This is a genomic window from Arthrobacter sp. HLT1-20, from assembly GCF_054510895.1.
The window spans coordinates 1-49,011 of record NZ_JBTNDR010000029.1 but is presented as its reverse complement, the minus strand read 5'-3'; the positions used below and the strand labels follow the sequence as shown (position 1 = coordinate 49,011).

The following is a 49,011-nucleotide window of genomic DNA, read 5'->3' as shown; positions in this document are numbered from 1 at the left end:
TCACTGGCAACCCACGGACGCTATGACATAGCACGTCCCGGCCCTCACCAACGGCGGACGGGCACGAAACCCAACCACCCTCACCTCATATTGTCTATCGCAGCAATGGCTGGTTTTTCCGGAACGCTATCGCAGGCGGTGCGAGAGCATTCCGGAAAATGGCACCATTGCTGCGAGAGCGTTGGTGGTTAGGCTGCCGCGTTGCGGGCGCCGAGCTCGGCATCCAGGCGGAGCAGGCCATTGCCGTCGGCCCCGATGAGGCGGACGCGGCCAATGATCTCGCCAACGGACGCTTCCTCTTCCAACTGCTCCTCGATGAACCAGTTCAGCATGGGGATCGAATCAATGTCGCCCTCCTGCTGAGCCAGGCGGTACAGGTTCCGGATGGATTCGGACACCTTCTGCTCGTGGGCCAGCGAGGCCTGGAAAGCCTCCAGCACCGAGTTGATGGTGACGTCCGGGGCGGTGAGCGCACCAATCTTCGGCGCCGCGTTCCTGTCCGTCATGTGGTCGGTGAACTTCTGGGCGTGCACCAGTTCCTCGGCCGATTGCGCCAGGAACCAGCCGGAGATGCCGGGCAGGTCCTGGACATCCATTTCAATGGCCAATTGGCGGTAGACCACCGAGGCCTGGATTTCCAGCGTGATTTGATCGTTGATGGCGTCTGCGAGTTTTCCTTTGAGTTCCATACCCCCACGCTAAGGCCAATTCGATTTCCGTGCACAGTAATTGAGCCTTGCCTCATGTGCACACAGTGTCACTTAATGGACCCGATAGCGGGCAAACGGACGCACTCGGGTAAGTTAGAAGGGATAGAAATCGTTGCTTTTTCGCAGATATCCGTTGAATTTTTTGTAGGAGACGCCTCAACCCATGGCAAAAATCATCTATACCCTCACTGACGAAGCGCCCATGTTGGCCACGTACTCCCTCCTGCCGATTGTTGAGGCCTTCGCCTCGACTGCAGGTGTTGACGTTGAAACCCGCGACATCTCGCTCTCAGGCCGCATCATCTCCGTTTTTGGCGACTACCTCGCCGAGGACCAGCGCGTTGCCGACGCCCTCGCTGAATTGGGTGCACTGGCCAAGAGCCCGGACGCCAACATCATCAAGCTGCCGAACATCAGCGCCTCCATCCCGCAGCTGAAGGCCGCCGTGGCTGAACTTCAGACCCAGGGCTTTGCACTGCCGGACTACCCGGACGATCCCTCCACTGATGAGGAAAAAGACGTTCGCGCCCGCTACGACAAGATCAAGGGCAGCGCCGTGAACCCGGTGCTGCGTGAAGGTAACTCGGACCGCCGCGCACCCCTGTCGGTCAAGAACTACGCCAAGGCCAACCCGCACAGCATGGGCGCCTGGTCCGCTGACTCCAAGACCAACGTTGCCACCATGGACGACGGCGACTTCCGCCACAACGAGAAGTCAGTTGTCATCGACGCCGATGACAAGCTCAAGATCCAGTTTGTGGCAGCAGACGGCACCACGACTGTCCTGAAGGAATCCGTCCCCGTGCTGGCTGGCGAAGTTGTTGACGGCACCGTGATGCGTGCGGCGGCCCTGGACGAGTTCCTGGCCGCTCAGGTTGCCCGCGCCAAGGAAGAGGGCGTACTGCTCTCCGCCCACCTCAAGGCCACCATGATGAAGGTCTCCGACCCCATCATCTTCGGTCACGTGGTCAAGGCTTACTTCCCCGAATTGTTCGCCAACTACGGTGAGGCACTGGCAGCAGCCGGGTTGAACCCGGCCAACGGCCTGGCCTCCATCATCAACGGCTTGGGCGCACTGCCCGAGGACGTGCGGACCGGCGTTGAAGCCGCCATCAAGAAGGGCTACGAAGAAGGCCCGGCCCTGGCCATGGTTGATTCCGACAAGGGCATCACCAACCTCCACGTCCCCTCCGACGTGATCGTTGACGCTTCCATGCCGGCCATGATCCGCACCTCCGGCCACATGTGGGGCCCGGACGGCGCCGAAGCTGACACCTTGGCAGTTCTGCCGGACAGCAGCTACGCCAGCATCTACCAGGTCACGATCGACGATTGCCGTGCCAACGGCGCCTTCGATCCCACCACCATGGGCACGGTTCCCAACGTGGGCCTCATGGCGCAGGCCGCCGAGGAATACGGCAGCCACGACAAAACCTTTGAACTGGCCGAGGCCGGCACAGTTCAGATCGTCAACTCCGCAGGCACCGTGCTGATCGAGCACGACGTCGAAGCCGGAGACATCTGGCGTGCCTGCCAGGTCAAGGACATCCCCGTCCGCGACTGGGTCAAGCTTGCCGTCACCCGTGCCCGTGCCTCCGCCACCCCCGCCGTGTTCTGGCTGGATGAGACCCGCGAGCACGACGCCAACTTGATTGTCAAGGTCAACGAGTACTTGAAAGACCACGACACCGACGGTCTGGACATCCAGATCATGTCCCCCGAGAAGGCAACGGCCTTCACGTTGGAGCGCATCCGCCGCGGCGAAGACACCATCTCCGTCACCGGCAACGTGCTGCGCGACTACCTGACTGACCTGTTCCCGATCCTGGAACTGGGCACCAGCGCCAAGATGCTCTCGATCGTTCCGCTGATCGCCGGCGGCGGCTTGTTCGAGACCGGTGCCGGCGGCTCCGCTCCCAAGCACGTGCAGCAGCTCGTCAAGGAAAACCACCTCCGTTGGGATTCCCTCGGTGAATTCCTGGCCCTGGCCGTCAGCTTCGAACACCTCGCAGTGAACGAGGGCAACGCCCGCGCCCAGATCCTGGCCGACACCCTGGACCGCGCCACGGGAACCTTCCTGCTGGAAAACAAGTCCCCGAAGCGCCGTGTTGGCGAGATCGACAACCGCGGCAGCCACTTCCACCTGGCCAAGTTCTGGGCCCAGGAATTGGCTGCCCAGACGGAGGACGCACAGCTCGCTGACGCCTTCGCCGTGGTGGCCAAGACCCTGACCGAGAACGAGGACGCCATCATTGGTGAACTTGCGGCAGTTCAGGGTTCACCGGTTGACCTGGGTGGCTACTTCCACCCGGACGCCACCAAGGTTGCCGCCATCATGCGCCCGTCAGCAACGCTGAACGCAGCCATCGCAGCCCTGGCATAGTCCCCACTTGCTAGGTTCCCGGTAAATCGCTGGCGCGATTTGCCGGGAACCTAGCAAGCGTGGGCCCATCCACGCCCTCCCAACAAATCGCTGACGCGATTTCTTGGGTCCCTCGGTCGTGTGGGCCCAGCCACGCCCTCCCAACAAATCGCTGACGCGATTTCTTGGGTCCCTCGGGCGCGTGGGCCCATCCACGTGAAAAGCCCGCCTCCTCACAGGAGGCGGGCTTTTTCTGTCCCTTGGCCTGTCCAGTTGTGGGTGCTTGGTTCTAGGCTGGAACCATGCAGCGCGAGGATGAGCCGGCAGTGCTACCAGTGGGCGACGTTGAGGCCCAGGATGCCCGGGTCCCGGCTGCCCAGGACCACCGCACCTTCATGCACGTGCTGGTCAACACGGCAGTTGCCAACATTGTGACGAGTTTTCTGTGGTTTGCCCTGACGTTTTGGGTCTACTTGGAGACTCGCTCGGTGCTGGCCACGGGGCTCATCGGCGGGGCCTACATGCTTCTGGTGGCGTTCTTCGGCCTGTTCTTCGGCGTCCTCGTGGACAGGTACCGCAAACATGCCGTGATGGTGGGGTCAGCCCTTTGCACGCTCGGGTTCTTCGGCATCGCAGGGCTGATGTTCCTACTTCTTCCCGAACAGGAGCTGCTCAGCCTCTCCGGACCCTGGTTCTGGATTTTCGCCATGATTGTGTTGATAGGCGCCGTGATAGAGCAGCTGCGTAACATTGCCCTGTCCACCACTGTGACGCTGCTGGTGCCGGCCGATCGGCGGGCCAACGCCAACGGCCTAGTGGGCGCGGTGCAGGGCATCGCGTTCCTGATCACCAGCGTCTTTAGCGGACTGTCCATTGGCCTGCTGGGCATGGGCAGCACCATCATCATTGCCCTGATCGCCTGCGCGGCGGTGTTGGTGCACCTGCTGACGCTCTCAGTGCCCGAACCCAAGGTGGTCCGGGACGATGATCGCGAGGGTTTTGCCGAACTGCGTGAAGGTGTTGCAGCCGTCAGGGCCACGCAGGGCTTGTTTGCCCTGATCCTGTTCACCACGTTCAACAACCTGACCGGCGGGGTGTTCATGGCGCTCGTGGACCCGTACGGGCTCACACTGTTCCCCGTGGAAGTGTGGGGTGTGGTCCTGGGGGTGACGGCCACCGGATTCATTATTGGCGGCGGGCTGGTGGCCAAGTTTGGGCTCGGCAAGAACCCCATCCGCACCATGCTGCTGCTGGTGGCCTGTACGGGAGTGGTGGGAGGTCTGTTCACTATTCGCGATTGGTGGTGGCTGTGTGTTGTTGGCATCTGGCTTTTCATGATGCTCATGCCCGCGGTGGAGGCCGCCGAACAAACAGTGATCCAGCGTGTGGTCCCCTTCGAAGCGCAGGGCCGGGTCTTCGGCTTCGCCATGACGTTCGAGGCGGCAGCCGCACCCATCACAGCGTTCATGGTGGCCCCGCTGGCCGAATTCTGGATCATCCCCTACCTGGATTCGGTGCCGGGACAGCAGCGCTGGGGCGCGCTGCTGGGCGACGGCGACGCCCGGGGCATTGCCCTGGTCTTTCTTGCCTCCGGCATCGTCTCCCTGGTGCTGGCACTGGGCGCCCTGTGCACGCGCTCCTACCGCAGACTCTCCCACGCCTATGCCGCAGCTGAACCCGGCCCCGCAGCGGGGTCGGAGAATACGCCGAATTCTCCCGCTTGAGGCGGGTTTTCCGTGTCGGTGCGGGCCGCCGTCGTGCCGAAAGAACATCCGTTATCAGATCTTTACGTAAAAGTGTGCTCCACCTCACATACTCAAGGGTAGTGTCAAGTCTCGTGAAGCCAATGGCCACGCAGGACGACGATGTCATGCGGGCCTGGATGCTACCTATGGAAGGCGAATTTATGAACCGCAAGAAAGTAATGACGGCCCTCGCCACAGCGGCTACCCTGACGCTGCTGATGACGTCGTGCGCCAATCAGGCTGCCACGCCCGGCTCCACGAGTGCCGCCACCGGCGGTGGCCTGAACCTGGATATTCCGGTTCTGACATCCATTGAGACACCCAAGGATGCCGTTCTCCCCGCCGGCGACGGCAAGGCGACCTGCCCGTCCACCACGACGCTGGCCTACATTGGTGCGGAGACCGGTGCCAACGCCCAGCTCGGCATTAACATCTTCAACGGTGTGCAGCTTGCCATCAACCAGCACAACGAGGCCAACCCCGGCTGCCAGGTGGCCTTCAAGAAGTTTGACACTGAAGGTGACCCCACCAAGGCCACCGGCCCCGTCACGCAGGCCACCAAGGAAACTAACATCATTGGTGTGGTCGGTTTGCCGTTCTCCGGTGAATCCAAGGCCACGGGCAACATCTTCGAGCAGCAGAAGCTGGTCCACATCACCCCGTCGGCCACCAACCCGGCCCTGGTAGACAACGGCTGGAGCACGTTCTTCCGCGGTTTGGGCAACGACGCCGTGCAGGGCCCGGCAGCTGCCAAGTTCATGACAGGCAAGCTCGGTGCCAAGAAGGTCTACCTGGTTCAGGACGATTCCGATTACGGCATCGGCTTGGGCGCCACCACCACAGCCGGTTTGGGCGATGCCCTGGCTGGTTCGGACAAGGTGACAACAGGCCAGAAGGACTTCTCGGCCACCATTTCCAAGATCATGAACGCCAAGGCTGATGCAGTGTTCTACTCGGGCTACTTCGCTGAGGGTGCACCGTTCAACCAGCAGCTGGTGGCCAAGGGCTTCAAGGGCGCATTTGTTGGCCCCGATGGTGTCAAGGATGACCAGTTCATCAAGCAGGCCGGTGACGCGTCGGCCAATGCCTTCTTCACCTGCCCCTGCATCCCCGGTGAATTGATCCCCACCTTCGCCGAGGCTTACAAGGCTCTGGCCAACGCCGAGCCGGGTACGTACTCCATCGAAGGTTACGACGCCGCCACGGTGCTGCTGTCCGGCATCGACAAGGGCAATCAGGATCGCGCCAAGCTCCTGGAATGGGTCAATACCTATGACGCACCCGGCCTGAGCAAGCACTACAAGTGGGACGACAAGGGCGAACTGCAGGCCCCTGCCGTGTACGGCTACCGGGTCAAGGATGGCAAGATCGTTCCGATCGGCGCCATCGGCGAGTAGCAACACCTCATGGATGCTGTGGAGCGCGCAGGTAGGCGCTCCGCAGCATCCATTTGGGTATAGCCCCACCCATCCGCTCTATGAGGCAGTCCCGGTTCGATCACGTTCCGAGGCTGACTGGAACTGGACCCACTTATGCTCTCAACAGTTCTTACAGCTGTTCCCGCGGACAGCGATTGGATTAATTTCGACGTCGCGGCGCTGGCCCAAAATTTCTGGAGCGCCACCTTTGACGGCCTGACCTTCGGTGCCATTTATGCACTCGTGGCACTGGGCTACACACTCGTTTATGGTGTGCTGAACCTGATTAACTTTGCCCACTCCGAAGTCTTCATCGTGGGCTGCTACGGAGTTTTTTTCACCCTGAGCTTCCTCGGGTTTGGCCCATCGGCCCCCAACCTCAGTTTCGGCCAAATTTTAGTCAACGTCATCCTGGCCCTGATAGTGGCTATTGTGGCGTCGGCGGTGACAGCCTTGCTGGTGGAACGGCTGGCCTACAGGCCGCTGCGCAAACGCAATGCCCCCCGCCTGGTCTACTTGATCACGGCCATTGGCGCCTCATTTGTTATCCAGTACCTAATCTTTTTGTGGCGTGGTCCGCTGCCCGAGCCGGCACTGACAATGTTCATCCCCACACCCATATTTGAAGTTTTCGGCACCATCATTGACTCCCAGCAGATAGTCATTGTGGTGGCTGCTGTCATCATGATGGTTTTGGTTGACCAGTTCATCCGGCGCTCCCGCACGGGGCGCGGCATTCGCGCCGTGGCCCAGGACCCGGACACGGCAACTCTGATGGGAGTGAACAAGGAGAAAATCATTGTCACCACCTTCATCATCGGCGGTATTCTCGCCGGTGCGGCAGCATTGTTTTATGTCATGAAGATCCCCTCCGGCGTGCAATACAGCGGAGGATTCATTCTAGGCATCAAGGCCTTCGCCGCAGCCGTCCTTGGCGGCATTGGCAACGTCCGCGGCGCCCTCCTCGGCGGCCTGCTGCTTGGCCTGATTGGCAACTACGGACAGATACTGTTGGGCAGCTCGCAATGGACTGACGTGGTGGCCTTCGTGGTCCTGGTCCTGGTCCTGTTGATTCGCCCTCAAGGCATCTTGGGCACCTCCTTAGGAAGGAGCAAGGCATGAGCACAGTAGATGGACCAACACCGATGCCCGGGGCCAAAGCCAGCCAGGCAGCGGCAGACCGTCAGGCATCGGAGCAGATTCCCGGTGGCAGCGCCGACGCGGTTCACAAGACCGGCTGGTTGGGCCGGTGGAGTGAAAAGTGGCAGACCATGCCGCGCCAGAAGCAATGGCTGTACTTGATTGTCATTGTGGTGGTGGCGTACCTGCTGCCCATTTTGAACCCGCCCCTCCTCTCCACCGAACCCGGCAACGACTTCCCGCTGGCTCTGTTCTCCATGGCCGTCTACGCCCTGGTTGCCGTTGGCCTGAACATCGTGATCGGTTACGCGGGCCTGCTGGATTTGGGCTACATAGCCTTCTTCGCCGTCGGATCCTACACAGCAGCCATGCTGACCAGCCCGGACTCGCCCTTCTTCAAGGTCCCGTACCTGTGGACCATCCCCTTGGCCATTGTTGTGGCCATGTGCATTGGCGTGATCCTGGGTATCCCCACCCTGCGCCTGCGCGGGGACTACCTTGCCATTGTGACGCTGGGCTTCGGTGAAATCATCCGCATCCTGGCGACCCTCATCCCGGCCATGAAGGGCCAGGTGGGCTTCCAGAACGTTGGCCGCCCGCCCGGCATGGGCGAGGACGGGATACCCGTTTTCGCCAACTCCAACGGAACGCCGTGGTACTGGCTGACACTGACCATCTTGATCATTGTCCTGTTCCTGGCTGGCAACTTGGAACGCAGCCGTGTGGGGCGCTCCTGGATCGCCATCCGTGAGGACGAGGACGCCGCCGAGACCATGGGCGTTCCCACGTTCAAATACAAGGTGTGGGCGTTCGCCCTCGGTGCCGGTGTGGGCGGCATGTCCGGTGCCCTGTTTGCCGGCCAGGTGGGCTTCGTCAACAATCAAAAGTTCGACATCGTCACCTCCATCCTGTTCGTCGCGGCCGTGGTCCTTGGCGGGGTGGGCAACAAGGTTGGTGCCGTGTTTGGCGGGGCCCTGGTGGCCTATATCCCGCTGCGCTTCACGGCCATTGCCGAATACAAGTACCTGATCTTCGGAATCGCACTGATGCTGATCATGATTTTCCGTCCCAAGGGCCTGATTCCTGCGCGCCAAAGGCTGCTGGCCTACGGGCAGCAAGCCTATGCCCGGGTGCGCAATGCCCCGCAGAAAAAGCCTGCCGCTGCCACTGAAAAGGAGGTCTAGCCGTGGGTGCACACAGTGGAGACATTCCGGTTTCCAAAACAGCCGGCGGCGATTCTGCCATTGAAGTCATTGAGCCGATGCAGGTCACCGAGGCAGTCGCCGAGGCCGCCGCGCCGGAGCGTGAGATCGACGTCGCGGTGGGGGATGCCTTGGTTGAGGTGAAGAACCTGACAGTCAAATTTGGTGGCCTGGTTGCCTTGGACAATGTCAGCTTCACCATCAAGCGCGGAGAAATTTTGGGGCTCATTGGGCCCAACGGTGCTGGCAAGACGACCTGCTTCAACGCCATGACGGGGGTGTACAAGCCAACCAGCGGGCAGGTCATGCTTGAAGGCAACGTGCTCAATGGCATGAAGCAGCACAAGATCACCCGGGCCGGCCTGGCCAGGACGTTCCAGAACATCCGCCTTTTTGGGGAGATGACGGCGTTGGAGAATGTTGCGGTGGGCCTTGATGCCCGCCACAAAACCTCCGTTGTGGGCGCACTGCTGCGCCTGCCCCGGCACAAGGCTGAGGAGAGGAGCGCCATCGAGCGCGGCATGGCGTTGCTGGAGTTCGTGGGCATTGCCGAGCATGCCGGTTCGCTGGCACGGAACTTGTCCTATGGCAGCCAGCGGCGCCTGGAGATTGCGCGGGCCCTGGCCACGGATCCCAAGCTGCTGTGCCTTGATGAACCGGCGGCCGGGTTCAACCCGGCCGAGAAGGAAGACCTCATGGCGCTCATCCGGACCATCCGGAACGACGGCTACACGGTGCTGTTGATTGAGCACGACATGAAACTGGTCATGGGAGTGACAGACCGAATAGTGGTCCTTGAGTTCGGCAAGAAGATCGCCGACGACGTGCCAGCCGTGATTAGGGAAGACCCGAAGGTCATTTCCGCCTACCTAGGGGAGCCTGAAGATGACTTTGCTTGAGCTGAAAGACGTCTCCGTCCACTACGGCCGGATCCAGGCCATCCACAACATGTCCTTCACGGTGGACGAAGGCGAGATTGTCTCCTTGATCGGTGCAAACGGTGCCGGCAAGACCACCACCATGCGCACCATCTCCGGACTGCTGAACCCCTCCCGAGGGTCCATCACGTTCATGGGAGAGGACATCACCAAGATGAAGGCCCACATCAGGGTGGTGCAGGGCATCTCCCAGGCACCGGAAGGGCGCGGCATTTTCCCCGCCATGACGGTTCTGGAGAACCTGGACATGGGAACGTTTGGGCGCAAGGACAGGACGGGTGTCAGTGACGACCTGGAGCGGGTGTTTACGCTGTTCCCGCGCCTGAAGGAACGTGAAAAGCAGTTCGGCGGCACCATGAGCGGCGGCGAGCAGCAAATGCTCGCCATTGGCCGCGCCCTGATGTCCCGGCCCAAGCTGCTGCTCCTGGACGAGCCGTCCATGGGGCTGGCCCCGCAGTTCATCCGGCAGATCTTCAAGATCATCACCGAGATCAACAGTCAGGGCACCACAGTGTTGCTGGTGGAACAAAACGCCAACCAGGCCCTGGCCAGGGCTCACCGGGCGTTTGTTCTGGAGACTGGCGAGATCACTCACAGCGGCACAGGCAAGGAATTGTTGGCCAACCCGGCCATCAAGGAAGCCTACCTGGGCGGCTAGCTCCCTGCAATGAGGGCGTTGGTGGTCCGGTTAGAGGTCGGTGCGGGTGTCGTTGGCGTAGACCACGCCCATCTGGCGGCGGGCGTCGTCGAACAGTTCCATGATGGCCAGCGAATCAGCCAGCGGCATGGTGGCGCTCTGGATCAGGCCGCCCTGGATGCAGCGGGTCACCTCACGCAGCTGGTAGGTGTAGCCGCTGCCCGGGTACTCAAACGTTTCCGTGCGCTCGGAGTCCCAGCCCACGCTGATCCGCAGGCCCTTGGGGTTGTTGACGGAGCCGATGGTCTCAATGAAGCCCTCGGTGCCGGACACGGTGGCCACGCGCGGCCCGTGCGAGGACAGGTAGCTGATGAGCTGGGCTTGGGCGCCGTTCCCATAGCTGAGCGTCAGCGTGTTCTGTGCATCCACGCCCAACGCCGTCAATTCGGCGGTGGCCGCAACAGTTTCTGGCACCCCCAGCGTGCCCCAGGCCCACAGCAGGGGGTAGACGCTGATGTCCAGAAGCGCGCCGCCGCCGTCCGCGGGCGCCCAGATGCGGGCCGAATCATCCAGCGGCGCAGGGAAGCCAAGATCGGCGCGGACCCATTTGACCTGACCAATTTCGCCGGATTCAATGATCTCCAACGCCCGCTGGAAGCCCGGCACAAAGCGGGCCCACACTGCCTCCATGAGGAACAGCTTCTTGGCGCTGGCCAAGGCGATCAGGGCCCGCGTCTCGGCGGCTGTGATGGTCAGTGCTTTCTCGCACAGGACGTGCTTGCCAGCCTCGAGGGCGGCCTTGACGATGTCGTAGTGCTGGGCGTGCGGGGTGGCCACGTACACCACGTCAACGTCCGGGTCCGCCACCAGCTGGAGGTAGCCGGGGCCGCTGGTGCCGGCGGGGCCGCCGTCGTAATAGTGCGTGGCAAAGCCGAACTTGGCGGCGAACTCCGCCGCGCTCTTCTCACCACGGGAGCTGACGGCCTGCAATACGGCATCCTCGAGCAAGGCCAAGTCCGCCGTGACGGTGTTGGCGATGCCTCCTGTGGCAACAACACCCCAGCGCAGGGCTGTGCCGGTGGCTGCGAGGGTTTCGGGGTTGAACGAGGTGTACCAGTCGGGCGTGCCGACAAAACGTGGGATGGTCATGGCTCAATTCTGCCAGCAACATCAAGCCCGAGGGGGAAGATGACAAGCGCTTCGACGATTCTGCTTTCAGGAATTTGTTGGCACCGCCCCGGATGATGAATGGACCTGCTTTGGAAGTGGAGAATGACATGGCGCAAACGACTGAGACAAGTACAACGGTGGTCGAGGTGCTGGACGAGCTTGCCGCCCTCGTGGGCCCCCCGGGCCCGCGCCATCAACGAAAAACACGGCGATGACCACGGCGTGAGCTGTGGCAAGCTCCGTGCGTTGGAGAAGCGATTGAAACGAAGCAGGAACTTGCAGGCCAACTCTGGGAAGCGGGCGAAACCGCGGCCCGGCTCGTGCATGATGTGGTGAGGAAGCGCCCGCACGTTGAGGACCTGCGCGTTGCCTGGTTTGCCGCTCCGTTTCCCATCGTGGTCAGGACCGGCTGGGGACTGACCATCGATGGCGTGGCCAAGGCGCCGGTGGGCATTGACCTGCCCATGCTTCTGGACACTATCGAGGCCCAGCTGCGCGAAGCCGCGGAGCTGGTGCGGGGCAAAGACTCGAAGTAGTTCTCCTACTCAGTGGCGCAGGAGATGACAGAGGCCCAGTTCGTCGTCGTGATGTACGACGCCGAACGGGGCCTCTTGCGATTGACTCGCCTTGGCTTGTGACTACTTCGTCAGCGGGCCAAGAACCTTGTCATTAGCGAATTGCTCCGCAGCATTTTCCTTCGTGACGATCTGGGGAACCAGCAGGAATGCCGGAACAACCTTGACGCCGTTGTTGTAGGACGTGGGGTCGTTGATCTCGGGCGTCTTGCCCCCCTGCAGATCCTTGACCATCTGGATCGCGTGCTCCACGAGGGCGGTGGTGTCCTTGTTGATGGTGGAGTACTGCTCGCCAGCCATGATCGATTTGACGGACTCAACCTCTGCATCCTGGCCGGTCACTGTGGGGGTGGCCTTGCCGGCAGCCTTGACCGAGGTCATGATGGCGCGGGCCAAGGTGTCGTTGGGGGACAGCACACCGTCAAGCGTTGCGCTGCTGTAACTGCCGACAAGGAGCGTGTCCATGCGCTTCTGCGCATTTTCTGCCTTCCAGTCCTGGGTGACGGCCTGCTCGAAGGTCTTCTGACCCGAAACGATCTTCACTGTTCCGTCGTCGATCTTGGGCTGCAGAACCTTCATGGCACCGTCAAAGAAGACCTTTGCGTTGGCGTCATCCGGGGATCCGGCAAAGAGCTCAATGTTGTAAGGGCCTTGGGGCTTCTTGGCCTTCATGCCGTCCAGCAGGGCCTGGCCCTGCAGCTCGCCGACTTTGAAGTTGTCGTAAGCAACGTAGTAGTCAACATCGGGCGTGTTCACGAGCAAGCGGTCGTAAGCGATGACCGTGGCGCCGGCATCCTTGGCCTGCTTGAGCTGCGTGCCGAGCTGGCCGCCGTCCAATGCGCCAACGATGATGACCTTGGCACCCTTGGTGACCATGGCAGTGATTTGGTTCTGCTGTTCGGAAACGCCACCGTTGGCGAACTGAACATCAGCCTTGTAACCGGCGCCTGTGAGGCCGTCGTTGAACAGCTTTTCCGCGAGTACCCAGTTTTCACTGGTCTTCTTCGGCAAGGCAACACCAATCAGGGAATCGGCGGCGAAGCCTGCGGCGGCACTGCCTGACGCTGCGGGTGTCTCGGCCCGGCCACAACCGGTAAGGGCCAGCGATGATGCGGCCAGGATAACGGCCATTGTCTTGACCGTCTTGTTGATTTTCAACATGGTGCTTCGCTTTCTGTTGGTTTTTGTAAAAGGGGAGGAAGTTTTAGGCCTCGGTCTTGATGGTGCCTTTGAGTGGTTCGGCAACTTCAAGATCGGGGTTGTTGTTGCCGCCAAGTTTTTTCATCATGAAGCCGATGAAGGACGCCTTGCCCTGGTTCTTGTTGTAAACGTCAAAGACGACAGCTGCCAACAGGACCAGGCCCTTGATGATCTGAGTCCAGTCGGACCCCACACCCAGCAACTGCAGTCCGTTGTTGAGCACGGCCATGACCAAACCACCGATCATGGAACCCATCACGGTACCCACGCCGCCGGTGACGGCTGCGCCACCAATGAACACGGCGGCGATGGCATCGAGTTCCCAGCCAACGCCGTCGGACGGGCCGGAAGCGTTGGCGCGGGCAACGAAGATCATGCCAGCCAGGCCGGCCAACATGGACATGTTCAGCATGACCAAGAAGTCGGTGCGCTTGCTCTTGACACCGGAGAGTGCGGCGGCGTGGCGGTTGCCACCCACTGCGTAGACGTGGCGGCCAATGGTGGTGCGGGAGGAGATGAAGCCGTAGATCAGGACCAGAACACCGAGAATGATGCCGGGGATCGGGAAGGAAGTGCCGGGGCGGCCGGTGGCGAAGAGGTAGGTGACATAAAGGATGACGGCGGCGAAGACAACAACCTTGGTGACGGTGACCCACAGCGGCTTGACGTCGGAACCCAGGGCCACCGCCTTGCGGCGGCCGCGGAACTCTCCCCAGACCAAGGCGCCAACACCGAGGATGCCGATGAGAAGAGTCAGGTTGTTGTAGCCGGTGTTCGGGCCAATCTCGGGCAGGTAACCGGCGCCGATGGTTTGGAACTCCTTGGGAACCGGGATGGTCAGTGATTTGCCGAAGAGCTGGTTGGCGCCGCGGAACAGCAGCATGCCGGCCAGGGTGACGATGAAGGCGGGAATGCCCACATAGGCCACGAAGAAGCCTTGCCACGCACCGATGGCCGCGCCCAGTGCCAAACCGGCAAGGATGCCCAGGTACCAGGGTAGGTTCAAGTCACGCATGGCCAGGGCCACAACGATGCCAACAAACGCGGCGACGGAACCCACTGAGAGGTCAATGTGGCCGGCGATGATGACCAGCACCATGCCGATCGCAAGGATCAGGATGTAGGAGTAGCCGTTCATCAAGTTGATGACGTTGTCCGGGGTAAGAATCAGCCCCTCGGTCCTCCACTGAAAGAAGATGACCAAGGCGACGAGGGCAAAGATCATGCCGAATTGGCGTGAATTGCCGCCGAAGAGTTGTTTGAAGATGTTCATTGGGGGTGTCCTTTTTCTTCCCTGGGTCTAGGCAGACTTGGTGGCAGCGGTCATGCGTTTCATCAACGTTTCCTGGCTTGCCTGATTCTTGTCGAGGACGCCCGTGATGGCGCCCTCAAAAATGGTGTAAATCCGGTCAGAAATGCCGAGCAGCTCGGGCAGTTCCGAGGAAATCACGATCACGCCCTTGCCCTGGTTGGCCAGCTCCTGAATGATCCCGTAGATCTCATACTTGGCGCCCACATCAATGCCGCGGGTGGGCTCATCGAGAATGAGCAGATCAGGGTCGGTGAACATCCACTTCGCCAGGACAACCTTCTGTTGGTTTCCGCCGGAGAGCTTCGCGACGCCCTCGTCCACGGTGGGGGCCTTGGTGCGGAGCTGCTTGCGGTAGCGTTCTGCCACCGAAAATTCCTTGTCGCGGTCAACGACGGTGTGTTTCGAGATGGCATCAAGGTTGGCCGAGACCGTGGTGGTCTTGATGTCATCGAGGAGGTTCAGACCCAGTGTCTTGCGGTCCTCGGTCACGTAGCCAAGTCCGTGCTTGATGGCCTGCGGGACGTTGCGCAGGGTGATTTCCTTGCCGTCCTTGATGATCTGCCCGGACAGGTAGTTGCCGTAGGAGCGGCCAAAGATGGAGCGCGCCAGTTCGGTTCGGCCGGCACCCATCAGGCCGGCAATACCAACAATTTCGCCGCGCCGGACATTGAAGCTGGAGTTCTTGCATACGAGCCGGTCCGAGACCTGGGGGTGGGCCACGGTCCAGTTCCTGACCTCAAAGAACACCTCGCCGATCTTGGGCGTGTGATCGGGGAAGCGGGATTCCAGGGTACGTCCCACCATGCCGCGGATGATTCTGTCCTCGTCCACGCCGTCGGCCTTCACATCAAGGGTCTCGATGGACTTGCCGTCGCGGATGATGGTGATGGAGTCAGAGACCTGCTCGATCTCGTTGAGCTTGTGCGAGATCATGATGCAGCTGATGCCCTTGCTTTTGAGTCCGCGGATCAAATCCAGCAGGTGCTGGGAATCGGACTCGTTTAGGGCAGCCGTTGGCTCATCGAGGATGAGGAGCTTAACCGATTTGTTCAAGGCCTTGGCGATTTCAACGAGCTGCTGCTTGCCGACACCAATTTCCTTGATCGGGGTATCGGGATCCTCGCTCAGGCCAACGCGGGCCATTAATTCCATGGTCCGCATGCGGGCCTCGGCCCAGTTGATGACACCGAACTTGGTGGGTTCGTTGCCCAGGAAAATGTTCTCGGTGATGGATAGTTCGGGGATCAGGGCAAGTTCCTGATGGATGATGACGATCCCGGCGTTTTCACTGGCGCGGATGTCCTTGAACTCGCAGACGGCGTTTTGGAACACGATCTCCCCGTCGTAGTTACCGAAGGGGTAGACGCCGGAGAGGACCTTCATGAGAGTTGACTTGCCTGCGCCATTTTCGCCACAGATGGAGTGGATCTCGCTGGCACGAACGGTGATGGATACATCTGAAAGTGCCTTCACACCAGGGAATTCCTTGGTGATGGATCGCATCTCGAGTATGACGGGGTTCGCGGACACCATAATGCTTACGCCTTCCACAACTGACTTCTTTGTCTTTGCCCCGCCAAGGTTTGCACTGGATGGCGGGGCTTCTTTGCCCGCGGACATTACTGACTTCGCGGAGTATCGGCATTAACCGGTACTCGAAAAGTAAACTAGCTCACACGCTTGTGGTCAAGTCTTTAACGCTACGAGATGGTAACGGTTTAAGAAATTATCGACCTTGGCTCGTTTTGAAACACCAGCGCGGCGGCGCCCAAAGCCTCGGCCCGGGAGGTTAAATGAGACATCTTGAGCCCAATGCTGTCACCAATGACGGGCACGGCATGCCGGAGCAATCCTCGGCGAATGGGGGCCAAAAACAGTTCACCCAACTCCGTCAGGGGGCCTCCGATGACGATGACATCGGGGCTGATCAGATTCGCCACGTTGGCCAAGGCGCGGCCAATAGCCATGCCAGCGTCGTCGAGCACACGCAGGGTTGCCGGGTCTCCCGCTGTCGCCTGGCTGAGGATATCCGCCGTCGAAATGGGCTGGTCCTGGCCCCTGCTCAGTAGCTCCACCATGGTAGCCGTTGAGGCCACCGTTTCAAGGCAGCCGCGGTTACCGCAGCGGCAAATCATGCCGTGCTCTTCAATGGTCACGTGACCAATTTCCCCTGTGACACCGAAGCTGCCGTGAAAAAGCGCGCCTCGGAGGATGAGCCCCGCCCCGATGCCGGTACCAATCTTGATAAACATCAGGTTCTGGACGTTGCCTTGATGGCCCCACGCGAGTTGGGCAAGGGCGCCCAGATTAGCGTCATTATCAACAAAGACCGGGATTTTCAGCGCCCTTTCCAGCTCGTCATGCAAATTGATGCCGACCCATTCGGGCAGGATCGCGCCGCGGATAACCTTGCCATTGCGGCTGTCGATGGGCCCCGGAATACCGGCGCCGGCACCGATGAGTTGCGAGCGGGAAATTCCCGCCCTTTTCATGAGTTTGTCCAGCAAAAGGGAGGCCGTCTGAATGCCTTCGGCAGCTCGGTGGCCCCGCGGCAAGGGTGCCTCCTCCTCGGCCAGCACCTGATAGCCGGTATTGGCAAGGACCACCCGGACGTGGGTGCGCCCAAAGTCGATGCCGGCGGCTATTGCACTGTCACCGTTGTAGCGAACCGACATTGCGCGCCGACCAGAACTGGTGACCGGTGTGAGAGTGACCAGATCCGCAGCGGCCATGCTCTTGACGATATTGGAGACGGTGGCTGTGGAGAGGCCCGTGATACGGGCTAAATCAGCTTGGGTTGCCGGGCCACCCTTGAGTAGTTGTTGCGTGAGCCGCTGTTGATTTCGGCTTCGAAGTGCGGACTGCGAGCCGGGGTTTCGGGCTCGCCGTTGGGCAGGCGTGGTGGGCTGTTCGTCGTCGAGCATACAAACGAGCGTGCCCTACGTTCACCTTGTAGTCAAGAAGTTAACGCAAGATTAATCACTAGATTGAATCTATGAACTATCTGAGGGTCTGCCTGCCCTGTGTGCCCTAGGGCTGGACCAGCTTGTGCTTGCGGGCCAACGCCACGTAGTTTGTGGCGTTCTCGCGAACATGCTCGATTTCCTCGGCGCTGAGTTCCCGGCGGACCTTGGCCGGCACCCCCGCTACCAGGGAGCCCGGGGGAATCACTGCACCTTCCAAGACAACCGCGCCACCGGCAACCAGGGACCCGGCGCCAATGACGGCACCGTTCATGATGGTTGCGCTCATGCCAATCAGGCAGTTGTCCTCCACGGTGCAGCCGTGGATCACGGCGCCATGGCCCACGCTGACACCATCGCCAACGTGTGTGGGAAAGCCGGGATCGGCGTGCAGCACCACGTTGTCCTGCAGATTGCTGCCAGCCCCCACGGTGATGGAGTTGGTGTCCCCGCGCATCACCACGCCGTAAAAGGCGCTGGAGTCGGCGCCCAGGGATGCCCGGCCAATCAGAACGGCCGTGTGCGCCACGAACGCGCTGTCATCCACTGTGGGGGTAATACCGTCAAAGGTGATCAATTGCTTCATGAGGGATCCGTTCCAGGAGGCGGGCAGGCTGGTGCCCGCCCACGAAATTGCGCTCTTCTAGCCGATGCTACCGAATACCGGCCCGCCGCAACGGACAAATCGTCCCAAGACCAACGTTGCGTGGTGAGATTGCACCCACACTTTCCGGCGGCGGCGCCGCTACTGTGGAGCTGAGGGAACAGCCCGTGGAGACAAATCCAAGCAGAGCACCAAGGAGTAAACATGTTGTTGGCGTTGTTGCAGGCTAATGCCGTGCCGCTGGACCTGGCGGGGAACCTTGCCGTCATTGATGCGGCGGCCAGTGACGCTGCCGCCGCCGGCGCCGACCTCCTGCTCACGCCCGAATTGTTCGTGCCCGGCTACGATCCCGCACTCATCCACGCCGAATTTGATCCCGGCCAGCTCCCGCGCCTTCGCGATGAGCTCGCCGACATTGCCAGGAGCCGGGGCATTGCCCTGGTCTACAGCCTGCCGCGATTGGATGGCGACCGCCTCAATATCAGTGCCACACTGGTGGACGCGTCCGGCGCCGAACTGTTGGACTATGGAAAAGTGCACCTCTTTGGTGACACGGAGCGGGCGGCCTTCATCGGCGCAACGCAAGCTCCCGGCGTCGTGCAGTTCAAGGGGTTGAATCTGTCCATGGTCATTTGCTACGACGTGGAATTCCCCGAGACTGTCCGCGCGGCGGCGGTGCGCGGCGCCGATGTGGTGCTGGTGCCCACAGCCCTGGCGCATGGATTTGATGAGGTTCCGCAGGTTTTGGTGCGTGCCCGGGCGCTGGAAAATCATGTGGCCCTCGCCTACGCCAACCACTGCGGTGTGGAATCGTCAGTGGCCTTTGGCGGCGGAAGCGTCATTATCGGGTCCGACGGCGGATTCCTGGCCACCGCCGGGGCCGACGCCACGCTGCTCTACGCCCAGCTAGACGCCGAAACCATCCGGGCCAGCCGCAGAGACGTGCCCTACCTAGCCGAGCGCCGGCCCCAGCTCTACGCAGAGTGGGCCCGCGAGTCCTGACTCTGCGCCGAGTCAGACGGATCGCTGCCGAGTCAGACGTCGCGATGCTCCTTCCTCGACAGGCTTCGGTCTGACTCGGCGAAGGAAGGTGGGGTTAGGGGGAGGGTGGGGCGTACTGCAGCGCGATCCACAGATCCGCACGGGTCTGTGCATCGTTGAGATCCCTGTCCAGCAGCTCGGCCACGACGCCGATTTGGCGCCGGACGCTGTTGCGGTGGAGCCCCAGCGCCTTGGCGGTGGCGTCCCAGTTGCCGTTCTGCGCCAACCAGCCGCGGAGCACGTCGAGCAGGGCGTCCTGGCGTTCGGGTTCCAGCAACGGTGCCAACACCTGCCCGGCCAGCATGGAGCCAGCCTCCCTGCCCAGCAGTCCCGTCACGGACCACGTCACCGAATCCACTCGCAGGGTCTCCGCCGTGGCGCGTGCCCGTGCTCGCAGTGCACCCACGCGCTGGTAGGCGGCCGGGAGGCTGTTGAGCTCCACGGGATCACCGATGACCAGCCGCCAGCCGAGCCGCTCGGCCTCGGCCACTGCTGCGTCGTCCACCTTCAGGCGCGTCACTGCGGCGAAGCCGTATTCGGTGATCTCCACCAGCTTGGTGTCGAAGATGCGCCGCCACTGCAGCAGCTCACGCACGGGCGAGTCTGAACTGCGCCACTGCGGCGCGTCCACGTTGACGCCCTGAACAACGCGCATGGGCGCCGAACGGGTGGAGCCAAGGCTTTGCGCCAGCAGGTCCTTCGCGGCGGACACCTCCCTGGCCGTGCCCGTGGCGAGTGTCTCCGGGTGCAGCAGCAACGCTGTGGCCAGCTGGCTGGGTGCCAGCGAGCCGCTGGTGCGCTGCCGGGAGAGCAGCTCCAGCAGCCCGACGGCGGAGGAGACAATGTTGTTGTGGGCTGGCGACAGGCGGTCCGCGGACCCAATCACCAAGGCGCCAAGATTCACATCCCGGGTGCTGCGCAGCGGGTGACCCACCACAAACTCGGACCCGGGGGAGGGGTAGCTGTCCAACTCAACCCGCGGGCCCGACCCCGAGAACAGCCGCTGCAACAACGGCCCAAGAGTGACGACGTCGGCCGGGTTGCCCCCGGCGCGCGCCCGCACCTTCCCGTCGGCCCCCACCAGCACCGCCCAGCAGGGCACCCGCTGGACCAAGGTCCCCAGGACTTCCTGATCAGGACGCGGTGACAGCACCGCGCGCATGAGCAGCCGGTTGGTTTCGGCGAGCTGGCGGAATACCTTGGCCGAATCGGACTCCAAGAGCTGGGCAAACTGCAGCCCGATCGCGGCAAAGGGCACCGTGGGTGGCACCTCCACCAGCGTGAGGCCGTGGCGCCGGCAGGATGCTGCCAAGGCCGGCGGCACCTCATCGTGGTACGGGGTCAGGCCAAATCCCAGGGCGCAGACGTTGGCCCCGGCGAGCCGCTCCACATAAGCGTCAATGGCATCCGCCGTGCCCCCTTCGCCCAGCAATGGCAGCCCGGCGGTCAGGACAAATTCGCCGTCCATCAAATACGGCGTGGGGTCGGCCAGCTCGCTCGGCTCCACCCAACGCAGGCGGGCCTGCAGATCGGCGTCGTGCAAAATGGTCAACTCGTCCGGCAGCTCCGCCAGGAACTGGGCCAAAGTGACGGAGCGGAATCGTGACTCCACCTCCTCATTGGAAAGAGGCAGCGCCCGGACCTTCGTGGTATCAGCGGCCATGGGTGTACACCCGCTGCAGTCTCGGGGCGATGCGGTTGATGATCTCGTCGCCGTGGCTGTTGATGGCCGCGCCCCAGTCGTCGGCGCTCGCCGCCCCCGCCTGAGGATCGCCAAACAGGAGCGCCGTGTCGCCGACCTTGACGCCGGTCTGGTGCCCCAAATCCACCATGAACTGGTCCATGCACACCTTGCCGATCACCGGCACCTTGTGCCCACCCACCATGACGATGCTGCTCCCGGAGATGCCCTTGGGGATCCCGTCGGCATAGCCCAACGGGATCAGCCCCAGGTAGCGTGATTCGTGCGTGATGGCGCGGTGCTCGTAGCTGACGCCCGTGCCCGCGGGGACATGCTTGACCAGCACCACGGGGGCCGAAACGGACAGGGCCGGACGCAGGCCAAAATCGGCCGGATCCAAGTGCTCGGCGGGGGAGAGTCCATACATGGCCAGGCCGGCCCGCACCATGTCGAAGTGGAATTCGGGCCGGGCCAGGATGTTCGCCGAACTGGACGCATGCCGCAGTGTTGGCGTCAGCCCGGCGTCGTACGCCTCCTGAACCGCCTCCTCAAAGTCCGCCACGGCGGCCGTGTTGGCAGGGTGCGCCGGGACATCGGCCCAGGCCAGGTGTGTCCACACCCCGCGGACGGACACGGCGCCGGTGAGTTCCGCCGCACGCGCCGCGGCCACCAGGGCGGGCCAATCCTCACGGCGGGCCCCGCCACGGCTCAGCCCGCTGTCCAGCTCCAGGTGGATGAACGCCGTCCGGCCCAAGGTCTGCGCGGTCCCGGCCACAACCTCCAGCTGGGCCACGCTGCCCAGGGACACATCGATGTCATGCTGGACGGCGTCGGTAATGGCGCCGCCGGATGAGGTGGCCAGGTAGAGCCAGGCCAAGATGGGGGTGGTGATGCCGTGGCGGCGCAAGGTCAGCGCCTCGGACAGCTGAGCTGTCCCGAGCCAGTCGGCGCCGGCGGCCACGGCGGTCCGGGCCGTTTCCAACAGGCCGTGGCCGTAGGCGTTTCCCTTGACCACTGCCATGAAATGCGGCGCGCTGGTGTGCCCGCGCAGGATGCGGACATTGTGCGCTATGGCGTCGAGGTCAACGCTGACCGTGCCGGTGGTGAGCTCCGATGAGCCAGGAGCTGATGGTGCATTTAGTCTCATGGTCAAAGCGTACAGGACGTTTTGCACTTCCATGAGATGCGCGTCACAGGACTAGTGTTGAGGAACTTGCACAGCATTACCTGCACTCGCAGGACCACCCTGCACCCGCAGGACCACATAGAATGGGATTTAGAGAATGTCACTACGTGATCAGCTCAGCCCGCAGTCAACGTCGACTGCAACCGCCGGAGGCCCGCGCCGCAGCGGGCCCGCCGTTGGCTTGGGCCGGCAACTGCTGCGTCGCAAGCCCCTGGGGCAGATGCTCGACGAGGCCCAGAACGGTTCCGGTGGCCGGAAACTGGTCCGCAGCTTTGGCGTCTTCCAGCTGACCATGATCAGTGTGGGCGCCACACTGGGCACCGGCATTTTGGTGATCCTTGGCGATTCCGTGCCGCTGGCCGGGCCCGCCGTCTTCATCGCCTTCCTGATTGCCGGCATCGCCGCACTGCTCTCCGCGGTGTCGTACGCGGAAATGGCGGGCATGGTGCCGGCGGCAGGATCCAGCTACTCCTACACCTACGTCACCCTGGGTGAAGGCATGGCCTGGATTTGTGGCTGGTGCCTGGTGCTTGAATACGCGGTCTCGGTGGCCGCCGTGTCCGTTGGGGCCGGCCAATACATCAACGAATCCTTGGCCGCCTTTGGCTGGGCGCTGCCGGAGGCCATCTCGCAGCCGCCCGGAGCCGGTGGTTTGCTGAACCTGCCCGCCATGGCCATTGTGTTGCTGTCCATGGTGTTGCTGATTCGCGGTGCCAAGGAGAGCGCCTGGGTCAACACGGCCATTGTGATCGTCAAGATCGCGATCCTGCTGTTCTTTTGCGCCATTGCTTTCAGCGCCTTCACCATAGGCAACTTGAGCCCGCTCATGCCCATGGGTGCCGCCGGTGTCTCCGCCGCCGCCTCCCGGGTGTTCTTCTCCTACATAGGGTTCGACGCCGCTTCCACAGCCGGCGAGGAGGCCAAAAACCCGCAGCGCGATCTGCCCCGGGCCATCATGCTGTCCATGGTCATCGTGACCACCTTGTACGTGCTGGTGGCTGTGGCCGCCGTCGGTGCCCGGGAATGGACCTGGTTCGACGGAACCCAGGCCGCCCTGGTGCAGATCCTGCTGGAAATCACGCACCAGCCGTGGATTGCCCTGGTGTTCTCCGTGGGCGCAGTCCTGGCCATCGCCAGCATTGTCCTGACGGTGCTGTACGGCCAAACGCGCATCCTGATGTCCATGTCCCGTGACGGATTGGTGCCGAAGATTTTCGGCCGGATCTCCAAAAAGCGCGGCACCCCCGTGGCTGGCACCTTGATTGTTGGCATAGTGGTAGCAGTGACCGCCGGGCTGGTCCCGCTCGGTGCACTGGCCGACGCCACCAGCATCGGCACCCTGTTCGCCTTTGCCTTGGTCAACGTTGCCGTCATCTACCTGCGCCGCAACCGGCCCGAGCTTAAGCGCAGCTACAAGGTGGCGTTCTACCCCGTCACGCCAATCCTTGGTGCGCTCATGTGCATCTACCTGATGGTCAACCTCGGCGGCAACACCTGGATCGTGTTCCTGGCCTGGATGATGGTGGGGTTGCTGGCATACTTTGGCTACGGACGCCGCCACTCCCGGGTGGCCGCCCTGACCGAGGACGAATACCAGGAACTCTCCACCCGCAGCTTTGAGACGGACAGCGCTCCCTCCGAACACACCAACACCGTGAAGGCACCGTAACCATGACTGACGCAATCACCATGCTGAACCCGGATTTCCCGTTCAGCTACGACCACTACCTGGCGCATCCCGCCGGTTTGGGCAGCGTCCCGCAGCTGGCCCACGGCACCGAGGTGGGAGTCATTGGGGCTGGGCTTTCCGGGCTGGTGGCCGCCTACGAACTCATGAAGATGGGGCTCAGACCCGTCATTTTTGAGCCCGAGCAAATCGGCGGCCGGCTGCGCACAGCCAGTTTCCCCGGGGCGCCGGAGGTTACGGCGGACCTGGGCGGCATGCGATTCCCGGTCTCCGGGCGCGCCTTCTATCACTACGTTGACCAGATGGGACTTGGCACTGAAGAGTTCCCTAACCCGCTCTCCGGGGCAACCTCCAGCACTGTCATTGAACTGACCGGCGAATCCCACTACGCCGTCACCGAGGCTGACCTCCCGGAGTTCTTCCACGAAGTGGCCCGGGCCTGGCGAGCTTCCGTGAACGACGGCGCCGCGTTCGCCCAGATGCAAGAAGCCATCCGCACCCGGGACACCAAAACCATCAAGGAAATCTGGAACGCCCTGGTGCCGGCCCTGGACGAGCAAACGTTCTACGGCTTCATCGCCGCCAGTGAAGCGTTCAAGAAGGCCGGGTTCGGCCACCGCGAGGCCTTCGGCCAGGTGGGCTTCGGCACCGGCGGCTGGGACACCGACTTCCCCAACTCCATCCTGGAAATCCTCCGCGTGGTCTACACCGACGCCGACGACGGGCACCGCAGCATTGCCGGCGGGGCGCAAAGGCTCCCCGAGGCACTGTGGGAGGATGCGCCGTCGGGCATGGAACACTGGCCAGCAGGTACCTCGCTGAAGTCGCTGCACGCAGGCTCCCCGCGCGGAGGCGTGGCCAAGATTTCCCGGGCCGCGGACGGCTCGCTGGAGGTCACCGAGCGCTGGGGCAAGACGCACCGCTTCCCCGTGGTCATCAGCACCTGCCAGTCCTGGCTGCTCTCCACCCGCATCAACACGGAGGAATCACTGTTTGCGGCGCCCATGTGGACGGCCATTGAGAGATCGCACTATATGCAGTCCTCCAAGACGTTTGTCATGGTGGACAGGCCGTTCTGGAAGGACATTGACCCGGAGACGGGCCGCGAGGTCATGTCCATGACGCTGACCGACAGGCTCAACCGGGCCACCTACCTGCTGGACAATGGCCCGGACGCGCCCGCCGTGATTCTGCTGTCCTACACCTGGAACGACGACGCGCTGAAGTGGCTCTCGCTCTCGGCCGAGGAGCGGGTGGAACTGATGCTGCACTCGCTGGCCCAGATCTACCCGAACGTGGACATTGCCGCACACATTGTGGGGGCGCCCATCACGGTGTCCTGGGAGGCCGATCCCAATTTCATGGGGGCGTTCAAGGCCAACCTGCCCGGCCACTACCGCTACCAGCAGCGCCTGTTCACGCACTTTGACCAGGCGGAGCTGCCCGAAAGCCAGCGCGGCATCTTCCTGGCCGGCGACGACGTCTCCTGGACGGCGGGATGGGCCGACGGCGCCGTCACCACCGCGCTGAACGCCGTGTGGGGCGTTGTGAAGCATTTGGGCGGCACCTCGGCACCGGAGAATCCCGGCCCGGGCGAGCTGCTGGCCGAGATCGGGCCCATGTCCCTGGACTGATCGCTGGTGGGACCTCCCGGGCGCGGAGAGCTACCGGCGTGGCTGGATGTCCGCCCGGAGGAATTCGTCGTCAATGGCTCGGCCTCCCTGATTGAGGTTCGCACCGAGGTCACCCACGGAGCCGGCGGCCGCGAGTCCCACGGCGTTGGCGGCCGCGAGTCACCCACGGAGTAGTCCACACCCGAGAACGTCTCGCCCGCGTCACAGTAGCTGCCGTCGCGGTTGAACGAAACTGACCCGCAGAAAACGGCGAAAATGGCGTCCAGAACGCATATTTTCGCCGTTTTCTGCGGGTCAGTTGGAAAAGTTAGTCGAAGACCACTGTCCTGTGGCCGTCGAGCAGCACCCGGTGCTCGGCGTGCCACTGAACGGCCTGGGCCAGGGTGCGCGCTTCAACGGCGCGGCCCACGGAGACAAAGTTTTCCACGGAGTGGCCGTGGTCCACGCGGATCACTTCCTGCTCAATGATGGGACCCTCATCCAGGACGGCCGTGACGTAGTGGGCCGTGGCGCCAATGATCTTCACGCCGCGGGCATGCGCCTGGTGATACGGCTTGGCGCCCTTGAAGGACGGCAGGAAGGAGTGGTGGATGTTGATGGCCTTGCCAGCCAGCTGCTGGCAGAGACCGTCGGAGAGCACCTGCATGTAGCGGGCCAGGACCACCAGCTCCACGTTGTGCTCGGCAACGAGCTCCAGCAGGGCTGCCTCGGCGTCGGCCTTTGTGTCGGGCGTGACGGGGATGTAGTAGAACGGGATGCCGTAGAACTCGGCCAGCGGCTCCAGGTCACGGTGGTTGGAGACAATGGCCGGAATCTCGATGGGCAGAGTGCCCGAGCGCTGCAGGAACAACAGATCGTTGATGCAGTGCGCCGCCTTGGAGGCCAGGATCAACGTGCGCACGGGCGCCCCGGCACGGTGCAGCTGCCAGTTCAGGCTGAAGGTTTCCGCAACGGCTTCCAGATGCTCGCGCAAGCGGCTGAAGGAGGTGGTGGTTTCCACTGCCACGCGCATGAAGAACGTGCCGGTGTCCGGATTGCCGTACTGCTGAGAATCGGTGATGTTGCAACCGGCTTCCAGCAGGGAGCCCGAGACGGCATGGACAATGCCGGGCTGGTCCGCGCAGGAAAGCGTCAGGACATAACCAGCAGGGGAGTGGGGAGAGTTCAGTTCAGTCACCCGTTCAACGTTACCGCCCAAATGTGCCCCTGTACTACAATTGGGGTGTTGCGACTGGCGATGAGGTGGGACACCACCGGGGAGCAGCACGAAGCGAAGACCTTAAGATCGTACGCCTGGGACGCGAGGTCAAGTAAAGCCAATGCGCGTGGTTGGACGTCAGTAATCTTGGTGCAATTTTTGTCGGAGCCGGAAGGCCCCGCGGCAAAGTTACCGCCAAGGTTAAGTTCAAATACGGCCGCCAACGCATTAGCGATAATCTTTCCTAGAAGAGTTTTTTCGTGCTGCCTACTCAGGAGTCTGTAGTGTCTTTTAGCCCCACCCAGTCCGTGACCAACGCCCCGCTCTCCGAGCTGGACCCGGAAATTGCAGCCGTCCTGAAGGACGAGCTTGGCCGCCAGCGCGACACGCTGGAGATGATTGCCTCCGAAAACTTCGCCCCTCGCGCCGTCCTTGAAGCCCAGGGCTCCGTGCTGACCAACAAGTACGCCGAAGGCTACCCGGGCCGCCGCTACTACGGCGGCTGCGAGTATGTGGACGTGGCCGAAAACCTGGCTATCGAACGCGTCAAGGACCTCTTCGGTGCCGAATACGCTAACGTTCAGCCGCACTCCGGTGCCCAGGCCAACGCTGCCGCCCTTGCCGCCATGATCAAGCCCGGCGACAAGATCATGGGCCTGTCCTTGGCCCATGGCGGTCACTTGACCCACGGCATGAAGCTGAACTTCTCCGGCAAGCTGTACGAGGTTGCCGCCTACGAAGTTGAACCCGATACCTTCCGCATTGACATGGACAAGCTGCGCGCCCAGGCCATCGCCGAGAAGCCCCAGGTCATCATCGCCGGCTGGTCCGCCTACCCGCGCCAGCTGGACTTTGCAGCGTTCCGCTCGATCGCCGATGAAGTTGGCGCCCTGCTTTGGACGGACATGGCCCACTTTGCCGGTTTGGTGGCAGCAGGCCTGCACCCGAACCCGGTGCCGTACTCCGACGTCGTCACCTCCACGGTGCATAAGACCCTCTCCGGCCCGCGCTCCGGCGTGATCCTGGCCAAAAAGGAGTGGGCCAAGAAGCTCAACTCGGCTGTGTTCCCGGGACAGCAGGGTGGCCCGCTCATGCACGTCATCGCCGCTAAGGCCGTGGCCTTCAAGATTGCTGCCGGTGAAGAGTTCAAGGAACGCCAGGCCCGCGTGCTCGAAGGCGCCAAGATCATTGCCGAGCGTTTGAACGCTCCCGACGTTGCCGAAGCCGGCGTGTCCGTGCTGACCGGTGGCACGGATGTTCACCTGGTTCTGGTTGACCTGCGCAACTCCGTCCTGGACGGCCAGCAGGCCGAGGACCTCCTGCACAGCGTTGGCATCACCGTGAACCGCAACGCCGTTCCGTTCGACCCCCGCCCGCCGATGGTCACCTCCGGCCTGCGCATCGGCACCCCGGCACTGGCCACGCGTGGCTTCGGTGCACCGGAGTTCACCGAGGTTGCCGAGATCATCGCAGCAGCACTGAAGGGTGGCGCAGATGTTGACGCCCTCAGCGCCCGCGTGAAGGCACTTGCCGCGAACTTCCCGCTCTACCCCGGTCAGGAAGAATGGTAAACCGCATGACTGCTCAAATCCTTGATGGCAAGGCCACAGCCGCGGCCATCAAAGCCGAGTTGACCGAACGCGTGGCGGCCCTGGCTGCCCGCGGCGTCATCCCGGGCCTGGGCACCATTTTGGTTGGCTCGGATCCGGGCTCCCAGTGGTACGTGGGTGGTAAGCACAAGGACTGTGCCGAAGTTGGCATCAATTCCATCCGCATCGATCTGCCCGAGACGGCCACCCAGGATGAAGTCCTGGCAGCTGTCCGTGCGCTCAATGAGGACCCTGCCTGCACCGGCTACATTGTGCAGCTGCCGCTGCCTAAGCACATTGACCAGGACGTGGTGCTTGAAGCCATTGACCCGGACAAGGACGCCGACGGCCTGCACCCCATGAACCTGGGCCGCCTGGTGGCCAATGTGAACCGTCCCATGACGTCCCCGCTGCCGTGCACCCCCAAGGGCTGCATTGTGCTGCTGGAACGCCACGGGATCACGCTGGATGGCAAACGCGTTGTGGTGGTGGGCCGTGGTGTGACCATTGGCCGGCCCATGGGCCTGCTGCTGACCCGCCGCGACATCAACGCCACTGTGGTGTTGGCGCACACCGGCACGAAGGATCTGGCCGCCGAACTGCGCCAGGCCGATGTTGTTGTGGCCGCCGCAGGCGTTGCGCACATGATCAAGGCCGCTGACCTCAAGCCGGGAGTCATTGTCCTGGACGTTGGCGTGAGCCGCGTGGATGATGGCAACGGCAAGGCTGTTGTCACCGGCGACGTGGAGCCCGCAGCGGCAGAGGTTGCCAGCTGGATCTCCCCGAACCCGGGCGGCGTTGGACCCATGACCCGGGCCATGCTGCTGGCCAATGTGGTTGAGGCAGCAGAGCGCGCCTAGCCCTTTCGAGGTCGTGGGAGGTCGTGGGGAGGACGACGGCGGAACTAAGGTTCCGCCGTCGTCCTCCTTTTGCATGAGGTACGGCTACATTTCGATCGATTCGACCCGCTCCGGGCGCCCGTCCACCCATGCCAGAAGTTGGCGGACGGTTTCGGGCAGGGTCTCATCCGTGTAGTGGACGCTGACCGGTGGGCCCGTCTGCTCCAAGGAGATGTCATAGAGCAGGGCGTCGGGCCAGTTGCGGGCAGGCGGCGTTGCAGGCTGGAGCGCAAGATTGGCGCGGGCCACCACACCGGCAAAGTCCTCCGCAGCCGTTTTCGGCAACGCTTGCCCGTCCAGCTCGGTCCGGGTGACCATGCCGGCAAGCCCGCCGCCCCTGCGAATCGTCAGCTTCATGTACGGACACCGACCTCTTTCCATGCGTTGTGGACGATGTCTTGTTCGGTGGAACTATACAGGGCCCCGGCAACGTCCACGGTGGCCTGGGCGGCCTCGTCGAATTGCGTGTTGGGGCGCAGGCGGGTGGTCAGCACCTTGTACCAGATCTTTCCCGTCTTCTCCCAGGAGTTGCCGCCCATGGCCGTGGCCGCCAATGCGAACGCGTGGTTGGGGATGCCGGAGTTAATGTGGACGCCGCCGTTGTCATTGCGGGGATCGTTGTTGTCCGGCAGGTCCAAGTAGTCGTCCATGTGGCCGGGCTGCCTGTCTCCCGAGTAGGCCGTGCCGGGATTCATCATGGAGCGCAGGGCAGCCCCGAGTGCTGGCACCAGGATTCCTTCCCCGATCATCCAGTCCGCCTCGGCGGCAGTCTGCTTGAGGCTGTATTGCTTGACCATGGCGCCAAAGACGTCTGAGAAGGATTCGTTTAGGGCCCCGGACTGTTTGCTGTAGACCAGGCCCGCCGTCAGTTCCGTGACGCCATGGGTCAGCTCATGCGCTATGACATCCAGGGAACGGGTCAACCCGCCAATCTGGAAGATCCGCCCGCTGCCGTCGCCGTACACCATTTGGGAACCGTCCCAGAAAGCGTTGTCGAACCCAACCCCGTAGTGGACGCTGGAGACCAACTCCAGGCCCACACCATCCAGGGAGTTGCGGTTGTACACATCGCGGTAAAACTCGTACGTTGCGCTGCTGCCGTCGTAGGCCTGGTTGACGGCAGGGTCCTCCACCGGCGGCTGGCCCCAATCACGGGCCCGCACACCGGGCAGGAAGGTCCGCCCATTGGTCTTGTTGTCGTAGATGGTCAGGCGGCGCGCCGGGGTGACGGCGAAGCCCACCATCTGCCCGATGTTCAGGTTGAGCTGGCGGTTGAGCCGGCCCATCACGGCGCGTTGGGAGCGGATGGCGGCGGAGGTGGCCAATGCCCGGACTGCTGCATCCCGCTGTTTGGGGGTTCCGTCAACGGCCAGCCGCCCCAGCATGTCCGGCGGGGCAATGCTGCAGTAGGCTCGCCCATGGATTGGTGACATGTCCTTGCCTCTTCTTCCTGTGGTGGTGTCAATTTCAGTGATGGCCAAGACACTGCTCAGCTGAGCAGCGGGATGCGAAAAATCTGGCCGGGGAAGATCAGGTTGGGGTTGACGATGGTGTCCCTGTTGGCGTCAAAGATGTCGGTTGCCGTGGTGTTTTGCCCCTGCTGCAGGGCGATCTTGGTGAGGTTGTCCCCGCTCTTGACCTCATAGAGCTTGAAGCCCGCCAGCGCCGTGAACAAGGTGATCCGAACCAGGTTCAGGTCCGGCCCGGGCGGGTGGATGCCGGAGGGATCATCGCCAAACACCTGCAGAGTCACGTGGGCTCCGCGGGCCGGGGTGTTTCCCAGCGTCACCACATTGCCAAAGTCATGGATGACACCCATGGAGCCGGCCCCGTGGATGTTGCCGCTGCCCAAGGTGTGACCGGCGTTGTCCAGAACTTTCCACAGGACCACTGCCTCAAAGCCGGTGCCGAAGCCGGCAATGACAAATGCCTTGCCAACCACGTCATTGTGGCGCGGCTGGCGGACCTCAATCAAACGTGGAGCTGCCATGGTGTCCTCCTGAGTCATTTTCCACCATGATGCGCCTGTTGGCGGTCCATGGCAAGGACAGTTTTGCGGCCCCGCACCGGCCCCGCCGTGGACCCTCCGGGGGCTAAAGTTGCCGGCGCGGCGGCGCCTCACACGGTAACGCGGCAGTAACGCAGCAGGGGCCACACTGGGCGTGACCGCAATAGCGCTGGTGGGATGGCAGACCGGATTTGCGGACAGGCGCTGGCGAATTTTGGGAGGGTCCAATGACGTGGAGTGGTTGGTTCAATCATGGTGCCCCGGCGGGTGGGTTCATTGCCGGGCCGGCTATTGTGTCGCGGAACAATGCGGTTTGCAACATTTACGTCCGCGGCGCTGATGGGGCCCTCTGGCAGAAGGCCTATTGGGGTGGGCAGTGGCATGATTGGGGTCGCCATAACGACGGCGGCGTGCTGGCCTCTGAGCCAGCGGCGGGTTCCATGGGGGCGAACCATGAGCACGTCTTTGTCCGTGGCACGGACGGAAATGTCTGGTCCAAGGCGTGGACCAACACCTCCGGCTGGAGTGGTTGGTTCAATCATGGTGCCCCGGCGGGTGGGTTCATTGCCGGGCCAGCCATTGTGTCGCGGAACAATGCCGTGTGCAACATTTACGTCCGCGGCGCTGATGGGGCCCTCTGGCAGAAGGCCTACTGGGACGGGCAGTGGCATGATTGGGGCCGCCATAACGACGGCGGCGTGCTGGCCTCTGAGCCAGCGGCGGGTTCCATGGGGGAGAACCATGAGCACGTCTTTGTCCGTGGCACGGACGGAAATGTCTGGTCCAAGGCGTGGACCAACACCTCCGGCTGGAGTGGTTGGTTCAATCACGGGGCCCCGGCGGGTGGGTTCATTGCCGGGCCGGCCATTGTGTCCAGGAACAATGCGGTCTGCAACATTTATGCCCGCGGCGCCGACGGGGCCCTCTGGCAGAAGGCCTACTGGGGTGGGCAGTGGCATGATTGGGGCCGCCACAACGACGGCGGCGTGCTGGCGTCGGAGCTTGCCGTGGACACCATGGGCCAGGACCATGAGCATGTCTTTGTCCGTGGCACGGACGGAAATGTCTGGTCCAAGGCGTGGACCCTTGTCCCCACAGTGGTGCTGCACCTGAAGATCCTCACACCGCCCACCAGCTTCACGGCGGAGCAGATGGTCCAGGCCATGCGGGACGTCTATGTCAGCCGGGGAATCAACGTTGTGGTGGGCTCCACCCAAAACCTGAACCTGCCCCTGCTGGCAGACCTGGACGTGGGCGCCTGCACCATGGGCACCACCACCGCCGAGCAAAATGAGCTGTATGGGAATCGGGACAACGTGGGTGCCGACCACGTGGCCGTGTACCTGGTGCGGACCACCACCCCGCCCTCCAACGGGTGTGCCGCGTTCCCGGCCGGCCGGCCCAGTTGCGCAATCGTCTCCACGGCCAGCAGCTGGACCATGGGGCACGAGGTGGGCCATGTGCTGGGCCTGCAACACGTCACACCCACGGACAGGCTCATGATGGGTGGCGGCACCTGGAACATCACCAACCCGCCGCCGGATTTGATCGACACCGAAGGTGCTGCGATGAACGCCAGCGCCCTGACCGTGAACATCTAGGAGAGCCTCATGAACCTGACCATGGAAGACGTCCTGCGCGTCCTGGATCCCGACGAGGTTGACTATGCGGCAGCCTCCCAACTCGGCCCCGACGCGCTGCCGTTCCTGATGACCCTGGTCCAGGGTGAGGACCCGGGTCTGGCAGCAAAGGCTGCGTACTTGGCGGCCGTGATGGAGGGCGAGCTGTCCGAACAGGTGGTTGCGGCTGCGGCGGCGAGCGGCGATGTGCGTGTCCGGGTGGCGGCAGCACATGCGGCCTCCATGCTGGCTGCTGAGCCGGCCAGCCGCGTGCTGGAAACACTCCTGTTGGATGCTGACGCGGGGGTCCAAAAACTCGCCCTGAAGTCGGTGTCGGCCGGGCTGTCCCCGGTTTTATTGGCGAAAATCCAGGAGGTCAGCGTCAACGGTTCCAGCCAGGGCCTGCGGGACTTTGCCGTGGAGGCCATGGAACGGTTGCAATGAGCCGGACGGATTCTGGCCCGAGCTTCTGATGGGGGAGCACGACGGCGGAACCCGGGTTCCGCCGTCGTGCCGTGTTTGCCCGGGGCTGGCCAGGCGACACGGAGCCGGCCACGCTATCCGTGCCGGAACAAGGCGGCCTGCACCCGTGAGGCCAGGCCAAGCTTGCCCAACACCCGCGACACATGGGTCTTGACAGTGGTCTCGGAAATGCCCAGCTGCCGGCCAATCGAGTAGTTGCTCAGGCCCTCGCCCAGGCACTCAAACACTTCCAGCTCCCGGCCGGTCAAGCTCTGGAGTTCGGGACGCGGAATCCGTACAGGTGCCGGGCTGGGGGAGAGGGCGGCCGCCACAATGCGGGCCGTCACCTCCGGCGCAATGACGTGGTCGCCGGCATGCACCCGCCGCACCGCCTCGGTGATGGCGGAGGGTTCGGCGCTTTTGAGCAGGAATCCCGCAGCCCCTGCCGCCAAGGCGCCAAACAGGTAGGAATCATGGTCAAAGGTGGTCAGGACCAACACCTTGGCCAGGCCCTCGGCGCAGATGGCCCGGGTGGCGCCAACTCCGTCCAGTACGGGCATGCGCAGGTCCATCAGGACCACATCGGGGCGCAGCGAACGGGCCATACTCACCGCGAGTGCACCGTCACCGGCTTCGCCGACAACGTCCATGTCGGCTGCAGTATCAATCACCATGCGCATGCCCAGCCTGATGGCGGCGTGATCGTCCGCCAGCAGGACCGAGATCCGGGGCGGCGTCATGGCCTGAGCCCCTGTGCTGCTGCTGCTGCCGTTGCTGGGACGGCCACACGGGGCTCGGGGGCGGGCAGTGTGAGGAACACCTTCCACTGTGCGTCGCCGGGGCCGGCCGTGAGCGTCCCGCCGGCGTGGGCAGCCCGGAAATGCATGCTGGGTATGCCCGTTCCTGTGCCACTGGGCGGTCTTTCGCAGTCTTGGGCCATGTCAGGCAGGGGGTTGGTGATGCACACGAGAACCGTGTGGACTGAATTTTGTCTCAGCGTGACCTCTATCCCTTGGCCCGGTGCGTGCTTGGTGGCGTTGACCAGGGCCTCGGCGATCACCCGGTAGATGGCTGTCTGCAGGGGCAGCGGCAGGTGAGTCCCGGCGTCGGGCACGGCATTTGAAAACCGCAGCTGGGTGCCGGCGCGTTGATAGTTCTCCACCAGGCCCGGCAGATCGCTGAGCCTGCCCGTCATCTCCGTCAGCTCGCCCGTGTGCAGGAGCCTGATCATGCTGTTGAGCTCAGCCAGCCCGGCAACACTCTCCGCCCGGATGTGGCGCAGCACGGCAGCGTGGGGGTCCCGCAAGTCGGCGCCCGATTGGAGCGAGGCGCCGGATTGCAGCGCGGCGCCGGATTGGAGCGCGGCGCCGGATTGGAGCGCAATGGCCGAGAGCCGTGCGGAGATCACGTCATGAAGTTCACGCGCCATGTGCGCCCGTTCCTGCTCCAACGCCAGATCGTGGGCGGTGCGTTCGGCCCGCAGCCGCTGCTCGGCGGCATCGTGGACGGCGTCGGCCCGGGCAGATTCGCTCTCGGTGAGCAGGTTCGCCTTACGCAAATTCCCCGCCCACTCCACGGGTGTCAGCAAGGTAACAACCGCAATGACAGCCGCCTGGACCGTTCCGGCCACACTGAGCGTGAGGGCAAAGGTGGCCAACACCAGCAGTGCCGCCAAAACCCAGGCGATCCGGGCGGCCATCCGGGAAACCTTGGCGGAGGCGAACAGCACCAGGGCAAAGAACAGCTCAAAGGCAAGCACAAAGGCGCCCGCGTGCCCTGCCACCACGAAACCGATGATGGCCAGCGAACACATCCACGCCATGGCGTTCGGAGCGGCGCGGCGAAAGAGGACCCCTGCGCAGCCCAGCACGGCGATGGCCAGCCACGCCGAGGCGAACGCCGCCACCCGGAGGCCACCGAAGGATGAAAGATTGATGGCCGTCAGGAGCCAGAACAAGGCGAAATATCCGCCTGCCAGGGCCATGTCTTCAACCTTGATGTTCGCAAGCTGGCGAACATCAAGACCCCGGTAGCCGTTGCGCAGGCGTGCGGCAAGCGACCCTGATGTGGCAACCGCTGCGGATTCTTCCATGTGCCCATCTTCCGTTGCCCTTCCGCCAGCATGCAAGCGCCGTGCCGCAATGTGGCACCAAGGGATGACCCCCACGTGGGCCGGATGGCCGATGCGCCGCACGGCCAGTGTTGCGACGCTGGGTGTATGACCCTCGCCATTTATGCACAACTGGCCATCCTTGCGCTGATCGACAGCACCAGCATTGGCACGCTGCTGATCCCGCTGTGGCTGCTGCTGCGCCCCGACGCCAAACGCCTGATCCCGCGAATACTGCTCTACCTGGGGGTGCTGGCAGGCTTCTATCTGGTGATCGGGGTGGCCGTGCTCGGCGGGGCCGGCTGGCTGCTCGGCGGCGTGCCGGTTGACTCGGCGGCACAAATTCCGGTTGTCCAGTGGAGCATGAGCATTGCCGGCGCCCTCATGCTGGCGTATGCCTTGTTTGCCGGTTCCGCCAAGAAACCCGTGGCAGTTGGAACGGCACCTGGCACGTCCGGAGCGGCACCCGGCGGTCCCGCGGTGCAATCCGCAGCGGACATCACGGCCGCCCAGCGGCGCTGGCAACACCGGATAGGGTCAGCGCTGGCGAGCCATGGCGGCATGGTGACGTTGGCACTCATTGCAGGCCTACTGGAATTGCCCACCATGCTGCCGTACCTGGCGGCCATCGGCTTCCTCGCCAACTCAACGCTGCCGTTGGCCGGTGAGTTGGCCGTGCTGGCCATCTATTGCGTGGTGATGCTCATCCCGGCGCTGGTCCTTTTGGGGCTGCGGGTGGTCCTGGGTGCACGACTGGACCCGTTTCTGCACCGGGTCAGCAACAAGCTGGGAAAGTTTTCCGGCGAAACGGTGCTGTGGGTGGTGGGGATCGTCGGGTTCCTGCTGCTGCGTCAGGGCCTGTCGTATCTGGCCCCCATGGCGCCCTGGAACCCGTTCAAGTAGCCCCGCCACCGGCCAGCCATTTGAGAGATTGGGGGCGTGACGTCTCTTGGAACCGGCAAAATGTCCAAACCCAGCGAATACACCGGCGTGGGCACCATTGTGCTGGCGCTGGTTTTCCTGTGGTGGTGTGTATTTTAGTGATGGCCAAGACACTGCTCAGCTAAGCAGCGGGACGCGAAAAATCTGCCCGGGGAAGATCAGGTTGGGGTTGACGATGGTGTCCCTGATGGCGTCAAAAAGCTTGAAGCCTGCCAGTGCCGTGAACAAGGTGCCGTGCACAAGGACCAGGTCCAGGCCGGGCAGGGAATGCGGGAGCCGGCACTCACCAACGACTTGCCAGTCCGGTTTTTGTGGCGCAGCTGGCAACCGTCAATCAAACGTGGAGCACCCTGATGGTCTCCTCAGAGCCGTTTCCACCATGATGCTCCTGATCGTGGCCCGGGGCAAGATCTTCTGCCAGGCATCCCACCTCGGGATGATGTCGGGCAGTTCATGACGTGCGGTACCCCGTGCTCGGACTTTTTCCCCGAGAGATGTCAGCTGCGCGCCTTGGCGGGGATGGTGACTTCTTTGAGGATCAGGAGGATTCCGGCGGCCACGGGGATGGCAACAAGCGCTCCGGGGAGGCCGGCAAGGGTCCCGCCGGCGAGGGCAGCGATGAGCACGATGGACCCGGGAACTTGCACTGCTTTGCTCATCACCTTCGGGGTAAAAATATAGGCCTCGAGCTGCATGTAGATGAGCATGGCGATCAGCACGATCAGCGCAGCAGTCGGCGACACGAACAAGGTAAGGATCGACATGAACGCCGTGGTCAGCACAGTTCCGATGAGCGGGATGAGGGTGATGAAGAACGCGGCGACCGAGATGACAAGCGCGAACTTGTTGCCGACCAGCGTCAGCACGATCAGGCTGAAGGACGCATTGAGGAATGCCAGTACGACCATGCCGCTGAGATACCGCCCGAAGTTTTGCATGATCCGTTCCGCCAGTTCGACGATACGGTCACGGTGCGACGCCGAGACCAGCGAATATATCGCTGCCTTGGAGGAATCCAGTGTTGCCGTGAAGTAGATCGTCAGGATGAAGACGAACATCGCCGTCGAGCTTGCGCTGGCCACGGCGACGCCAAACTGCAGCAGGCCGCCGCCGATCCCGGTCCAGGTGGCCGGGCTGGTGAGGAAATCGACAAGGGCGGAGTAGATGTTCGTCAGGAGTCCGCCACTGCCCGAAGATACCTCTTGGAACCAGCTCTGGGTGTACAGGCCACCGAGCATTCCCGGCAGTCCGCGCACAAAGGCGACTGCCTGGTTGATGAAGAGCGGCAGGACCAGCCAGAGCAGGCCGACGATGACCAGGATGAAGAGCAGATTGACTGTCAGGATCGCCATGCCGCGTTTCAGGCCTCGACGTTCAAACCAACGCACCAGCGGGTCCAGGCCGAGCGTGATGAACGCGGCGGCGAACACAGAGAACACGACCGTCCCGATGCCAGCGATTGCGGCGGCCAGCACCAAGGCCGTCAGTACGCCGAGCGTTGCCGTGAACGCCCACCGGAAGGGGTGGTTCGCGAACGCGCTGGTACCCGATTCTACGGGTTCGCGGTGCCGGGCCTTTTGCTGGAGTGTACGGCGCCGGGCCGTTGCTTGGAGTGTTCTCATGGCGTCAACTTACCTCCGAGCCTGCTGGGAAACCAGTTCCCGTCCGTGCGAGCGTTGCGTGCCGCCGCAGGAAAGAGGCGGAATGGGGCCAGGCACCTGGCCAAGGCCCGGCGCGCCATGGGTGTTGTTTGGCGGGTACACGCGGATCTGGGCGGTCCGTGGTGATTTCGGCGAAACGGTGCCGTGGGTGGTGGGGATCGTCGGGTTCCTGCTGCTGCGTCAGGGCCTGTCGTATCTGGCCCCCATGGCGCCCTGGAACCCGTTCAAGTAGCCCCGCCACCGGCCAGCGTAAGCCAGCGGCCGCCGTCGAACATCCAGGAAATAGGCCATCCGTTCGCCGCTGGTGGAAGGCGGTCCCGCCACGGCCAGCCATTTGAGAGAATGGGGGCATGACTTCTCTTGGAACCGGCAAAATGTCCAAACCCAGCAAATACACCGGCGTGGGCACCATTGTGCTGGCGCTGGTTTTCCTGGTGGCGCTGGTGGTTGCCGCCAACAACAGCACCGTGCTGGGCTGGATCATTGCCGCGATCGCGTTCGGCTGGCTGGTGCTCTCCACGGTGGTGTACATCGGCGTCCACAAGGCTGCCGCGTTTGGCGCCCGCCAGGTCGCGTTGGCCCAGGCCCAGATGGCGCAGGCGAACAGTGCCAAGGCCCCGGCCGACGGCGGCACCCACCTGGTCTCCGACGACGCCGGCTCGCGCCAGGCCACCAAGGCACGCGATCTGAAGCTGGACCACTCCTTCAAGATCATCAACGTCCAGATCGGCGTGGTCAACGAATACCTGGGCAAGGACCCTGAAATGGTGGCCCGCGCCCTGGAAACCATTGACATCACCGCCGCCAACGGCCGCGGCATGATCAACCCGAACTGGGAAGCCCAGGAAGCCAAGATGGATGCTGCCATGGCGAAGAAGAACGCCGAACGCCGGGGCGCCAGCTCCACCACTGCTGGCGCTACATCAGCCAAGCCGGCCGGCGAGGACGACGAGCCCGTCACGGGCGTCATCATCGACTAAATCGTCCCCAGCCGCCGTTGTGGCGGCACCCAAACGCTGCGGCCCCTCAAAAACGGGCAATACGCGGGATGGACATACGCTGCACGGACCTGCGAATCGCAGCTACCTGCGGGTAAGGTGGAGCAAGTGAGTAACGGTAAAGAAAACGGTCAATTGCGGATCGCCAGCGTCAACGTCAACGGCATCCGTGCCGCCTACAAAAACGGCATGGGCCCCTGGCTGGCCGGGCGCGACGTCGACATCTTGTGCCTGCAGGAAGTCCGCGCACCCGACGCCATCGTGGAGGGCTTCCTCGGCGAGGACTGGCACCTGCTGCACGCCGAGGCCGAGGCCAAGGGCCGCGCGGGAGTGCTCATTGCCACCCGCAAGGACGTCCTGGAACCCGTGGCCACCCGGGTGGGTATCGGCGAGGACTACTTTGCCACCACAGGACGCTGGGTGGAGGCCGACTATGTCATCAATGGCTCCGACGGCACACCCGCCACTTTGACAGTGGTCAGCGCCTACGTGCACTCCGGCGAGGTGGGCACCCCCAAGCAGGACGACAAGTTCCGTTTCCTGGACACCATGATCGCCCGCCTGCCCCAGCTGGCAGCCGCGAGCGACCATGTCCTGGTGGTGGGCGACCTCAACGTTGGCCACACCACCTTGGACATCAAGAACTGGAAGGGCAATGTGAAGCGCGCAGGCTTCCTGCCCGAGGAACGCGCCTACTTTGACAGGTTCTTTGGCGAGGAAATCGGTTTTAAGGACGTGGCCCGTGAAATGGCCGGCGAGGTTGAGGGCCCCTACACCTGGTGGTCCAACCGCGGGCAGGCGTTCACGAACGACACCGGGTGGCGCATTGACTACCACATGGCCACTGCGGGGCTCGCTGCCAAGGCCGCCACGGCAGTGGTTGACAGGGCTGAGTCCTACGAGGCCCGCTTCTCTGACCACGCGCCGCTGGTCGTCGACTACAAGTTCTAAAGGATTCCACGCTTTCATGAGTGAAACCACCGCCCGCCCCCGCGTCCTTTCGGGCATGCAGCCCTCCGGCGATTCCCTGCACCTGGGCAACTACCTTGGCGCGCTGGTCAACTGGGTCAAGACCCAGGACGACTACCAAACACTGTTTTTCATCCCGGACATGCACGCCATCACCGTCACCCAGGATCCGGCGGAGCTGCGCGAGCGGACCCGCAAGACCGCGGCCCAGTACATTGCCGGCGGCATTGACATCGAAAAGTCGACGCTGTTTGTCCAGTCCCATGTGCCCGAGCACGCCCAACTGGCGTGGGTGCTGAACTGCATCACCGGCTTCGGCGAGGCGTCCCGGATGACCCAGTTCAAGGACAAGTCCGCCAAGGGCGGCGCCGATGCCGCCAGCGTTGGCCTGTTCACCTACCCGGTGCTGATGGCCGCGGACATCCTGCTGTACCGCCCCCAGGGCGTGCCGGTGGGCGATGACCAGCGTCAGCACGTGGAACTGGCCCGCGACCTGGCTAAGCGCTTCAACCACCGTTTTGGTGAGACCTTTGTGGTGCCGGAAGCCTTCATTCAAAAAGAAGGCGCCCGGATTTATGACTTGCAGAATCCGACGTCGAAAATGTCCAAGTCCGCCGCAGGGCCCAACGGCCTGATCAACATTCTGGACGACCCCAAGGTGACGGCCAAGCGGATTAAATCGGCCGTCACGGATGCGGACACGGTCATTGCGCACGACCGCGCCGCTAAGCCCGGTGTCACCAACCTGCTGGAAATCCTCTCCACCCTGACGGCCAAGCCCGTCGACGCCCTGGTGGCTGAGTACGATGGCAAAATGTACGGCCACCTGAAGGTTGATGTTGCCGAGGCAGTGGTGGCACGGCTGGAACCCATCCGGGCACGCACCCTGGAACTGTTGGATGATCCTGCCGAACTTGACTCGCTGCTGGCCCACGGCGCGGCCAAGGCCCGCGAAATTGCTTCCGTGACCCTGGCGGATGTCTACGCCAAGGTTGGTTTCCTGCCCCCACGCCTGGCGGTTGGATAAGCGTGCCGGGTATTGGCCAGAGCGGGGCGTCACCTGCTCCGCACGCGGACAGTTTGGGGGTCATCATCTCCCTGCCCGCGGAACTCGCTGCCGAACTCACCGCTAGGCGGGCGTTGTACCAGGGCCCGGATGCCGCCGTCGTGCCTCCGCACATCACCTTGGTATCCGGGCGGACCACCGACACGTGGGAGAAAGCCGCAGCGCATGTGCGCGCCGTGGCCGCCACAGCTGAGCCATTTGTGATTTCGCTGCGTGGAACGGGCACCTTTGAGCCTGTTTCGCCGGTTGTCTACCTCAACGTTGCCCACGGTGGCGCCGAATGCACCAAGCTCCACGAGCAGCTGCTGGACGGGCCGGTGGAACACCTGCTGGAATTTGATTTCCACCCCCACCTCACCGTTGCCCACGACCTCGACGAGCCGGCCATGGCCTTGGCGAAGTCGGAGATGGCTGACTTCAGCGCGGATTTTGAGGTGGCCAGCATTGGATTGTTTGACCATTTTGACGGTGGCTGGGAACTGCGCGAGGAGTTGAGTCTTGGGGGAGTCACATCGGCCTGAGAAGGCAGAGGCAGGCCATTTTCCGGGCACAGTAGCGCCCGGAGTGCGGGCCAAACGTCCTCTGGCCGCCCCCCTTCAGGCACCCCCAAGCCCCCTGGACCGCCGGGCATTGGCTGCCTGGTCAGAGACTAAACATGCGGCCTTCCAAACGGCTGGCGGCAACTTTGTGCGCAGGGCTGCTGCCCTGTTCCAGTGGCTCAACGCCTGGGTGGGGCAATTCTTTCCCCTGCGGGTGTGGAACCTCTATACGCGGCGGCGCGGCCCGCTGCTGGCCGCCGGCAACGCCTACCTCATGTTCTTTTCCGTCGGTGCCATGCTGGTTGCCGGCTTCGCCATCTTTGGCATGATCGCCTCGGACAACGAGGTGCTCCGCGACGCCGTGATCACCATGGTGGCGGAGAGCACCCCCGGCCTGATTGACACCGGCAGCGGCGGCCTGGCCACCCCAGAACAGCTCCTAGGCACCAGCGGCTTCGGGCTGACGCTCGTGATCTCCCTCGTTGCATTGACCGTCACGGCCTTGGGCTGGATCAACGGGCTGCGGGAGGGCATCCGCTCCGTGCTGGGCCTGGCCCGGGACAGGACCAACCCCGTGCTGTCTAAACTGCGCGACGGCGCCACCCTCCTGGTGCTGGCCGTGGCACTGGTGCTCACCAGCGCCCTGGGTGCCCTCAGCACAGCGGCCGTGGGCAACATCAGCGAGTTCCTCGGCTGGGGCACGTTCCTGACGGGGCTGTCCGCCCGGCTGGGCTCGGTGTTCCTCATGTTCGTGTTGGATGTGGCCGTGGCCATCGTCATGTTCAGCCTGGCCTCCCGCGTGCGCATGCCGCGCCGCGTGCTGCTGCTGGCCTCGGTGTTTTCGGGGGCCGGTGCCACCATCCTGCGTTTCTTCAGCGCCATGCTGCTTGGCGGGATCACCAACAACGCGCTCCTGGCGCCCTTTGCCGTAATCCTTGGCCTCTTTGTCTGGTTTTACCTGCTCAGCCAGGTGTACCTGATTGCCGCGGCCATCGCCGCCGTCAGGGCCGCCGATCTGCGCCCCCGCACCGCCACGTAGCCCCGCCTCCCGCCACCCGCCTCCCGCCGCCTCCCGCCACCTCCCGCCGCCTCCCGCCTCCTCCCGCCGAGTCAGACCAAGACCCGCCCAAAGCCTGTAGCGCCACGTCTGGCTCAGAGGTTGTCAGTCTGACTCGGCGTGCGGGCCTGCTCCGGCTAGCGAGCCAGGGCCGCCAAGATGCGGGCCTTGAAGGCTGCTTCATTGAAGAGGTCCCGCCATTGCATGCGAATCACTCTCCAACCGGCCTCGATCAGTGCGTTCTCGCGCTGGCGTTCCTGGAGGAGCACCTGTTCGGTGGGAGCGTAGTCAAAGTACTTGGTCATGCCGTCAAACTCCAAAATGACCCGCTTTTCCGGCCAGCCAAAATCGGCACGGAAGTTCCCTTGCCGGGTGGCGATCCGCAGCTGGGGCACGGGAGCAATAATGAGCAGTTCCCGCATCAGGTCACGGGCCAGGGTCTCTCCCGGTGATTCCGACCGTTTGTCGGCAAACATCAGGACCTTGCGCAGGGTGCGGATGCCGCGGTGTGCGCCCAGCGTCTCTGCCATGGCACGAAGCCTGGCGGCGTCGGCGCCCAGATGCAACGCATGGTCTGCCACAATCAGTGCTTGTTTGTAGCGCATGGTCAGGCAGCAGTCGATGACAGTGCGTTCCAGTGACGTCACATGCAGCCCCTCGATCGTCACAATGTCATGTCCGGGAAGAGGCCGCACGTGAATGACGGTGTCCCTGCCGTGACCGCTGCTCGAGGGCTTGCCGGGTTGGGTGATGTGGATCAGGGTGTCCGCCTGCCACAGGAAAAGCCGGTGTAGCCGCGCCGCCGACGCATGGCTGTACACAAAGCCCGACGAGGAGCTGTTCAGGGTGGCGAAGTTGTGCAGCACCACCGTGAGTCGCTCCCGGCGGATGGCCGACTGCCGGTGCCAATACGAGGCGCGGACGTAACAACCCTGGCGCAGCCGCAGAATCTCCCCGCACTCGATCAGGGCCTTGATGGCACGGTCGCTAAAGCCCGCTTCGCTCAGCTGGCCCGTCCGCCAGACTATGCGCCTGGTGGGGAAGGCCCCGCGGAAGCGGTCCAGCGTTGTATCCACAGGGACTCGGTGAAAACTGGCACCGTGCCCCGGGACGGAGCCTCGCTGGGCCGATGTGGGCCCGGGCTCGCCGGGCGACCGGGGGACGGCTCTGAGCCTGGCTGGGGACCCCGGGCGGGGTACGGCGTCGTTCGAGGGAGAAGGGCTTTGCGAGGTCATACTTCAAGGGTGCGCCACAAAAAGGGCCAAAAACGGGCCGAAAAAAATCTGTGGATAACCCCGCTTTCGCCGAGTCAGACCGTAGGCCGCCAGCAGGCCGTTGGGCAACGTCTGACTCGACGGCGCACGGTCTGACTCGGCGAAAGGGGGGAGTGGCGCACGGTCTGACTCGGCGACAGGGGGCGAACGGGGGCGAACGGGTGCCCTCAATCAGGGCCGGGAAAGCAAAAGCGGCGCCCCCCTCCAGAAGGGGGAGGAGCTTTCTGCCAAGAAAATGCTAGATGTTGCGGCCCCAGAGGGCCTGCTTGGCCTCGGCGATGGCCTGCGTGATCTGAATGCCGCGGGGGCATGCCTCGGTGCAGTTGAAGGTGGTGCGGCAACGCCACACGCCCTCTTTGTCGTTGAGGATTTCCAGGCGCATGTCGCCGGCATCGTCGCGTGAATCGAAGATGAAGCGGTGTGCGTTCACGATGGCTGCCGGGCCGAAGTACTGGCCGTCGGTCCAGAACACGGGGCAGGATGACGTGCACGCGGCGCACAGGATGCACTTGGTGGTGTCGTCAAAACGCTCACGGTCCTCGGCGGACTGCAGACGCTCCTTGGCGGGCTCGTGGCCGCGGTTGACCAGGAACGGCATGACCTCGCGGAAGGACTGGAAGAACGGCTCCATGTCCACGATGAGGTCCTTCTCCACGGGCAGGCCCTTGATGGGCTCAACCGTAATGGGCTTGGACGTGTCCAGGTCCTTCAGCAGGGTCTTGCAGGCCAGGCGGTTGCGGCCGTTGATGCGCATGGCATCGGAACCGCACACACCGTGGGCGCAGGAGCGGCGGAAGGTCAATGACCCGTCCTGCTCCCACTTGACCTTGTGCAGGGCATCCAACACGCGGTCGGTGCCGTACATGGTCATGGTGAAGTCTTCCCACGTGGACTCTTCCGAGACCTCGGGGTCGTAGCGGCGCACACGCAAGGTGACGTCGAAGGTGGGGATTTCCCCGCCGCCACCGAGGTGGGCCGGGATTTCAATCTTGGATGCCGGTTCCGGCAGTTCAGTTTCCACGGTGCTCATTAGTACTTCCTCACCATCGGCTGGTAGCGCGTAAAGACGACGGGCTTGGTGCCCAAACGGATTCCGGCAATGGATTCCTGGGAGTTCTCTGCCGTGACATCGGTGTCCAGGTATGCCATGGAGTGCTTCATGAAGTTCTCATCGTCGCGCTCCGGGAAGTCCTCGCGGTAGTGCCCACCGCGGGATTCCTGGCGGTGCAGGGCAGCAACCGTCATGACCTTGGCCAGTTCCAGCAGGAAGCCCAGCTCCACAGCCTCCAGCAGGTCAAGGTTGAAACGCTTGCCCTTGTCCTGGACGGTGATGCGCGAGTAACGCTCCTCGAAGGTGGCAATGTCAGCCAAAACCTTGTTCAAGGAATCAGCGGTACGGAACACCTGCATGTTGGCGTCCATGGTGTCCTGCAGATCCTTGCGGATCAGCGCAACCTTCTCGCCGCCGTCGGACGTGCGGACGTGGTCCAGCAACGCGACGGTGTCGGCCTCCGGGTTCTCCGGCAGCTCAACAAAGTCAGCCGTGAGGGCGTACTTTGCTGCGGCGATGCCGGCGCGCTTGCCGAACACGTTGATGTCCAGCAGCGAGTTGGTGCCCAAACGGTTGGAACCGTGGACGGACACGCAGGCAACCTCACCGGCGGCGTACAGGCCGGGGATCACGGTGTCGTTGTCCTGGAGGACCTCGGTGGTGATGTTCGTGGGAACACCGCCCATGGCGTAGTGGGCTGTGGGGAACACGGGGACGGGCTCCGTGTACGGCTCCACACCCAGGTAGGTGCGGGCGAACTCGGTGATGTCCGGGAGCTTGGCGTCGATGTGCGCCGGCTCCAGGTGTGTCAGGTCCAACAGGACGTAGTCCTTGTTCGGGCCGCAACCGCGGCCTTCACGGACCTCGTTGGCCATGGAACGGGCAACAATGTCACGCGGAGCCAAGTCCTTGATGGTGGGGGCGTAGCGCTCCATGAAGCGCTCACCCTCGGAGTTGCGCAGGATTGCACCCTCGCCGCGGGCGGCCTCGGAGAGCAGGATGCCCAAACCGGCCAAGCCTGTCGGATGGAACTGGAAGAACTCCATATCTTCCAGCGGGATGCCCTTGCGGAACGCAATGCCCATGCCGTCGCCGGTCAGGGTGTGTGCGTTGGAGGTGGTCTTGAAGACCTTGCCCGCGCCACCTGTTGCCAGGATGACGGACTTGGCCTGGAAGATATGTAGTTCGCCCGTGGCCAGGTCGTAGGAGACAACGCCGGCTGTCTTCTTCTGCAGGTAGACGGTGCCATCCTCGCGGGTGGCTTCCTCTTCAACTGTCAGAAGATCCAAAACGTAGTACTCGTTGTAGAACTCAACGTTGTGCTTGACGCAGTTTTGGTACAGGGTCTGCAAAATCATGTGACCCGTACGGTCGGCTGCGTAGCAGGCACGGCGAACGGGCGCCTTGCCGTGGTCGCGGGTGTGACCACCAAAGCGGCGCTGGTCAATGCGGCCCTCGGGTGTGCGGTTGAACGGCAGACCCATCTTTTCCAGGTCGATGACAGCTTCGATGGCTTCCTTGGCCATAACCTCGGCCGCGTCCTGGTCTACCAGGTAGTCGCCACCCTTGACAGTGTCAAAGGTGTGCCATTCCCAGTTGTCCTCTTCCACGTTGGCCAGGGCGGCACACATGCCACCCTGCGCTGCACCGGTGTGGGAGCGGGTGGGGTAGAGCTTGGTCAGAACAGCGGTGTGGGCACGCTGACCGGATTCAATGGCGGCACGCATTCCTGCGCCACCGGCCCCGACGATTACGACGTCGTATTTGTGGACCTGCATACTGGATGCTCTTTCTCTCATTTACTGCGCAAAATACTGGTGTTCACTTCTGTTCCGCACCCTGCATTGCCGGGGGCGGGGTTCCTCAAAAAGTATTAAGGAACCGGGCAGAAGGACGGGAGCTCAATGACGGCGCCGGGAGGGCACGGGTCAAAGGTGAAGATCACCAAGGTGCCCAGCACGATGATGACGGCCGAGGCGATGAAGAGCACAGTCTTGAGCGTCAGGCGGGTGCCGGCGCGTTCTGCGTAGTCATTGATGATGGTGCGGACACCGTTGGTGCCGTGCAGCATGGCCAACCACAGCATGGCCAAGTCCCAGACCTGCCAGAACGGGTCGGCCCACTTGCCAGCAACAAAGCCGAAGTCGATGGCGTGAATGCCCTCGCCCACCATGAGGTTGACGAACAGGTGGCCGAAGATCAGCACAATCAAGATGACCCCGGAGAGGCGCATGAACAACCATGCGAACATCTCAAAGCTGGAGCCGGAGCTCTTGGAGCGCTTGTACTTGGGTGACTGTGCGCTGTCGGAGCGCGGTGACGCGATGGCGTTGGTGCTCATTTAGTGCCCCCCGGAGATATTTGAGAAGACAATGCTGAGGTGACGGATCAGGAACGGGATCATGGTCACGGCCCACAGAGCCAGGACGCCCCAGAGCAGCTGGCGCTGGTACTTGGGGCCCTTCTTCCAGAAGTCGATCGCGATGATGCGCAGACCGTTGAAGGCGTGGAACACGATGGCGGCAACAAGGCCGGCCTCACCCAAGCCCATGATGGGGTTTTTGTACGCCCCAATGACTGCTGTGTACGCCTCAGGGGACACGCGCACCAATGAGGTGTCCAGGACGTGCACCAACAAGAAAATAAAAATTACTACACCGGTAATCCGGTGTCCCACCCAGGACCACATGCCTTCTCGGCCGCGGTACAGAGTGCCAGCTGGTTTTGTCGGCACTGAATAAACCTTCCCTGCATCACCGTTGCGCTGGCGTGGTTCCACGCGGGGAAACGCACACGGCGTGAGCACTCATAACTTTGCCTAAATTTAGGCTTAGCTAACAGCATATTCAACTTAGGCACTCCTTGCTCTATGCGACAAATCACAGGCGTGTCACATTTTTGTGCTGTAGTCAAGGCCAACATTGACCACGTTGGCGCCGTCAAGTCGGCCTTTTGGGGATGCTCGACGGCGTGCCCGCACCTACTACCCTGGGTGGAGGTTTCGTGGCGGATCACCCGCTCCGACGCTGCCATCCCTTAGGGTGGGAGTGATGAATACGCAAAATTTGTTTGATCCCGAGTTGCCCGGAACCGACCCGTTGGACAGGTTTTACGCAGTAATTCCTGCGGGTGGCGTTGGCACGAGGCTGTGGCCGCTGTCCCGCGCCGCCGCGCCCAAATTCCTGCATGACCTCACCGGCAGTGGCAGCACTTTGTTGCGCGCAACCTACGACAGGCTGGAACCGCTCAGCGGCGAAAAGGTCCTCGTGGTGACCGGCGACGCCCACCGCGATGCCGTGTGCCTGCAGCTGCCAGAGATTGCCGACTCGAACCTGGTGCTGGAAACAGAGCCCAAGGATTCCGGCGCAGCCATTGGTTTGGCCGCCGCCATCCTGTACCTCCGCGACCCCTCCACCATCATGGGTTCCTTTGCGGCAGATCAGGTCATCAGTCCCGTGGAGAAATTCCAGGACGCCGTGCGTGAAGCCATTTACACGGCAGCCACCGGCAAGATTGTGACGATTGGCATCAAGCCCACCCACGCCTCCACCGGTTTCGGCTACATCAAGACCGGCTCGCCGTTGGACGTCCAGGGCGCCCCCAGTGCCCAGACGGTTGCGAAGTTTGTGGAAAAGCCCAGTGAAGCCGTGGCCGAGGAGTACCTGGCCAGCGGTGACTACAACTGGAACGCCGGCATGTTTGTGGCCCCGGTGGAACTGATGCTGCACCACTTAAAGATCAACGAGCCCGAACTCTACGAGGGCCTCATGGAAATCGCCATGGCCTGGGACACCCCGGACCGGGTTGCCGTGAAGAACCGAATCTGGCCCACCCTGCCCAAGATCGCCATTGACTACGCTGTTGCCGAACCCGCGGCCGACGCCGGAGACGTGGCGGTCATACCGGCGTCCTTCAGCTGGGACGACGTTGGAGATTTCGCCGCCATTGCGCGTTTGAACAACGCCAAGGAAGTGGATGCGGTCACCGTCATGGGTGAGGGCGCCCGCGTGTTCACCGAGGACAGCAGCGGCATTGTGGTCACGGACACCAAGCGTGTCATCGCATTGATTGGCATCCAGGACGTGGTGGTGGTTGACACCCCCGACGCCCTGCTCGTCACCACACGCGCACACTCACAATTGGTGAAGAATGCTGTTGACGGTCTCAAGGCCAAGGGCGACACCGACGTCCTCTAACCCCATTTTTTGCAACTGACCCGCAGAAAACGACGAAAATCGCGTCCAAAACGCGTCTTTTCGGCGTTTTCTGCGGGACCCTTCTATATTTGTCAAGCCGAGGCCGGGGTCTCGATTTTTGAGTTGAGGATTTTGTAGACGGTGCGGGCGAGGTAGCGTTTGATGCAG

The 49,011-nt window shown here is 63.0% G+C and carries 45 protein-coding genes and 1 riboswitch; of the genes, 23 read left to right on the top strand and 22 right to left on the bottom strand.

Features of this window, described 5'->3' with window-relative positions; translation table 11 throughout:
- Positions 1-188: 188 nt before the first annotated feature.
- Positions 189-689 (bottom strand): ferritin, encoded by a 501-nt coding sequence (locus ACX80Q_RS14320; RefSeq protein ID WP_459331203.1) that lies wholly within the window; start codon positions 687-689, stop codon positions 189-191.
- 184 nt (positions 690-873) lie between these two features.
- Between ACX80Q_RS14320 and ACX80Q_RS14315 the strand changes: the two genes are divergently transcribed.
- From ACX80Q_RS14315 to ACX80Q_RS14285, 7 genes are all read left to right on the top strand, one after another.
- Positions 874-3,093, top strand: a complete 2,220-nt coding sequence (locus ACX80Q_RS14315) for an NADP-dependent isocitrate dehydrogenase (RefSeq protein WP_459331202.1) — start codon at positions 874-876, stop codon at positions 3,091-3,093.
- Positions 3,094-3,374: 281 nt separating this feature from the next.
- On the top strand, positions 3,375-4,796 hold the full coding sequence (locus ACX80Q_RS14310) for an MFS transporter (RefSeq protein ID WP_459331201.1): 1,422 nt from the start codon (positions 3,375-3,377) through the stop codon (positions 4,794-4,796).
- Positions 4,797-4,978: 182 nt separating this feature from the next.
- Positions 4,979-6,214 (top strand): branched-chain amino acid ABC transporter substrate-binding protein, encoded by a 1,236-nt coding sequence (locus tag ACX80Q_RS14305; protein WP_459331200.1) that lies wholly within the window; start codon positions 4,979-4,981, stop codon positions 6,212-6,214.
- 135 nt (positions 6,215-6,349) lie between these two features.
- Positions 6,350-7,357 (top strand): branched-chain amino acid ABC transporter permease, encoded by a 1,008-nt coding sequence (locus ACX80Q_RS14300; protein ID WP_459331199.1) that lies wholly within the window; start codon positions 6,350-6,352, stop codon positions 7,355-7,357.
- The gene (locus ACX80Q_RS14295; RefSeq protein ID WP_459331198.1) at positions 7,354-8,559 is read left to right on the top strand and encodes a branched-chain amino acid ABC transporter permease; all 1,206 of its coding nucleotides are present in this window, start codon (positions 7,354-7,356) and stop codon (positions 8,557-8,559) included. The genes ACX80Q_RS14300 and ACX80Q_RS14295 overlap by 4 nt, the downstream gene beginning before the upstream one ends.
- A gap of 77 nt (positions 8,560-8,636) precedes the next feature.
- Positions 8,637-9,476, top strand: a complete 840-nt coding sequence (locus tag ACX80Q_RS14290) for an ABC transporter ATP-binding protein (protein WP_459331208.1) — start codon at positions 8,637-8,639, stop codon at positions 9,474-9,476.
- On the top strand, positions 9,463-10,173 hold the full coding sequence (locus ACX80Q_RS14285; protein WP_459331197.1) for an ABC transporter ATP-binding protein: 711 nt from the start codon (positions 9,463-9,465) through the stop codon (positions 10,171-10,173). Before ACX80Q_RS14290 ends, ACX80Q_RS14285 begins: the two co-directional genes overlap by 14 nt.
- A 30-nt stretch (positions 10,174-10,203) precedes the next feature.
- Here ACX80Q_RS14285 and ACX80Q_RS14280 read toward each other — a convergent pair whose 3' ends face one another.
- Entirely contained in the window at positions 10,204-11,301 is a 1,098-nt protein-coding gene (locus tag ACX80Q_RS14280; protein ID WP_459331196.1) for a Gfo/Idh/MocA family protein, read from the bottom strand.
- A gap of 341 nt (positions 11,302-11,642) precedes the next feature.
- On the opposite strand from ACX80Q_RS14280, the gene ACX80Q_RS14275 reads away from it, so the two are divergent.
- A complete protein-coding gene (locus ACX80Q_RS14275) occupies positions 11,643-11,858 on the top strand; it encodes a hypothetical protein (protein ID WP_459331195.1) in 216 nt (71 codons plus the stop codon).
- Positions 11,859-11,960: 102 nt separating this feature from the next.
- Here the strand turns inward: ACX80Q_RS14275 and ACX80Q_RS14270 are convergent, their stop codons facing one another.
- The 5 genes from ACX80Q_RS14270 to ACX80Q_RS14250 all read right to left on the bottom strand — a co-directional run bounded on the left by ACX80Q_RS14270 (position 11,961) and on the right by ACX80Q_RS14250 (position 17,958).
- Positions 11,961-13,058 carry a substrate-binding domain-containing protein gene (locus tag ACX80Q_RS14270; RefSeq protein WP_459331194.1) on the bottom strand — a complete coding sequence of 366 codons (1,098 nt, stop codon included), beginning with the start codon at positions 13,056-13,058 and terminating at the stop codon, positions 11,961-11,963.
- Positions 13,059-13,101: 43 nt separating this feature from the next.
- Positions 13,102-14,370 carry a multiple monosaccharide ABC transporter permease gene (mmsB, locus tag ACX80Q_RS14265; RefSeq protein WP_459331193.1) on the bottom strand — a complete coding sequence of 423 codons (1,269 nt, stop codon included), beginning with the start codon at positions 14,368-14,370 and terminating at the stop codon, positions 13,102-13,104.
- A 27-nt stretch (positions 14,371-14,397) separates the two neighbouring features.
- Positions 14,398-15,942, bottom strand: a complete 1,545-nt coding sequence (mmsA, locus tag ACX80Q_RS14260) for a multiple monosaccharide ABC transporter ATP-binding protein (protein ID WP_459331207.1) — start codon at positions 15,940-15,942, stop codon at positions 14,398-14,400.
- A 185-nt stretch (positions 15,943-16,127) separates the two neighbouring features.
- A complete protein-coding gene (locus tag ACX80Q_RS14255; RefSeq protein WP_459331192.1) occupies positions 16,128-17,333 on the bottom strand; it encodes an ROK family transcriptional regulator in 1,206 nt (401 codons plus the stop codon).
- A gap of 106 nt (positions 17,334-17,439) precedes the next feature.
- A complete protein-coding gene (locus tag ACX80Q_RS14250) occupies positions 17,440-17,958 on the bottom strand; it encodes a gamma carbonic anhydrase family protein (RefSeq protein ID WP_459331191.1) in 519 nt (172 codons plus the stop codon).
- Positions 17,959-18,180: 222 nt separating this feature from the next.
- Here ACX80Q_RS14250 and ACX80Q_RS14245 point away from each other — a divergent pair, with 222 nt between their 5' ends.
- Positions 18,181-18,978 carry a nitrilase-related carbon-nitrogen hydrolase gene (locus ACX80Q_RS14245; RefSeq protein ID WP_459331190.1) on the top strand — a complete coding sequence of 266 codons (798 nt, stop codon included), beginning with the start codon at positions 18,181-18,183 and terminating at the stop codon, positions 18,976-18,978.
- A 94-nt stretch (positions 18,979-19,072) separates the two neighbouring features.
- On the opposite strand, the gene ACX80Q_RS14240 is transcribed toward ACX80Q_RS14245, so the two are convergent.
- Positions 19,073-20,680, bottom strand: coding sequence for a PucR family transcriptional regulator (locus tag ACX80Q_RS14240; RefSeq protein ID WP_459331189.1), 1,608 nt, complete (start codon positions 20,678-20,680; stop codon positions 19,073-19,075).
- On the bottom strand, positions 20,670-21,845 hold the full coding sequence (gene alr, locus ACX80Q_RS14235; RefSeq protein WP_459331188.1) for an alanine racemase: 1,176 nt from the start codon (positions 21,843-21,845) through the stop codon (positions 20,670-20,672). The genes ACX80Q_RS14240 and alr overlap by 11 nt, the downstream gene beginning before the upstream one ends.
- A 259-nt stretch (positions 21,846-22,104) precedes the next feature.
- Between alr and ACX80Q_RS14230 the strand changes: the two genes are divergently transcribed.
- Genes ACX80Q_RS14230 through ACX80Q_RS14220 form a run of 3 tightly spaced genes read left to right on the top strand, consistent with a single transcriptional unit; the run spans position 22,105 to position 25,379 of the window.
- Entirely contained in the window at positions 22,105-23,553 is a 1,449-nt protein-coding gene (locus tag ACX80Q_RS14230; RefSeq protein WP_459331206.1) for an amino acid permease, read from the top strand.
- A 2-nt stretch (positions 23,554-23,555) separates the two neighbouring features.
- The gene (locus ACX80Q_RS14225) at positions 23,556-25,205 is read left to right on the top strand and encodes a flavin monoamine oxidase family protein (RefSeq protein ID WP_459331187.1); all 1,650 of its coding nucleotides are present in this window, start codon (positions 23,556-23,558) and stop codon (positions 25,203-25,205) included.
- A 6-nt stretch (positions 25,206-25,211) separates the two neighbouring features.
- Positions 25,212-25,379 carry a hypothetical protein gene (locus tag ACX80Q_RS14220; protein ID WP_459331186.1) on the top strand — a complete coding sequence of 56 codons (168 nt, stop codon included), beginning with the start codon at positions 25,212-25,214 and terminating at the stop codon, positions 25,377-25,379.
- A gap of 133 nt (positions 25,380-25,512) precedes the next feature.
- Here the strand turns inward: ACX80Q_RS14220 and purU are convergent, their stop codons facing one another.
- On the bottom strand, positions 25,513-26,373 hold the full coding sequence (gene purU, locus ACX80Q_RS14215) for a formyltetrahydrofolate deformylase (protein WP_459331205.1): 861 nt from the start codon (positions 26,371-26,373) through the stop codon (positions 25,513-25,515).
- 49 nt (positions 26,374-26,422) lie between these two features.
- A riboswitch (ZMP/ZTP riboswitch) is annotated at positions 26,423-26,511 on the top strand.
- 176 nt (positions 26,512-26,687) lie between these two features.
- Here purU and glyA point away from each other — a divergent pair.
- Both glyA and ACX80Q_RS14205 read left to right on the top strand, forming a co-directional pair.
- Entirely contained in the window at positions 26,688-27,974 is a 1,287-nt protein-coding gene (glyA, locus tag ACX80Q_RS14210) for a serine hydroxymethyltransferase (RefSeq protein ID WP_459331185.1), read from the top strand.
- On the top strand, positions 27,968-28,852 hold the full coding sequence (locus ACX80Q_RS14205) for a bifunctional methylenetetrahydrofolate dehydrogenase/methenyltetrahydrofolate cyclohydrolase (RefSeq protein ID WP_459331184.1): 885 nt from the start codon (positions 27,968-27,970) through the stop codon (positions 28,850-28,852). The genes glyA and ACX80Q_RS14205 overlap by 7 nt, the downstream gene beginning before the upstream one ends.
- An 84-nt stretch (positions 28,853-28,936) precedes the next feature.
- Here the strand turns inward: ACX80Q_RS14205 and ACX80Q_RS14200 are convergent, their stop codons facing one another.
- From ACX80Q_RS14200 to ACX80Q_RS14190, 3 genes are read right to left on the bottom strand one after another with little or no spacing between them, the layout of a single operon-like run.
- Entirely contained in the window at positions 28,937-29,248 is a 312-nt protein-coding gene (locus ACX80Q_RS14200) for a protealysin inhibitor emfourin (protein ID WP_459331183.1), read from the bottom strand.
- Positions 29,245-30,324: a M4 family metallopeptidase gene (locus ACX80Q_RS14195; RefSeq protein WP_459331182.1), complete on the bottom strand. Its 1,080-nt coding sequence runs from the start codon at positions 30,322-30,324 to the stop codon at positions 29,245-29,247. Before ACX80Q_RS14195 ends, ACX80Q_RS14200 begins: the two co-directional genes overlap by 4 nt.
- A gap of 56 nt (positions 30,325-30,380) precedes the next feature.
- Positions 30,381-30,881 carry a LysM peptidoglycan-binding domain-containing protein gene (locus tag ACX80Q_RS14190; RefSeq protein ID WP_459331181.1) on the bottom strand — a complete coding sequence of 167 codons (501 nt, stop codon included), beginning with the start codon at positions 30,879-30,881 and terminating at the stop codon, positions 30,381-30,383.
- Positions 30,882-31,126: 245 nt separating this feature from the next.
- Between ACX80Q_RS14190 and ACX80Q_RS14185 the strand changes: the two genes are divergently transcribed.
- Both ACX80Q_RS14185 and ACX80Q_RS14180 read left to right on the top strand, forming a co-directional pair.
- Entirely contained in the window at positions 31,127-32,500 is a 1,374-nt protein-coding gene (locus ACX80Q_RS14185; RefSeq protein WP_459331180.1) for a PLL family lectin, read from the top strand.
- Positions 32,501-32,509: 9 nt separating this feature from the next.
- Positions 32,510-32,962, top strand: a complete 453-nt coding sequence (locus tag ACX80Q_RS14180) for a hypothetical protein (protein ID WP_459331179.1) — start codon at positions 32,510-32,512, stop codon at positions 32,960-32,962.
- A 113-nt stretch (positions 32,963-33,075) separates the two neighbouring features.
- Here the strand turns inward: ACX80Q_RS14180 and ACX80Q_RS14175 are convergent, their stop codons facing one another.
- Entirely contained in the window at positions 33,076-33,720 is a 645-nt protein-coding gene (locus ACX80Q_RS14175) for a response regulator (RefSeq protein WP_459331178.1), read from the bottom strand.
- Positions 33,717-35,072: a sensor histidine kinase gene (locus ACX80Q_RS14170; RefSeq protein ID WP_459331177.1), complete on the bottom strand. Its 1,356-nt coding sequence runs from the start codon at positions 35,070-35,072 to the stop codon at positions 33,717-33,719. The genes ACX80Q_RS14175 and ACX80Q_RS14170 overlap by 4 nt, the downstream gene beginning before the upstream one ends.
- Positions 35,073-35,198: 126 nt before the next feature.
- On the opposite strand from ACX80Q_RS14170, the gene ACX80Q_RS14165 reads away from it, so the two are divergent.
- Positions 35,199-35,993, top strand: a complete 795-nt coding sequence (locus tag ACX80Q_RS14165) for a GAP family protein (protein ID WP_459331176.1) — start codon at positions 35,199-35,201, stop codon at positions 35,991-35,993.
- A 156-nt stretch (positions 35,994-36,149) separates the two neighbouring features.
- On the opposite strand, the gene ACX80Q_RS14160 is transcribed toward ACX80Q_RS14165, so the two are convergent.
- Positions 36,150-36,359, bottom strand: a complete 210-nt coding sequence (locus ACX80Q_RS14160; RefSeq protein WP_459331175.1) for a hypothetical protein — start codon at positions 36,357-36,359, stop codon at positions 36,150-36,152.
- 170 nt (positions 36,360-36,529) lie between these two features.
- Complete coding sequence (locus tag ACX80Q_RS14155; protein ID WP_459331174.1) at positions 36,530-37,654, bottom strand: AI-2E family transporter; 1,125 nt, start codon at positions 37,652-37,654, stop codon at positions 36,530-36,532.
- 389 nt (positions 37,655-38,043) lie between these two features.
- Between ACX80Q_RS14155 and ACX80Q_RS14150 the strand changes: the two genes are divergently transcribed.
- The 5 genes from ACX80Q_RS14150 (at position 38,044) to ACX80Q_RS14130 (ending at position 42,304) form a co-directional block, all read left to right on the top strand.
- A complete protein-coding gene (locus tag ACX80Q_RS14150; protein ID WP_459331173.1) occupies positions 38,044-38,673 on the top strand; it encodes a hypothetical protein in 630 nt (209 codons plus the stop codon).
- A gap of 117 nt (positions 38,674-38,790) precedes the next feature.
- Positions 38,791-39,642: an exodeoxyribonuclease III gene (locus tag ACX80Q_RS14145; RefSeq protein ID WP_459331172.1), complete on the top strand. Its 852-nt coding sequence runs from the start codon at positions 38,791-38,793 to the stop codon at positions 39,640-39,642.
- A 16-nt stretch (positions 39,643-39,658) separates the two neighbouring features.
- Complete coding sequence (gene trpS / locus ACX80Q_RS14140; RefSeq protein ID WP_459331171.1) at positions 39,659-40,687, top strand: tryptophan--tRNA ligase; 1,029 nt, start codon at positions 39,659-39,661, stop codon at positions 40,685-40,687.
- Positions 40,688-40,689: 2 nt separating this feature from the next.
- Positions 40,690-41,247 carry a 2'-5' RNA ligase family protein gene (locus ACX80Q_RS14135; protein ID WP_459331170.1) on the top strand — a complete coding sequence of 186 codons (558 nt, stop codon included), beginning with the start codon at positions 40,690-40,692 and terminating at the stop codon, positions 41,245-41,247.
- 109 nt (positions 41,248-41,356) lie between these two features.
- Positions 41,357-42,304, top strand: a complete 948-nt coding sequence (locus tag ACX80Q_RS14130) for a YihY/virulence factor BrkB family protein (protein WP_459331169.1) — start codon at positions 41,357-41,359, stop codon at positions 42,302-42,304.
- A gap of 155 nt (positions 42,305-42,459) precedes the next feature.
- On the opposite strand, the gene ACX80Q_RS14125 is transcribed toward ACX80Q_RS14130, so the two are convergent.
- The 5 genes from ACX80Q_RS14125 to sdhC form a co-directional block, all read right to left on the bottom strand.
- Positions 42,460-43,398 carry a type IV toxin-antitoxin system AbiEi family antitoxin domain-containing protein gene (locus ACX80Q_RS14125; RefSeq protein WP_459331168.1) on the bottom strand — a complete coding sequence of 313 codons (939 nt, stop codon included), beginning with the start codon at positions 43,396-43,398 and terminating at the stop codon, positions 42,460-42,462.
- A gap of 436 nt (positions 43,399-43,834) precedes the next feature.
- Positions 43,835-44,617, bottom strand: coding sequence for a succinate dehydrogenase iron-sulfur subunit (locus tag ACX80Q_RS14120; protein WP_459331204.1), 783 nt, complete (start codon positions 44,615-44,617; stop codon positions 43,835-43,837).
- 8 nt (positions 44,618-44,625) lie between these two features.
- Complete coding sequence (sdhA, locus tag ACX80Q_RS14115; protein ID WP_459331167.1) at positions 44,626-46,425, bottom strand: succinate dehydrogenase flavoprotein subunit; 1,800 nt, start codon at positions 46,423-46,425, stop codon at positions 44,626-44,628.
- A gap of 95 nt (positions 46,426-46,520) precedes the next feature.
- On the bottom strand, positions 46,521-46,988 hold the full coding sequence (locus ACX80Q_RS14110) for a succinate dehydrogenase hydrophobic membrane anchor subunit (RefSeq protein ID WP_459331166.1): 468 nt from the start codon (positions 46,986-46,988) through the stop codon (positions 46,521-46,523).
- Positions 46,989-47,381, bottom strand: a complete 393-nt coding sequence (gene sdhC / locus ACX80Q_RS14105; protein ID WP_459331165.1) for a succinate dehydrogenase, cytochrome b556 subunit — start codon at positions 47,379-47,381, stop codon at positions 46,989-46,991.
- Between the two features lie 316 nt (positions 47,382-47,697).
- On the opposite strand from sdhC, the gene ACX80Q_RS14100 reads away from it, so the two are divergent.
- Positions 47,698-48,843, top strand: a complete 1,146-nt coding sequence (locus tag ACX80Q_RS14100) for a mannose-1-phosphate guanylyltransferase (RefSeq protein ID WP_459331164.1) — start codon at positions 47,698-47,700, stop codon at positions 48,841-48,843.
- Positions 48,844-49,011: the final 168 nt, after the last annotated feature.

Bases quoted from the DNA above. Each gene is read 5' to 3' on its own strand.
- ACX80Q_RS14180 (WP_459331179.1), top strand. From the start codon at position 32,510: ATGAACCTGACCATGGAAGACGTCCTGCGCGTCCTGGATCCCGACGAG.
- ACX80Q_RS14200 (WP_459331183.1), bottom strand. From the start codon at position 29,248: ATGAAGCTGACGATTCGCAGGGGCGGCGGGCTTGCCGGCATGGTCACC.
- ACX80Q_RS14305 (WP_459331200.1), top strand. From the start codon at position 4,979: ATGAACCGCAAGAAAGTAATGACGGCCCTCGCCACAGCGGCTACCCTG.
- ACX80Q_RS14245 (WP_459331190.1), top strand. From the start codon at position 18,181: ATGTTGTTGGCGTTGTTGCAGGCTAATGCCGTGCCGCTGGACCTGGCG.
- ACX80Q_RS14155 (WP_459331174.1), bottom strand. From the start codon at position 37,654: ATGAGAACACTCCAAGCAACGGCCCGGCGCCGTACACTCCAGCAAAAG.
- ACX80Q_RS14185 (WP_459331180.1), top strand. From the start codon at position 31,127: ATGACGTGGAGTGGTTGGTTCAATCATGGTGCCCCGGCGGGTGGGTTC.
- ACX80Q_RS14165 (WP_459331176.1), top strand. From the start codon at position 35,199: ATGACCCTCGCCATTTATGCACAACTGGCCATCCTTGCGCTGATCGAC.
- trpS (WP_459331171.1), top strand. From the start codon at position 39,659: ATGAGTGAAACCACCGCCCGCCCCCGCGTCCTTTCGGGCATGCAGCCC.
- mmsA (WP_459331207.1), bottom strand. From the start codon at position 15,942: ATGGTGTCCGCGAACCCCGTCATACTCGAGATGCGATCCATCACCAAG.
- ACX80Q_RS14300 (WP_459331199.1), top strand. From the start codon at position 6,350: ATGCTCTCAACAGTTCTTACAGCTGTTCCCGCGGACAGCGATTGGATT.
- ACX80Q_RS14240 (WP_459331189.1), bottom strand. From the start codon at position 20,680: ATGGCCGCTGATACCACGAAGGTCCGGGCGCTGCCTCTTTCCAATGAG.
- ACX80Q_RS14285 (WP_459331197.1), top strand. From the start codon at position 9,463: ATGACTTTGCTTGAGCTGAAAGACGTCTCCGTCCACTACGGCCGGATC.
- ACX80Q_RS14310 (WP_459331201.1), top strand. From the start codon at position 3,375: ATGCAGCGCGAGGATGAGCCGGCAGTGCTACCAGTGGGCGACGTTGAG.
- ACX80Q_RS14295 (WP_459331198.1), top strand. From the start codon at position 7,354: ATGAGCACAGTAGATGGACCAACACCGATGCCCGGGGCCAAAGCCAGC.
- ACX80Q_RS14270 (WP_459331194.1), bottom strand. From the start codon at position 13,058: ATGTTGAAAATCAACAAGACGGTCAAGACAATGGCCGTTATCCTGGCC.
- ACX80Q_RS14110 (WP_459331166.1), bottom strand. From the start codon at position 46,988: ATGAGCACCAACGCCATCGCGTCACCGCGCTCCGACAGCGCACAGTCA.
- ACX80Q_RS14320 (WP_459331203.1), bottom strand. From the start codon at position 689: ATGGAACTCAAAGGAAAACTCGCAGACGCCATCAACGATCAAATCACG.
- ACX80Q_RS14225 (WP_459331187.1), top strand. From the start codon at position 23,556: ATGACTGACGCAATCACCATGCTGAACCCGGATTTCCCGTTCAGCTAC.
- ACX80Q_RS14255 (WP_459331192.1), bottom strand. From the start codon at position 17,333: ATGCTCGACGACGAACAGCCCACCACGCCTGCCCAACGGCGAGCCCGA.
- ACX80Q_RS14290 (WP_459331208.1), top strand. From the start codon at position 8,637: ATGCAGGTCACCGAGGCAGTCGCCGAGGCCGCCGCGCCGGAGCGTGAG.
- ACX80Q_RS14230 (WP_459331206.1), top strand. From the start codon at position 22,105: ATGCTCGACGAGGCCCAGAACGGTTCCGGTGGCCGGAAACTGGTCCGC.
- ACX80Q_RS14205 (WP_459331184.1), top strand. From the start codon at position 27,968: ATGGTAAACCGCATGACTGCTCAAATCCTTGATGGCAAGGCCACAGCC.
- ACX80Q_RS14195 (WP_459331182.1), bottom strand. From the start codon at position 30,324: ATGTCACCAATCCATGGGCGAGCCTACTGCAGCATTGCCCCGCCGGAC.
- ACX80Q_RS14175 (WP_459331178.1), bottom strand. From the start codon at position 33,720: ATGACGCCGCCCCGGATCTCGGTCCTGCTGGCGGACGATCACGCCGCC.
- ACX80Q_RS14250 (WP_459331191.1), bottom strand. From the start codon at position 17,958: ATGAAGCAATTGATCACCTTTGACGGTATTACCCCCACAGTGGATGAC.
- ACX80Q_RS14100 (WP_459331164.1), top strand. From the start codon at position 47,698: ATGAATACGCAAAATTTGTTTGATCCCGAGTTGCCCGGAACCGACCCG.
- ACX80Q_RS14315 (WP_459331202.1), top strand. From the start codon at position 874: ATGGCAAAAATCATCTATACCCTCACTGACGAAGCGCCCATGTTGGCC.
- ACX80Q_RS14170 (WP_459331177.1), bottom strand. From the start codon at position 35,072: ATGGAAGAATCCGCAGCGGTTGCCACATCAGGGTCGCTTGCCGCACGC.
- ACX80Q_RS14150 (WP_459331173.1), top strand. From the start codon at position 38,044: ATGACTTCTCTTGGAACCGGCAAAATGTCCAAACCCAGCAAATACACC.
- mmsB (WP_459331193.1), bottom strand. From the start codon at position 14,370: ATGAACATCTTCAAACAACTCTTCGGCGGCAATTCACGCCAATTCGGC.
- ACX80Q_RS14280 (WP_459331196.1), bottom strand. From the start codon at position 11,301: ATGACCATCCCACGTTTTGTCGGCACGCCCGACTGGTACACCTCGTTC.
- ACX80Q_RS14190 (WP_459331181.1), bottom strand. From the start codon at position 30,881: ATGGCAGCTCCACGTTTGATTGAGGTCCGCCAGCCGCGCCACAATGAC.
- alr (WP_459331188.1), bottom strand. From the start codon at position 21,845: ATGAGACTAAATGCACCATCAGCTCCTGGCTCATCGGAGCTCACCACC.
- sdhA (WP_459331167.1), bottom strand. From the start codon at position 46,425: ATGCAGGTCCACAAATACGACGTCGTAATCGTCGGGGCCGGTGGCGCA.